Annotated in this window: 46 protein-coding genes and 2 pseudogenes (1 of these 48 cut by a window edge); 39 read left to right on the top strand and 9 right to left on the bottom strand. The window is 73.3% G+C overall.

What is annotated here, in order from left to right; translation table 11 throughout:
* Positions 1-87: 87 nt before the first annotated feature.
* Genes Cs7R123_RS11390 through Cs7R123_RS11380 form a run of 3 tightly spaced genes read right to left on the bottom strand, consistent with a single transcriptional unit; the run spans position 88 to position 2,145 of the window.
* Complete coding sequence (locus tag Cs7R123_RS11390) at positions 88-651, bottom strand: GNAT family N-acetyltransferase (protein WP_212825868.1); 564 nt, start codon at positions 649-651, stop codon at positions 88-90.
* Positions 648-1,148 (bottom strand): YbaK/EbsC family protein, encoded by a 501-nt coding sequence (locus tag Cs7R123_RS11385; protein ID WP_212825866.1) that lies wholly within the window; start codon positions 1,146-1,148, stop codon positions 648-650. The genes Cs7R123_RS11390 and Cs7R123_RS11385 overlap by 4 nt, the downstream gene beginning before the upstream one ends.
* On the bottom strand, positions 1,099-2,145 hold the full coding sequence (locus Cs7R123_RS11380) for a DMT family transporter (protein ID WP_212825865.1): 1,047 nt from the start codon (positions 2,143-2,145) through the stop codon (positions 1,099-1,101). Before Cs7R123_RS11380 ends, Cs7R123_RS11385 begins: the two co-directional genes overlap by 50 nt.
* 498 nt (positions 2,146-2,643) lie before the next feature.
* Between Cs7R123_RS11380 and Cs7R123_RS11375 the strand changes: the two genes are divergently transcribed.
* The 10 genes from Cs7R123_RS11375 (at position 2,644) to Cs7R123_RS11330 (ending at position 15,218) form a co-directional block, all read left to right on the top strand.
* Positions 2,644-3,051, top strand: a complete 408-nt coding sequence (locus Cs7R123_RS11375) for an SAV_6107 family HEPN domain-containing protein (protein WP_212825863.1) — start codon at positions 2,644-2,646, stop codon at positions 3,049-3,051.
* A gap of 147 nt (positions 3,052-3,198) precedes the next feature.
* On the top strand, positions 3,199-3,975 hold the full coding sequence (locus tag Cs7R123_RS11370; protein WP_212825861.1) for a hypothetical protein: 777 nt from the start codon (positions 3,199-3,201) through the stop codon (positions 3,973-3,975).
* Between the two features lie 5 nt (positions 3,976-3,980).
* Positions 3,981-5,507 carry a DNA polymerase Y family protein gene (locus tag Cs7R123_RS11365; protein WP_212825859.1) on the top strand — a complete coding sequence of 509 codons (1,527 nt, stop codon included), beginning with the start codon at positions 3,981-3,983 and terminating at the stop codon, positions 5,505-5,507.
* A 333-nt stretch (positions 5,508-5,840) separates the two neighbouring features.
* On the top strand, positions 5,841-9,200 hold the full coding sequence (locus Cs7R123_RS11360; protein WP_212825857.1) for an error-prone DNA polymerase: 3,360 nt from the start codon (positions 5,841-5,843) through the stop codon (positions 9,198-9,200).
* A gap of 225 nt (positions 9,201-9,425) precedes the next feature.
* Positions 9,426-10,589: a hypothetical protein gene (locus tag Cs7R123_RS11355; protein WP_212825855.1), complete on the top strand. Its 1,164-nt coding sequence runs from the start codon at positions 9,426-9,428 to the stop codon at positions 10,587-10,589.
* Between the two features lie 63 nt (positions 10,590-10,652).
* Positions 10,653-11,345, top strand: a complete 693-nt coding sequence (locus tag Cs7R123_RS11350) for a PASTA domain-containing protein (protein ID WP_212825854.1) — start codon at positions 10,653-10,655, stop codon at positions 11,343-11,345.
* A gap of 69 nt (positions 11,346-11,414) precedes the next feature.
* Positions 11,415-12,167, top strand: a complete 753-nt coding sequence (locus Cs7R123_RS11345; RefSeq protein WP_212825852.1) for a methyltransferase domain-containing protein — start codon at positions 11,415-11,417, stop codon at positions 12,165-12,167.
* Positions 12,168-12,203: 36 nt separating this feature from the next.
* A complete protein-coding gene (locus Cs7R123_RS11340) occupies positions 12,204-13,349 on the top strand; it encodes an alkaline phosphatase family protein (RefSeq protein WP_212825850.1) in 1,146 nt (381 codons plus the stop codon).
* A gap of 45 nt (positions 13,350-13,394) precedes the next feature.
* Positions 13,395-14,705, top strand: coding sequence for a DNA polymerase IV (gene dinB / locus Cs7R123_RS11335; RefSeq protein ID WP_374706932.1), 1,311 nt, complete (start codon positions 13,395-13,397; stop codon positions 14,703-14,705).
* Positions 14,706-14,834: 129 nt separating this feature from the next.
* On the top strand, positions 14,835-15,218 hold the full coding sequence (locus Cs7R123_RS11330; protein ID WP_212825848.1) for a DUF3040 domain-containing protein: 384 nt from the start codon (positions 14,835-14,837) through the stop codon (positions 15,216-15,218).
* A gap of 194 nt (positions 15,219-15,412) precedes the next feature.
* On the opposite strand, the gene Cs7R123_RS11325 is transcribed toward Cs7R123_RS11330, so the two are convergent.
* From Cs7R123_RS11325 to Cs7R123_RS11315, 3 genes are read right to left on the bottom strand one after another with little or no spacing between them, the layout of a single operon-like run.
* Positions 15,413-17,866 (bottom strand): DUF3488 and transglutaminase-like domain-containing protein, encoded by a 2,454-nt coding sequence (locus tag Cs7R123_RS11325; RefSeq protein WP_212825846.1) that lies wholly within the window; start codon positions 17,864-17,866, stop codon positions 15,413-15,415.
* The gene (locus tag Cs7R123_RS11320; RefSeq protein WP_212825844.1) at positions 17,863-19,164 is read right to left on the bottom strand and encodes a DUF58 domain-containing protein; all 1,302 of its coding nucleotides are present in this window, start codon (positions 19,162-19,164) and stop codon (positions 17,863-17,865) included. Before Cs7R123_RS11320 ends, Cs7R123_RS11325 begins: the two co-directional genes overlap by 4 nt.
* A 3-nt stretch (positions 19,165-19,167) precedes the next feature.
* Positions 19,168-20,175 carry a MoxR family ATPase gene (locus Cs7R123_RS11315; protein WP_212829090.1) on the bottom strand — a complete coding sequence of 336 codons (1,008 nt, stop codon included), beginning with the start codon at positions 20,173-20,175 and terminating at the stop codon, positions 19,168-19,170.
* 528 nt (positions 20,176-20,703) lie between these two features.
* On the opposite strand from Cs7R123_RS11315, the gene leuS reads away from it, so the two are divergent.
* Both leuS and Cs7R123_RS11305 read left to right on the top strand, forming a co-directional pair.
* A complete protein-coding gene (gene leuS, locus Cs7R123_RS11310; protein ID WP_212825842.1) occupies positions 20,704-23,517 on the top strand; it encodes a leucine--tRNA ligase in 2,814 nt (937 codons plus the stop codon).
* A 187-nt stretch (positions 23,518-23,704) separates the two neighbouring features.
* Positions 23,705-24,637 carry a type IV toxin-antitoxin system AbiEi family antitoxin domain-containing protein gene (locus Cs7R123_RS11305; protein ID WP_244871756.1) on the top strand — a complete coding sequence of 311 codons (933 nt, stop codon included), beginning with the start codon at positions 23,705-23,707 and terminating at the stop codon, positions 24,635-24,637.
* A 78-nt stretch (positions 24,638-24,715) separates the two neighbouring features.
* Here Cs7R123_RS11305 and Cs7R123_RS11300 read toward each other — a convergent pair whose 3' ends face one another.
* Genes Cs7R123_RS11300 through Cs7R123_RS11290 form a run of 3 tightly spaced genes read right to left on the bottom strand, consistent with a single transcriptional unit; the run spans position 24,716 to position 27,445 of the window.
* A complete protein-coding gene (locus Cs7R123_RS11300; protein WP_212825840.1) occupies positions 24,716-25,507 on the bottom strand; it encodes a TVP38/TMEM64 family protein in 792 nt (263 codons plus the stop codon).
* Entirely contained in the window at positions 25,504-26,211 is a 708-nt protein-coding gene (locus Cs7R123_RS11295; RefSeq protein ID WP_374706931.1) for a type 1 glutamine amidotransferase, read from the bottom strand. Before Cs7R123_RS11295 ends, Cs7R123_RS11300 begins: the two co-directional genes overlap by 4 nt.
* Positions 26,204-27,445, bottom strand: a complete 1,242-nt coding sequence (locus tag Cs7R123_RS11290; RefSeq protein WP_212829087.1) for a Mur ligase family protein — start codon at positions 27,443-27,445, stop codon at positions 26,204-26,206. The genes Cs7R123_RS11295 and Cs7R123_RS11290 overlap by 8 nt, the downstream gene beginning before the upstream one ends.
* A gap of 301 nt (positions 27,446-27,746) precedes the next feature.
* Between Cs7R123_RS11290 and Cs7R123_RS11285 the strand changes: the two genes are divergently transcribed.
* The 27 genes and pseudogenes from Cs7R123_RS11285 to dnaE form a co-directional block, all read left to right on the top strand.
* The gene (locus tag Cs7R123_RS11285) at positions 27,747-27,956 is read left to right on the top strand and encodes a hypothetical protein (protein ID WP_212825838.1); all 210 of its coding nucleotides are present in this window, start codon (positions 27,747-27,749) and stop codon (positions 27,954-27,956) included.
* Between the two features lie 391 nt (positions 27,957-28,347).
* Positions 28,348-28,779: a division/cell wall cluster transcriptional repressor MraZ gene (gene mraZ, locus Cs7R123_RS11280; protein ID WP_212825836.1), complete on the top strand. Its 432-nt coding sequence runs from the start codon at positions 28,348-28,350 to the stop codon at positions 28,777-28,779.
* A 192-nt stretch (positions 28,780-28,971) separates the two neighbouring features.
* The gene (gene rsmH, locus Cs7R123_RS11275) at positions 28,972-29,958 is read left to right on the top strand and encodes a 16S rRNA (cytosine(1402)-N(4))-methyltransferase RsmH (protein WP_212825834.1); all 987 of its coding nucleotides are present in this window, start codon (positions 28,972-28,974) and stop codon (positions 29,956-29,958) included.
* Positions 29,959-29,987: 29 nt separating this feature from the next.
* Positions 29,988-30,539 carry a hypothetical protein gene (locus Cs7R123_RS11270; RefSeq protein WP_212825832.1) on the top strand — a complete coding sequence of 184 codons (552 nt, stop codon included), beginning with the start codon at positions 29,988-29,990 and terminating at the stop codon, positions 30,537-30,539.
* A 206-nt stretch (positions 30,540-30,745) separates the two neighbouring features.
* Positions 30,746-33,025: a penicillin-binding protein 2 gene (locus Cs7R123_RS11265; protein WP_212825830.1), complete on the top strand. Its 2,280-nt coding sequence runs from the start codon at positions 30,746-30,748 to the stop codon at positions 33,023-33,025.
* A gap of 163 nt (positions 33,026-33,188) precedes the next feature.
* Positions 33,189-34,685, top strand: coding sequence for a UDP-N-acetylmuramoyl-L-alanyl-D-glutamate--2,6-diaminopimelate ligase (locus tag Cs7R123_RS11260; protein ID WP_212829086.1), 1,497 nt, complete (start codon positions 33,189-33,191; stop codon positions 34,683-34,685).
* Positions 34,682-36,103, top strand: coding sequence for a UDP-N-acetylmuramoyl-tripeptide--D-alanyl-D-alanine ligase (murF, locus tag Cs7R123_RS11255; RefSeq protein ID WP_212825828.1), 1,422 nt, complete (start codon positions 34,682-34,684; stop codon positions 36,101-36,103). Before Cs7R123_RS11260 ends, murF begins: the two co-directional genes overlap by 4 nt.
* Positions 36,100-37,206 (top strand): phospho-N-acetylmuramoyl-pentapeptide-transferase, encoded by a 1,107-nt coding sequence (mraY, locus tag Cs7R123_RS11250; RefSeq protein WP_212825826.1) that lies wholly within the window; start codon positions 36,100-36,102, stop codon positions 37,204-37,206. The genes murF and mraY overlap by 4 nt, the downstream gene beginning before the upstream one ends.
* 5 nt (positions 37,207-37,211) lie before the next feature.
* Entirely contained in the window at positions 37,212-38,606 is a 1,395-nt protein-coding gene (murD, locus tag Cs7R123_RS11245; RefSeq protein ID WP_212825824.1) for a UDP-N-acetylmuramoyl-L-alanine--D-glutamate ligase, read from the top strand.
* Positions 38,607-38,823: 217 nt separating this feature from the next.
* Positions 38,824-40,287, top strand: a complete 1,464-nt coding sequence (locus Cs7R123_RS11240) for an FtsW/RodA/SpoVE family cell cycle protein (RefSeq protein WP_374706930.1) — start codon at positions 38,824-38,826, stop codon at positions 40,285-40,287.
* A complete protein-coding gene (murG, locus tag Cs7R123_RS11235) occupies positions 40,287-41,417 on the top strand; it encodes an undecaprenyldiphospho-muramoylpentapeptide beta-N-acetylglucosaminyltransferase (protein ID WP_212825822.1) in 1,131 nt (376 codons plus the stop codon). Before Cs7R123_RS11240 ends, murG begins: the two co-directional genes overlap by 1 nt.
* A gap of 26 nt (positions 41,418-41,443) precedes the next feature.
* A complete protein-coding gene (gene murC, locus Cs7R123_RS11230; RefSeq protein WP_212829084.1) occupies positions 41,444-42,895 on the top strand; it encodes a UDP-N-acetylmuramate--L-alanine ligase in 1,452 nt (483 codons plus the stop codon).
* The gene (locus Cs7R123_RS11225; RefSeq protein WP_212825820.1) at positions 42,895-43,719 is read left to right on the top strand and encodes a cell division protein FtsQ/DivIB; all 825 of its coding nucleotides are present in this window, start codon (positions 42,895-42,897) and stop codon (positions 43,717-43,719) included. Before murC ends, Cs7R123_RS11225 begins: the two co-directional genes overlap by 1 nt.
* Positions 43,720-43,972: 253 nt before the next feature.
* Positions 43,973-45,082 carry a cell division protein FtsZ gene (gene ftsZ, locus Cs7R123_RS11220; RefSeq protein ID WP_212825818.1) on the top strand — a complete coding sequence of 370 codons (1,110 nt, stop codon included), beginning with the start codon at positions 43,973-43,975 and terminating at the stop codon, positions 45,080-45,082.
* 210 nt (positions 45,083-45,292) lie between these two features.
* Positions 45,293-46,021 carry a YggS family pyridoxal phosphate-dependent enzyme gene (locus tag Cs7R123_RS11215; RefSeq protein ID WP_212825816.1) on the top strand — a complete coding sequence of 243 codons (729 nt, stop codon included), beginning with the start codon at positions 45,293-45,295 and terminating at the stop codon, positions 46,019-46,021.
* A 244-nt stretch (positions 46,022-46,265) separates the two neighbouring features.
* Complete coding sequence (locus Cs7R123_RS11210) at positions 46,266-47,030, top strand: cell division protein SepF (RefSeq protein WP_212825814.1); 765 nt, start codon at positions 46,266-46,268, stop codon at positions 47,028-47,030.
* A gap of 24 nt (positions 47,031-47,054) precedes the next feature.
* A complete protein-coding gene (locus Cs7R123_RS11205; RefSeq protein WP_212825812.1) occupies positions 47,055-47,351 on the top strand; it encodes a YggT family protein in 297 nt (98 codons plus the stop codon).
* Between the two features lie 55 nt (positions 47,352-47,406).
* Entirely contained in the window at positions 47,407-48,183 is a 777-nt protein-coding gene (locus Cs7R123_RS11200; protein WP_212825810.1) for a DivIVA domain-containing protein, read from the top strand.
* A gap of 425 nt (positions 48,184-48,608) precedes the next feature.
* Positions 48,609-49,274: a hypothetical protein gene (locus Cs7R123_RS11195; RefSeq protein ID WP_212825808.1), complete on the top strand. Its 666-nt coding sequence runs from the start codon at positions 48,609-48,611 to the stop codon at positions 49,272-49,274.
* 150 nt (positions 49,275-49,424) lie between these two features.
* Positions 49,425-49,739, top strand: coding sequence for a DUF167 family protein (locus Cs7R123_RS11190; RefSeq protein WP_212825806.1), 315 nt, complete (start codon positions 49,425-49,427; stop codon positions 49,737-49,739).
* A 10-nt stretch (positions 49,740-49,749) separates the two neighbouring features.
* Positions 49,750-51,246 (top strand): potassium/proton antiporter, encoded by a 1,497-nt coding sequence (locus Cs7R123_RS11185; protein ID WP_212825804.1) that lies wholly within the window; start codon positions 49,750-49,752, stop codon positions 51,244-51,246.
* 613 nt (positions 51,247-51,859) lie between these two features.
* Positions 51,860-52,297: a TraR/DksA C4-type zinc finger protein gene (locus Cs7R123_RS11180; protein ID WP_212829083.1), complete on the top strand. Its 438-nt coding sequence runs from the start codon at positions 51,860-51,862 to the stop codon at positions 52,295-52,297.
* A gap of 35 nt (positions 52,298-52,332) precedes the next feature.
* Positions 52,333-53,032 (top strand): annotated as a pseudogene (locus tag Cs7R123_RS11175) (signal peptidase II).
* A complete protein-coding gene (locus Cs7R123_RS11170; protein WP_212825802.1) occupies positions 53,023-53,961 on the top strand; it encodes an RluA family pseudouridine synthase in 939 nt (312 codons plus the stop codon). The pseudogene Cs7R123_RS11175 and the gene Cs7R123_RS11170 overlap by 10 nt, the downstream one beginning before the upstream one ends.
* Before the next feature lie 56 nt (positions 53,962-54,017).
* Entirely contained in the window at positions 54,018-54,980 is a 963-nt protein-coding gene (locus tag Cs7R123_RS11165) for a hypothetical protein (protein WP_212825800.1), read from the top strand.
* Between the two features lie 192 nt (positions 54,981-55,172).
* Positions 55,173-56,135 (top strand): annotated as a pseudogene (locus Cs7R123_RS11160) (MinD/ParA family protein); the annotation flags it as partial.
* 56 nt (positions 56,136-56,191) lie between these two features.
* Positions 56,192-57,671 carry the 5' portion of a DNA polymerase III subunit alpha gene (dnaE, locus tag Cs7R123_RS11155; RefSeq protein WP_212825798.1) on the top strand. Its footprint extends 2,048 nt past the window's final position, so only the first 1,480 of its 3,528 coding nucleotides appear in the window; its start codon is at positions 56,192-56,194; its stop codon lies beyond the right edge, outside the window.

Below are 57,671 nucleotides of genomic sequence, written 5' to 3'. Positions count from 1 at the left end.
GCCCCGTCTTTCATAAACGTTGGCCTATCTCGTCGACTTCGATCTTGTCCGAGTCGATGAGATAGGCCAACGTTTATGTAAAACGGGTCACGGGGTGGGGGTGCTGGGCGGGGTCGGCAGGGGGAGGGTGTTGCCGAGGATGGCGAAGGGGCGGGGGTCGCCGGGGAACAGCAGGTGGCGGCAGACGTCGCTGAAGCCGGTGCGCCGGTAGAGCCGCCACGCGCGTGACGCCCGCTCGTCGGCCTCGGGGGTGGACAGCAGCGTGGTCCGGGCACGGGTCATCGACAGCAGTGCCCGCAGCTGGGCCTCGCCCAGGCCGTGACCCTGCGCGCTGGGCCGTACGTGCAGCTCCACGACCTCGAAGCAGTCGGTCATCCAGTGGGTGCGCTGGGCGTCGGTGAGCACGGAGCTGACCACGTCGTGCCACCACTGGCCGGGTGCGGAGTGGTAGCCGTAGGCGAAGCCGAGCAGGTGGCCCTGGAGGCTGAGCGCGGCGATGGCCCGGAACTGCGGCCGCCGCAGGTGGGCGGAGATGTAGCCGCGCCGCACCGCCAGGGCGTCGGCCTGGTACGACATCGCCTCGCCGAACACCGACAGCACGTCGTCCATGCGCCGGGCGAGGTCGTCCGGCGTCCAGGGCACCAGCCTCATGCGGCCGCGACCTGGGCCGGGGTCGCCGAGGTGACCCGCAGCAGCTCGGCATACGTGACGGGGAAGACCGCGCGGGGCACCCCGCCCGCGGCCCAGATCTGGTCGTAGTCGGCCAGCGCGGTGTCGATCAGCGTGCGCACCGGCTTGGGGTGGCCCAGCGGGGCGACGCCGCCGATGGGCTGGCCGGTGTGCTCGCGGACGAACTCCGGCGTGGCCCGGTGCAGCTTGGACACGCCCAGGTCGGCGGCGACCTTCGCGGTGTCGACGCGGTGGCGGCCGGAGGTGAGCACCAGCAGCGGCTCGCCGTCCACCTCGAAGATCAGCGAGTTGGCGATCTGGCCGACCTCGACCCCGAGCGCCTGCGCGGCCGCGACCGCGGTGTGCACGCCGTCGTCGAGTTCGATCACCCGGCAGCCCGCGCCGGCGGAGTCGCGCGCGTCGGCGGCGTCAAGGGCGTGCTGGACTGCGGTCACGTTCGGGTGCGACATGGGTCTCATTCTGCCCCAGCGCTGATGGGGAGACGTCGATGGTCCGCCGTTCAGGCAGGCTGTCAAGGCGAGCCGCCGGTGCGGGCGGCGCCGCGGGCATCCGGGCGGTCTCGGCGAGCACCACCCCGGCCAGCACCAGCGCCCCGCCCGCGAGCTGGGCCGGGTTCAGCCACTCGCCGAGCACCAGCCACGCGGCGGCGGTGGCGAAGACCGGCTCGACCATGCCGAGGATGCCGACGCTGGTGGCGGGCAGGTGCCGCAGCGCCCCGGCGACCAGCAGGTACGGCACGATCGTGCCGAGCACGAGCAGGTAGGCCGCCAGCAGCCACAGCGGTGTGCCGCCCGCGGTGTGCCCGCCCAGCGCGCTCCAGTCCGGGGCGGCGCCGGTGACCAGGCGGAAGGCCAGCCCGGCCACGGCCGACACGCCGAAGGCCCAGCCGGTGAGCGAGACGGTGTCACGGCTGCTCACGCCCTTCGCGCCGAAGATGTAGTAGCACGCGAGCAGGGCGGCGGCGCCGAGCCCGGCGGCCAGGCCGAGGCCGTCCAGGTGCAGGTCGCCCCATACCTCGGCGACGCAGGCCAGGCCGAGCAGGCACAGCGCCAGCCCGGCCCACAGCCGGGGCCGGACCGGCTGGTGCTGGCCGAAGCGGGCCCACAGCGCCACCAGCAGCGGCGCGGTGTACTCGAACAGCAGCGCGATGCCGACGGGCATGCGGGAGATGGCGACGAAGTAGAGCATCGGCACGCCGAGGAAGCCGGTCAGGCCGTACGCGATGAGCAGCGGCAGCTGCCCGGCGGTGACCCGGAAGCGGCGCCAGCCGGGGCGCAGCGCGGCGCCCAGCGCGACCAGGCCGAGGCAGGCGCCCAGGGCCCGCAGCGTGGTCAGGTCGGGCGCGCTGACGCCGCCGCGCAGGATCAGTTTGGAGACGGTGCCGTTGAGTGCGAACAGGAGTCCCGACACCAGGACCATGAGCATGCCCAGCGCGGGGCGGGGACGGAACGGCACTGGTCGAGGCTACCTGGTGTCACGTGCGAATCTCAATTTGGTCCTTACCGGGCGGGTCAGGGTTTACAACCCGGGGTTATCGAACTAATGTTCTACTCGTTGTTCGGACAGGTGTTCGAGACAATGATGTTGAACTGACAAAGATGTTGAACTGAGATGAGTTCTCCAGGGCGAGCGGTTCGCGACGCGGACCCTGGGACGGTGTTCGCGACACCGTCACCGATCGGCGGAGATTCGCGGCTTCGCTGATCAGCAGGCGGGACGCCGCACGCTGCCCACCGACCCCCGGGCAGCGCGCGGTGCGCCCGACCGGCGTGCCGGTCCGGGCGTGGCGTGGGGAAGCTCCACGCCCGACCGGCACCGCAACTCCACGCTCTTCCTCCGTGGCTGGTGAGACAGCTGTGAACGTGGGCATGTCGTCAGTAGCCGTGCGACGCCGCACGGTGGCGGCACGCCCAGGCGCTGGCCGCTCGCGGCCGACGAGGAGGGAACGCCGAGATGAGAGCAACGACGACGGTGCCGGCGCACACGTTGCCGCACCGCACCCCGATCGAGCTGATGCACCTGGCCCACCGCGGCCTGGCCGAGGCGCGCGACGCGGACGAACACGCCCAGCAGTACGCCGCTGCCCACCTGGCCGCCCTGCGTGCCGCCGCCGCGGTCATCGCCGCCCGGGCCACTCCCGCGCCCGCCCGCCGCAAGCAGATCACCAGCGTCTGGGTCCTGCTGAGCATGGTCGCCCCCGAGCTGACCCCCTGGTCGACGTTCTTCTCCGCCGGTGCCGCCAAGCGGTCCGCGGCCGAGGCGGGCATCGCGCGGGTCACCGCCGAGGAGGCCGAGACGATCGTGCAGCAGGCCGGGCGCTTCATCGAGCTCATCGAGCAGATGCTCGACCTCGCGGCCTGACCGCCCCCGACCCGCATCGGGCCGCGGCCGCGGGAAGGTGCCGCCATCGGCGCCCCCCGAAGCACGGCTTCCCGCAGACCGCGGCCCGGCACCACCACACTTCACCGATCGCGACGACACCGAGCACGACGACAGGGGGCGGACACCATGGCGGGGCTGAGCCTGGCCCGGTCAGTGGAGTTGCGGCACGGATCGGTGCGGCGCGCCAGCGACCTCACCGACGCCGACGCCGGCCTCAGCACCGACCGTACGCTGCCGGTGCTGCCCGAACTGCGGGCGCTGCTGCCCGGCGGCCTGCGCCGGGGCAGCACGGTCGCGGTCGCCCCCAGCCCCGACCCCGGCTGCGGCGGGGCTACCTCGCTGCTGCTGTCGCTGCTGGCGGCGGCCTCGGCGGCCGGCTCCTGGTGCGCCGTGGTGGGCCTGCCCACCCTGGGGATGGCCGCCGCCGCCGAGCTGGGCATCGTGCTGGAACGGTTCGCGCTGGTGCCGCACCCGGGACCGCAGTGGGCCACCGTCGCCGGTGCGCTGCTCGACGGGTTCGACGTGGTCGTGGTCGCCCCGACCGGCTCGGTCGCCCCGACCGTGCGCGGCCAGCTCGCCGCGCGGGCCCGCCAGCGCGGCGCCGTGCTGGTGCCGTTCTGCGCCCCCGGCCGCGCCTGGGACGGCGCCGACCTCACCCTCAACCTGGTCGACGGTGCCTGGCAGGGCCTGGGGCCGGGCCGGGGCCGCCTGCGCGGCCGGGAACTGAGCGTCAGCGCGTCCGGCCGCGGCGCCGCCGCCCGCCCCCGCCGGGCCACGGTGTGGCTGCCCGCCACCGCGGGCCTGGCCGCGACGCTGTACGGCAAGGTCAGCGCCGAGGTGTCCCCGCCCCCGGCCGCCCCCCGGCACCCCGAGACGCCGACCCGCCGACTGCACCTGGTGTGAGCGGGATGCGCGACGCCCTGCGCACCATGCTCGTCTGGTGCCCCGACTGGCCCGTCATCGCCGCCGACCTCGTCGACGGGGTCCCCGCCGACCGCCCGGTGGCGGTGCTGCACGCCAACCGGGTGGTGGCCTCCTCCGCCACGGCCCGTGCCGAGGGCGTACGCCGGGGGCTGCGCAAACGGGAGGCGCAGGCCCGCTGCCCGCAGCTGATCGCCGTCGACCACGACCCGGTGCGCGACGTGCGCGCGTTCGAGCCGGTGCTGGCCGCGGTCGAGCAGGTGGCCGCCTCGGTGGCGGTGCTGCGGGCCGGGGTGTGCGCGTTCGCCGCCCGCGGCCCGGCCCGGTACCACGGGGGCGAGGAGGCCGCCGCCGAGCGGATCGTCGAGCAGGTGGCGCAGGAGTGCCGGGTCGAGGCCCAGATCGGCGTCGCCGACGGCACGTTCGCCGCGCTGCTGGCCGCGCGGACGGGCCGCATCGTCCCACCGGGGCAGACCCCGCAGTTCCTGGCCGCGCTGCCCGTGGCCACGCTGGAACGCCCGCAGCTGGTCGGGCTGCTGCGCCGGCTCGGCATCACCACCCTCGGCGCGTACGCCGCCCTGCCGCCGGGCGACGTGCTGGCCCGGTTCGGGCTGGACGCGGCCCTGGCCCAGCGGCTGGCCGCCGGGCGCGACGACCGGCCGCTGGCGGTCCGCCAGGCCCCGCCCGACCTGGAGGTCGACGAGCGCTTCGACGAACCCGTGGACCGGGTCGACACTGCCGCGTTCGCGGCCCGCGCCCTGGCCGAGCGGCTGCACGAGCGGCTGGCCGGATACGGGATGGCGTGCACACGGCTGGCGATCGGCGCGGTCACCGCCGACGGCCGCGAGCTGCACCGGGTATGGCGCCACGACGGCATCCTGACCGCGGGCGGCATCGCCGACCGTACCCGCTGGCAGCTCGAAGGCTGGATCACCCAGCGGCGCCTGAACCAGGGCATCGTCGCGCTGCGGCTGATCCCCGACGGGCTGGTGCACCAGGTCGGGTTGCAGGCCGGGTTGTGGGGCGACCCCGGCGCCGAGCGCGACCGGGCCCACCGCGCCCTGCACCGGGTGCAGGGCATCCTCGGCCCGGAGGCGGTGGTCACCGCGGTGCTCGGCGGCGGCCGCGACCCCCGTGAGCAGGCGACCCTGGTGCCGTGGGGCGACGAGCGGATCGCCGCCCGCGCTGCCGGGCCGTGGCCGGGGCGGCTGCCGCCGCCGTCGCCCGCGGTGGTGCTGGACCAGCCGCAGCCGGCCCGGCTGCTGGACGCGTCCGGGCAGGTGGTGGGGGTCAGCGCGCGGCTGGAGCTGACCGCCGACCCGGCCCGGCTGATGCTGGACCGGGGCCCGGCCGAGGTGGTCGGCTGGGCCGGGCCGTGGCCGGTGGACGAGCAGTGGTGGGACTCGCGCCGGTCGGTGCGCGCGGTACGCCTCCAGGTCCTGCTCGCCGACGGCCGCGCCCTGCTGCTCACCCTCGCCGCCGCCGAATGGACCATCACCCTCCACTTCGACTGACCACCCCACCCACCCCACCCGCGCCGCCCGCCCCGCCCGCCTCGGGCGAGCGGCCTCCGGCGATGCTGCAGTTTCGGGGAAACTGCACGAATCACGGCCGGGATTCCCGCACTTTCCCCGAAACTGCACGCACCCACCACGGCGCCCGGCGCTACGCGCCTCGCTTTTCATCGACGCTGGCCTATTACGTCGACTGGGGCGAGATCGAACTCGACGTGATAGGCCAACGTCGATGAAAAGCGGGAGGGGCCCGGGGTGCGCACCCGACGCGGGTGCCGGACTCCCCGAACCCCGCGCATTCATGATCGACTCAGTAGTACACTTGTTCGAATCATGGGATGGAGCAGTAACGACAAGTTGTCGTGGGCCGAGCTGGAGCGGCGGATGCGGGGCGGCAAGGTCGTCGACCCGCTCGCCGACGGCGGCGACGCGCCCGCGTTCTCGCGCAAGCGGGAACCGTACCGGCCGGTGCCGGTGGCGCGCCCGCGCGCGGGGGTGCCGTACGCGGAGCTGCACTGCCACACGAACTTCAGCTTCCTCGACGGCGCCAGCCATCCCGAGGAGCTGGTCGCCGAGGCGGTGCGCCTGGGGCTGGGCGCCCTGGCGATCACCGACCACGACGGCCTGTACGGCGTGGTCCGCTTCGCCGAGGCGGCCCGCGAGCACGACCTGCCGACGGTGTTCGGCGCCGAGCTGAACCTGGCCGGGCTGCCCCGGGGCGGCGTGCCCGACCCGGTCGGGGAACACCTGCTGGTGCTGGCCCGGGGCCCGCAGGGCTACGCCAACCTGGCCAGGGCCATCGCCAAGGCGCACCTGAAGGGCGGCGAGAAGGGCCGCCCGAGCTACGACCTGAACGAGATCGCCCACCACCTGGACGGGCAGGGCGTGGTGCTGACCGGGTGCCGGAAGGGGCTGGTGCCCCGGGCGTTGCAGGCCGGGCTGCTGGCCCCGCCGGGCAGCGGGGGCGACGGGGGTATGAGCGCCGCCGCGAAGAAGCTGGCTGAGCTGGTGGGCCTGTTCGGCCAGGAGAACGTGGTGGTGGAGCTGACCGATCACGGTGATCCGCTGGACGGCGACCGCAACGACGCGCTGGCGCAGCTCGCGGCCGCCGCCGGGCTGCCGGTGCTGGCGACCAACAACGTGCACTACCACGCGCCGGGGCGGCGGCGGCTGGCCACGGTGACCGCGGCGGTGCGAGCCCGCAGCAGCCTGGACCAGCTCGACGGCTGGCTGCCGGCGGGGGCCGCCGCGCACCTGCGTTCGGGCGCGGAGATGGCGGCACGGTTCGCGGCGTACCCGGGGGCGGTGGCGTACGCGGCGCGGCTGGGCGAGGAGCTGGCCTTCGACCTGCGGCTGGTGGCGCCGAAGCTGCCGCCGTTCACCTACCCGCCGGGCGTCGAGGTCGACGAGGCGGCGTTCCTGCGGGAGCGGGCGTACGAGGGGGCGGCGCGGCGGTACGGGCCGAGGCAGGCCTACCCGGAGGCGTACGAGCGGATCGACCGCGAGCTGGCGATGATCGAGCAGCTGGAGTTCCCGGGCTACTTCCTGGTGGTGTGGGACATCGTCGACTTCTGCCGCCGGGAGAAGATCTACTGCCAGGGGCGGGGGTCGGCGGCGAACTCGGCCGTCTGCTACGCGCTGCGGATCACCAACGTGGACCCGCTGGGCCCCGACGGGGGGCTGATGTTCGAGCGGTTCCTGGCCCCGGAGCGCGACGGGCCGCCCGACATCGACGTCGACATCGAGTCCGACCGGCGCGAAGAGGTCATCCAGTACGTGTACACCCGCTACGGGCGGGAGCACACCGCGCAGGTGGCCAACGTGATCTCGTACCGGCCGCGCTCGGCCGTGCGCGACGTGGCCCGCGCCTTCGGGTTCTCGCCGGGCCAGCAGGACGCCTGGAGCAAGCAGATCGACCGCTGGAACGGCATCTCCGCCGCGGATGTGGAAGGCATCCCGCAGCATGTGCTCGACTACGCCGGGCAGCTGCTCCAGGCGCCGCGCCACCTGGGCATCCACTCCGGCGGCATGGTGATCTGCGACCGCCCGGTGATCGAGGTGTGCCCGGTGGAGTGGGCCCGCATGCCCGGCCGCACCGTGCTCCAGTGGGACAAGGACGACTGCGCCGCGATCGACCTGGTCAAGTTCGACCTGCTGGGCCTGGGCATGCTGTCGGCGCTGCACTACGCCCACGACTTCCTCGGCGACGAGCTGGACCTCGGCGACCTCAAACCGGACGACCCCGAGGTGTACGAGATGCTCTGCCGCGCCGACACCGTCGGGGTGTTCCAGGTGGAGAGCCGCGCGCAGATGTCCACGCTGCCCCGGCTGCGCCCGGAGCGCTTCTACGACCTGGTGGTGGAGGTGGCGCTGATCCGGCCGGGCCCGATCCAGGGCGGCTCGGTGCACCCGTTCATCCGGCGCAAGAACGGCCTGGAAGAGGTGGACATCCCGCATCCGCGCATGCGCAACTCGCTGGCCCGGACGCTGGGGGTGCCGCTGTTCCAGGAGCAGATGATGCAGCTGGCCGTGGACGTCGCCGACTTCACCCCGACCGAGGCCGACCAGCTGCGCCGGGCGATGGGCTCCAAGCGCTCGATGGAGCGGATGGACCGGCTCAAGGACCGGCTGTTCGACGGTATGGCCCGCAACGGCATCACCGGCGAGCTGGCCGACGACATCTTCAACAAGCTCGCCGCGTTCGCCAACTACGGCTTCCCGGAGAGCCACGCGATGAGCTTCGCCTACCTGGTGTACGCCAGCGCCTGGCTCAAGCGCTACCACCCGGCGGCGTTCTGCGCGGCGCTGCTCGGGGCGCAGCCGATGGGCTTCTACTCGCCGCAGTCGCTGGTCGACGACGCGCGGCGGCACGGGGTGCGGGTGCTGCGGCCCGACGTCAACGCCAGCGGGGTCAGGGCGGCGCTGGAGGGCGATCCGGGCACGCGGTGGGGCAGCGCCCCGGGCGAGCCGCCCTCGAAGTGGGGGCTGGGCGGTCCGGCGGTGCGGCTGGGCCTGGACACGGTGCGCACGCTGGGGCAGGAGGCGGCCGAGCGGATCGTGGCGGGGCGCGGCGACCGGCCGTACACGGACATGACCGATCTGGCCCGGCGCACCGGTCTGGCCGCCGCCCAGCTGGAGGCCCTAGCCACCGCGGACGCCTTCGCCTGCTTCGGCCTGGACCGGCGCGCGGCGCTGTGGGCCGCCGGGGCCGCCGCCACCGACACCCCCGACCGGCTGCCCGGCACCGCCGTGGGCGTGCACGCGCCGATGCTGCCCGGCATGGACGAGGTGGAACGGCTGGTCGCCGACGTGTGGGCGACCGGGCTGTCCCCGGACGACCACCCCATCCGCCTGGTACGGCCGCAGCTGTCCGCCGACGGCGTGCTGCCCGTGGCGCAGCTGTCCGGCGTCGAACCCGGCGCCCGGGTGACCGTCGGCGGCCTGGTCACCCACCGGCAGCGCCCGGCCACGGCGGGCGGGGTCACCTTCCTCAACCTGGAGGACGAGACCGGGATGCTCAACGTGGTGTGCTCGCCGGGGCTGTGGCTGCGCTACCGCCGGGTGGCCCGGACCAGCGCCGCGCTGGTGGTACGGGGCCGGCTGGAGTCGGCCTCGGGGGTGCGCAACCTCGTCGCCGACCGGCTGGAGCCGCTGGCCATCGCCACCCCGGGATCGTCACGCGACTTCAGGTAGTCCGCTGATTACTGCTAGTCCATATCAGACGTGAGAAAGTCTTGTGTGGACCGCATGGTGCCGATACCGTCTGTCCGTCCCACACCCTCAAGACGATCGGACACCGGCATGAGGAGATCGCTGCTTGCCGCATCTACCTGCGGACTAATGCTGGCCGTCCTTTTGGGTGATACGGCCCAGGCAGCAGCGATCGCAGCCCCGGCATGCAGCGTCGACTCCCGGCCGGTGACCCTGGACGGCTCGCTGGTCGCCGACGAGCTCCCCCGATACGAGGCGTGGCTGACCGACGCGAACGCGATCGAGTTCAACCACCGGATCCAGGCCGACCGGGACGCGGCGCTGAACCTGACCCCGGCGACGAGCCTGACCGAGCAGCTGTCGTCCGGGCTCATCGGCACGGTCCTGGACCACACGACGCAGACCGTGGTCACGGTGCTGGCCCCGGAGTTCCGCGACGTGCCCGGCCTGCGCAAGCGGCTGTCCGCCACCGCCGGAGGCGTCCGGGCCGTCGGGGTCAAGACCCGGACCATGGTGGGCTGCCACAGCGCCGCCGACCTGCTCCGGGCCGAGAAGGTGCTGGACGGGCGGGCCTGGCACGCCGACGCGGCCAAGGCGACGTTCAGCTACGGCCTCGACGCGCGCGACTCGCGCTTCCACGTCGGTTTCGACCCCCGCTACCCCGAGGCCGCCGAGGCGCTGCGTCAGGCGCTGGGCGACCTGGTCGTCGTGGACGTCGACCAGGTCGGCCGCGAGGGCCGCCTCGACGACGGCGAGCCCCACTTCGGCGGCTCGGGGATCCGGGCGGGCGTCGGCACCACGGCGAACAACACCTGCACCGCGGGCTTCACCGTGCGGCGCAACAGCGACGGTGCCAAGGGTGTCGTCACCGCCGGGCACTGCTTCACCAACGGCCAGTCCGTCTACTCCGGCCCGCAGTACGTCGGAGTGGCCAGCGGCGAGTACGGCTACCCGGACTTCGACATGATCGCGGTGCTGTCGTCGACGGAGACGTTCGACAACGTCATCCACTCCGACCCGTGCTGCCCGGTCCAGCGCAACATCATCGGCAGGTACAACCCCAGGATCGGCGACCTGTTCTGCCAGAGCGGCATGAAGACCCGGGCCACGTGCAACATCGAGGTGCTGGACCTGCTGGACAAGCTGTGCGACGCCGACGGCTGCACGACGGGCCTGATGTCGGGCTGGCGCAACAACGAGGTGCTGTCGCAGGGCGGCGACTCCGGTGCCCCCGTCTACCTGCGTTCGGGCTCCACCAACGCGTACGCGATCGGCATGCACCTCGGCAGCCGCAACGCCAACACCGTCGTGCTGTCCCACCGGATCGCGACCACCGAGGGTCACCTCGGTGTGACCCTGCTGACCGCCTGACCCCCGGCGGCAACCGGCGGCGCGCCCACCACGTCTGACCCCGCAACCATCGAGGGAGTCAACATGCACAGATGGACACTGACGCTGGCCGCGTCGGCGCTGGCGCTGCTGGCCGGGTGCGCGCAGCGGCCGTCGGCCGCGGACCCCGTCGCGCCCACGCCGAGCGCCAGCACCCGGACGACCGTGGTGCCGCAGCTGACCTCGACCAACGTGACCGTGGTGGAGAAGGACGTCATCGACGGCGAGCTGATACCGATCCTGAGGTATGAGCCGGGCGTGACCACCGGCGGCGTCATCAGCACGGTGCCGGCACCGGGCACGCGGGTGCCCGAGGGCACGGTCGTCACCATCGTGGTGGCCGGCTCGCCCGAGCCGAAACTGCCCTCCGTCGTCGACGCCGACCGGGAGACCTACGTCGGCATCGCCAAGGACCGCGACGGTTCCTGGGTGGTGGCGGTCTCCTCCTCGGCCGATCTGAACAAGACCCTGCAGCAGCTCAAGTCCGTGGCCGGGAACACGCCGTACCGGGTGCAGACCTGCGAGCGCAGCTGGGTCGAGCTCATGCGGGTGCAGATGGAGCTGGGGCGGCGCGACTTCGTCCCCGGCGCGGACAAGATGGGCTTCAGCACCAGCATCGACCCGATCGCCTGCGCGGTCGTGCTGACCGCGCCGCTCAGCGACGGGGAGATCGCCGAGCTGACCGCCCGCTACCGTGGGGCGCTCGTGGTCCAGAAGGGCACCGCGCAACGCGACTGACCCGAACGGCATACGCGGTGCGGTCGTGGCCCGACCCGGACGGTGCCCGGTTCGGCTAGGCTCGCCAGCGTGGAGCGGACGAGTGTGGCCCAGCCCCGGATCGCGGGGCCCCGGACGGCCGTGATCTGGTCGGTGCTGCGAGCCGAGCTGGCAGCACAGGACGGGCGGCGGCTCACCGTGGTCGACGTCGGCGGCGGCACCGGCGGGTTCGCGGTGCCGCTGGCCGAGGCCGGGCACAGCGTCACCGTCGTCGACCCGAGCCCTGACGCGCTGGCCTCGCTGCTGCGCCGGGCCGCCGACGCCGGGGTCGCCGACCGCGTGCACGCGATGCAGGGCGACGCCGACTCCCTCGGCGACCTCGTCCCGCCCGGCGGCGCCGACCTGGTGCTGTGCCACGCGGTGCTGGAGGTCGTCGACGATCCGGCCGAGGTCGTGCAGGCGCTGCACGACACGCTGCGGCCGGGCGGCGCGGCCAGCGTGCTGGTCGCCAACCGGGCCGCGGCGGTGCTGTCGCGGGCCATGGCCGGGCAGTGGCGCGCCGCCGCCGACCTGCTGGCCGACCCGGACGCCCGGCTGACCGCGCGCGACACGCTGCGGCGCCGCTTCGACCTCGACGGCGCCCAGCGGCTGCTGGCCGGGGCGGGCCTGGGCGTGGAGTCCGTACACGGGGTGCGCGTCGTGGCCGACGCCGTGCCCGGGGTCGTGGCCGACGCCGACCCCGAGGCGCTGACGGCGTTCGAGCTGGCCGTGTCGGCCCTGCCGCCATACCGGGATGTGGCGACCCAGGTGCACCTGCTCGCGCGGCGCCGCGCCGCGCACTGACGCACCGGCCGCGCGCCGGGGAGGGGAGTGGCCGACATGTTCCTCGCACCGCGCTATGACGAGGGCACCATCGCCGACGTGCTGCCCGGGGCGCTGACCGCGCTCGGCGTGCCCGGCCTGCCCGACCGGCTGGGCCTGACCGCCCGGCTGCCGGAGGTGCGGCGGGTGGCGGTGCTGCTGGTCGACGGCATGGGCTGGGGGCAGCTGCCCGCGCTGGCGCGCTTCGGCCCGGCCATGGCCGACACGCTGGCCGGCCGGCTCGGCACGGCCGGGTTCACCACCTGCGGCTTCCCCTCCACCACCCCGACCAGCCTGGTCAGCCTCAACACCGGTGCGGTGCCGGGCGCGCACGGCGTGCTCGGCTTCTACAGCCTGGTGCCGGGCACCGAGATCGTGATCAGCCATACCCAGTGGCGCGACGACCCCGACCCGGCCCGGTGGCAGCCGGTGCCCCCGCTCTACGCCGCGGCGGGCGCCGCCGGGGTGAGCACGGTCGTCGTGAGCCGGCCCGAGTTCGTCGGCAGCGGCCTGACCACCGTCACCAGCGCGGGCGCCCGCTACTGCCCCGCGGTCGGGGTCGACGAGGTGGCGGCCGGGATGCTGGCCGCGCTCAAGGACGAGCCGGGTCCCAGCCTGGTCTACGGCTACCACCCCGACCTGGACAAGGCCGGGCATAACCACGGGCTCACCTCGCCGCAGTGGGCGCAGGCCGCCGCCGAGGTCGACCGGCTGCTGGCGATCCTGGTCGACGGGCTGCCCGCCGACGCGGCGCTGGTGGTCACCGCCGACCACGGCCAGCGCGACATCCCCATGCACCGCCGCATCGACCTGCACGGCGACCCCGCGCTGCACGACGGCGTGCGGCACGTCGCGGGCGAGCCGCGGGCACGCTACCTGCACACCGTCGCCGGTGCCGCCGACGACCTGGTCGCGGTGTGGCGGGCCCGGTTCGGGCACGCGGTGTGGGCGGGCACCCGGGACGAGGCCGTCGCCACCGGCTGGTACGGCCCGGTCGGCGCCGACCACGCCGCCCGCATCGGCGACGTGGTCCTGGTCTGCCGCGACGACTGGGCGCTGCTGGCCTCGCGCACCGACGGTCCCGGCATCGCGCCGATGGTCGCCATGCACGGCTCGCTGACCCCGGTCGAGATGCAGATCCCGCTGCTGGTCTACCGCGCCTGACGCGCCGTTCGAACGGCTGTCCGACCCGCGCGGTACGGTGCACCCGTGGGGCGCGCGTCGGGTGGCGGTGCGCCGGTGGCCGGGTTCGGTCCGACCGGCGACGATTCGCGCTGCCCGATCCTGCACATCGACATGGACGCCTTCTTCGCCTCGGTGGAGGTGCGCCGCCGGCCCGAACTGCGCGGCCTGCCCGTCGTGGTGGGCGGCACCGGCGGTCGCGGAGTGGTGTCGTCGGCCAGCTACGAGGCCCGCGCCTACGGGGTGCGCAGCGCCATGCCGACCGCGGTGGCCCGGTCCCGCTGCCCGCAGGCGATCTTCATCCAGCCCGACATGTCCGCGTACGCCGAGGCCTCCCGCGCCGTCATGGCGATCTTCCGCGACATCACGCCCCTGGTCGAGCAGCTCTCGGTGGACGAGGCGTTCCTCGACGTCACGGGTTCGCGCCGGCTGTTCGGCCCGCCCACGCAGATCGCCGACCTGATCCGCCGCCGCGTCGCCGCCGAGCAGCGGCTGACCTGCTCTATCGGGGTGGCGTCCAACAAGTTCCTGGCCAAGCTCGGCTCCACCCGGGCCAAACCGGACGGGCAGCTGGTCATCCCGGCCGACCGGGTGCTGGCGTTCCTGCACCCGCTGCCGGTGTCGGTGCTGTGGGGCGTCGGCGAGCGTACCGAGGAGACGCTGCGCAAGCTCGGCCTGCACACGGTCGGCGACGTGGCCCAGGCGTCCGACGGGCTGCTGCGCGGGGCGCTGGGCCCGGCCCTGTCGGCGCACCTGCGGGAGCTGGCCGCCGGGCGCGACTCCCGCCGGGTCACCACCGAGCATCAGGAGAAGTCGATCGGGGCCGAGGTGACCTTCGACACCGACGTCGACGACCCGCAGGCGCTGCGCCGCACCCTGCTGGCGCTGGCGCAGAAGGTGGCGGTGCGGGCCCGCGCCTCGGGGCAGGCCGGGCGCACCGTGTCGATCAAGGTGCGGTTCGCCGACTTCCGCACGGTGTCGCGCTCGCGGACGCTGGGCGGCCCCACCGACGTGGCCCACGACGTCTTCACCACCGCCTGGGAGCTGTTCGAGCCGGTCCGGTCCCAGCAGCGGATCCGGCTCGTCGGCGTACGGCTGGAGGGCCTGCTGGCGGCCGACGGGGCGGTGCGGCAGCTCGCCCTGGACGAGCCGGAGCAGGGGTGGCGCGACGCCGAGGTCGCCGCCGACGCGGTCATCGCCCGGTTCGGTCGCGGGGCCGTCCGTCCGGCCAGTCTTCTCGGGCCGACCCGGCGCGAGGCGCCGCCGCGCGAGCCGGGGTCGCAAAATCCCGCTCCGGGCATGGTCGTCCCGCTTTCCGACCCGCCACTGCCCTCGTAGACTGACGGGTAGCAGTCGTCCGGCTGCGACACGTATTCACGGTTTGGCGATCATCACCTTGGGGAATGGGGCGACTCGTCGCACCCTGGGGGAGGAATCGCCGAACCCGGCGGACCGGGGAGGAGTGCCGTGCCGCTATCCGAGCACGAGCAGAGGCTGTTCGAGCAGATCGAGCGGTCGCTGTCCGAAGACCCTAAGTTCGCTTCGGCCGTGCGCCACAGCGACCCGAAGTTCCAAGCCCGTCGACGGATCATCATCTCGATCGTGCTCATCCTCGCCGGCCTGGGCCTGGTGGTCTACGGCGTGGCCGACAGCTCCAAGCTGTGGCTGGGCGTGGTCGGGTTCGTGCTGATGCTGGGCGCGGCGGCCTACTGGATGATCGCGCACCGGCGCAGCCAGAGCACCGAGCTGCGTTCCGTGGGCGGCACCGCCACCCGCCGCACCCGCCGCGGCATGGGCCTCATCGACCGGCTGGAGAGCCGCTGGCGCGAGCGCCGCGAGTTCGACCGCTGACACCCTCCCCATCTACGACTACGGCGAAGGGCCGCCCCGGACGGGGCGGCCCTTCGCCGTAGTCGTGCGCCGCGCCGCGTCGCGAGGGGTGCAGTTTCGGGGAAAGTGCTGGAAAGCGGGCCGGAATTCGGCCAGTTTCCCCGAAACTGCAGTGATCTCTGCGAGCGGACGGCGCCCCGCCGGTGGCAGTGCTGTCAGCGCAGGAGCTTGGGGCGGCGGATGCGCAGGGGGCGGGTGAGGCGGACCAGGCGCTCGCCCAGGGCCGATGAGCGGGCCGACATCGCCGCGGTGGCGTTGTAGACCGCGTTGCGCCAGCGCAGCAGGACCGATGGCGGCATGAGCACCGCCGCGAGCCGTACGCCGCGGTCGGCGTCGGCTGCCAGCGCCGCCCGGACCGCGCGCACGGCGCCGCCGAGGCGGTCGGCCGACAGCGGCACCGGCGCGTAGCGGGCCCGCTCCTCGGCGACGCCCAGCAGCCGGGCGTGCTCGGCCGCCCCGGTCAGCCGCGTCCTGATCAGCCGGTCCACCGTGGCCCGCGGCGTCTCCGCCGGGTCCACCGTCACCCGGAAGTCGATCATCGTATCGATGAGCTCGTCCCAGGCCAGGTGGGCGCGGCGGCGGGCCGCGTCCAGGTCGCCGCTCACGGTCAGCTCCGGCGGCGCGGCGTCGGTGGCGCCCTCCGGCAGTGGCGCGGTCCGGCCGGCCGGCGTACGCAGGCCGCGGCGGCGCCGCAGCATCGTCCGGCGCAGCGCCGGTGCGGCCAGCACCAGCAGCAGCACCAGGCCGCCGCCCAGCGACCACCACACCCACGCCGGGATCGAGGTCGGCGTGATCGGGCCGCTGCCGAGGTCCTCACCCGGGTCGAGCGGCCGGCGGGTCGGCCCGCCGCTCGCGTTCGGGCCGCCGCTGCCGCCGGGCGCGATCGAGGGGCGGTTGCCCGGGGTCAGGTCCGGGGCGTCCACGTTCGGCGCCCAGGCCGGGTTGACCGAGCCCATGACGAACGCGGCCGGGGTGGCGTCGAACGGCACCCAGCCGAACCCGGCGAAGTACACCTCGGTCCAGGCGTGCAGGTTCTTGTTGGTCAGCGTGTAGACGCCCTCGCGGAAGTTGTTGCCCAGCGCGAACCCGAACGCCACCCGCGCGGGCATGCCCGCGGTGCGCGCCATCCACGCCAGCGCCGCCGCGTACTGCTCGCAGAAGCCCTGCTTGGCCTCCAGGAAGTCGACGATCGCGTCACCGCTGGTGCCGCTGGGGGCCAGCTGGTCGTAGCGGAACTCGTTCTTGGAGGAGAAGTAGTCGTACAGGCCACGGACCTTGTCGTACGGCGTGGTCTTGTCCTTGGTAAGCCGCTCGACCAGGTCCGCCACGAACTGCACCTGCGGCACCCGGCTGAACTGCCGCTGCACCGGGTCCGACGCCGCCAGCGGCTGGGCCGTGCGCAGCTGGTCGGGCGTGAACTCCGGCCGCAGGTAGTCGAACTCGTAGGACCGGCCCGCCGAGTTCTCCCGCTGGGAGTACACGATCTGCATGTTGGGGTCGTACGACCAGGCCGAGCCGAGCTTGCGCACCGACACCGGCGCCCCGAACACGGGGACCAGCGGCATCGCGAACTGCTGGGTGACCTCCACCCGGGCCGTGTTGCGCAGGGTCACCACGTTGCTGGTGTCCAGGCCCACCGGCGTCGGCATGTTGTCGTTGACCGGCTGCCCGGCCGGCTGGCGGCTGGAGAAGCCCTTGTCGCCGATCTCGTCGGCGACGCCGAAGCGCAGGTAGAACGGCCGGGTGTCAGTGGTGCTGACCTTGACCATGTCCTGTACGGCCGAGGACCGCAGCCGCCCGCTGAGCTCGGCGAACAGATCGACCCGGGTGGCACCCCGGCCGCCCTTGCCCGCCTGGCCCAGGCCCTCGCCGGTGCCGAACTGGCTGAAGAAGCCGACGCCCATCGCGGGCACCGCCAGCGGCAGCAGCACCGCGGCGATCACGCCGACCGTGGCCAGCCGCCGCCCGGTCGACGACAGCGGGGACGGCTCCCACACGTCCACGCCCCGGCCCTCACCGGTGAAGCGGCGGCCGAACCGGCGCACCCGGTCGACGTTGTCGCTGACCAGCAGCCACAGGAAGCCGACCGCGCCGATCGCGAACGGCACCGGCGACACCGAGTCGACGTAGACCGCCACCGGCACCGAGTAGATGGCCAGCATCGGCAGGCCCGCCAGCGCCGGGCGGCGGATGCTCACCGCGCACAGGTCGACCAGGATCGCCACCGCGCCGATGCCCATCGCGCTGATGAACAGCAGCCCGCGCAGGTCGGGCACGGGCACGTAGCTGCTGCGGATCTCCTCGCCGGACAGTGCCAGCAGCTCGCCGAAGTGCCGGAACGTGCCCGGGGTGGGGATCAGTCCCAGGGCCGCGGTGCCGTCGCCGAACAGCCAGGTCAGGCCGAGCAACAGCGCGGCGATCATGGCGATGAGCTGCGCCCAGGTGCGCCCGCGCAGCGAGCGCGCGGCCAGCGCCGCCCCGGCCACCAGCGCCACCATCAGCAGCGCGTGGAACAGCCAGGTGTACCCGTCGAAGATCAGCGAGATCGGGGCCGAGGCGAGCAGCGTCGTGCCCGCCGCGACCAGGCCCAGGTGCCGTCGTGAGTTCATCGGCCGCCTCCCATACCGACGGTCTCGGCCATCGCGGCGCGCACCGCGAAGCCCTGCTGGCCCTTGGCGGCCTGCGGCCACAGCGAGGGCAGCTGGTCGCCGTGCTTGACCCGCAGCACGCGCCAGCCGCTCTGCAGCAGCGCCAGCGCCGCCGTGGCGTGCTCGCGCTCGGCGGCCTCGCGGGTGGCCGCGGGCAGGTTCAGCCAGGTGTTGGTGTCCATGAACAGCGCCACGCAGGTGGTGCCGCTGGTGCGCAGCGCGGCCAGCAGCCGGGCCTCACCCGGCGTGAGCAGGCCGAGCACCGCGATGATCAGGCCGCCGTCGGCGCGGCGGCGCACCTGGTCGACCAGGCTCGACACGTCGCCGCGCTGGGAGGTCTTCACCTCGGCCAGGTGGTCCAGCAGCAGGCCGTCGCCGGTCGCCTCGGTGGCGTCGAGGTCGGCGCCGCTGTCGGTGACCATGCGCAGCCGGTACCCGGCCTGGCGCAGGTGGACCGCGATGCTCGCCGACGCCGACACCGCCCACTCGAAGCTGGCCGTGGGGCCCTCGCCCCGGTGGGCGGCGGACCGGGTGTCCAGCAGCACCGTGGCCCGGCTCTCCCAGGGCTGCTCCTCGCGGCGCACCATCAGCTCGCCGACGCGGGCGGTCGAGCGCCAGTGCACCCGGCGCAGGTCGTCGCCCCGGCGGTACTCGCGGGTGGCCGCGTCGTCCTCGCCGTGCACCGCCACCGAGCGGGCCCGGCTGTCGCCGGTGCCGGAGTACTCGCCGGCCAGCCGGACCAGCTGTAGCGCCGACACCTGCGGGATCACGGTGAGCTTGTCGGTGCTGGGGAACGAGCGGGTCAGCTCGCACAGGCCGAACGGGTCGGTCATCCGCAGCGTCAGCGGGCCGACGTCGTAGCGGCCGCGCAGTTCGGCGCGCACGGTGTACGCCACCGAGCTGGCCTGCTGCGCGCCCAGCCGCTCCAGCACCAGCCGGGGGCGGCTGCCCAGCGCGTAGGGCAGCCGGTCCTCCAGCAGCAGGGTGCCGGTGGGCAGCCGCGACACGTTCTGCAGCCGCAGCAGCACGCGGGCGCTGGCGCCCGCCTGCACGCGGTACGGGTCGAGGCTGCGCGTGCACGCGAGCCGGTATCTCGCCCGGCCCACGTGCAGCGCCGCGAGCAGCGGCAGCGCCACGAGGAGCACCGCCACCCGCATCAGGTCCTTCTCGCCGAGCACCACCGCGCACAGCAGCGCGGCCGTCCCGGCGGCCAGGAAGGACCGGCCCCGGGTGGTCAGCCCTCGCAGCGCCTCGCGCATGGGTCAGCCCCGCCGGTCGTAGAAGGAGTTCGGCGGGGTGGCCGGACGGGTGTCGTAGGGGGAGCGCCGGTCGTGCGGCACGGGCAGCCGGTGCACCAGCTCCGACAGGATCGCATCGGTGGTGCGCCGGGCCAGCTGCGCGTCGGCGGTGGGGATGACCCGGTGCGCCAGCACCGGCACGGCCAGCGTCTGGAGGTCGTCGGGGACGACGTAGTCGCGGCCGTCCAGCGCCGCGACCGCCTTCGCGGTGCGCAGCAGTTGCAGCGTCGAGCGCGGGGACGCGCCCAGGCGCAGTTCGGGGGCCTCGCGGGTGGCGGTGACCAGCTCGACCGCATACCGCTTGACCTGCTCGGCCACGTGCACGCTGCGTACGGTGGCGATCAGGCGGCGCACCGCGCTCGCGTCGGCGACCGCGGTGAGGTCGTCCAGGGGGTCGTGCGCCTGGTAGCCGTCGAGCATGGCGTACTCGGCGGCGGCGTCCGGGTAGCCCATCGCGATGCGGGCGGTGAACCGGTCGCGCTGGGCCTCGGGCAGCGGGTACGTGCCCTCCATCTCGATCGGGTTCTGCGTGGCGATCACCATGAACGGCATGTCCATGAAGTACGTCTCGCCGTCGACCGTGACCTGGTGCTCTTCCATGCACTCCAGCAGCGCCGACTGGGTCTTCGGCGAGGCCCGGTTGATCTCGTCGCCGACCACCAGGTTGGCGAAGACGGCGCCCGGCTTGAACTCGAACTCCCGCGTCTCCTGGTTGTAGACGCTGACGCCGGTCACGTCGCTGGGCAGCAGGTCGGGGGTGAACTGGATGCGCCGCACCGAGCAGTCGATGGACCGGGCCAGCGCCTTGGCCAGCTTGGTCTTGCCGACGCCGGGTACGTCCTCGATGAGCAGGTGCCCCTCGGCCAGCAGCACCGCCAGCGCCAGCCGCACGGTGGCTGTCTTGCCCTCGATGACCTGCTCGATGTTGGCCACGATCGCGTTGGTCGTGGCCCGGAACTCCTCGACCGTCATGGGGTCGGTGAGTTCGCTCCCGCCTCGTTGCGTGGTCACATGTCCTCCTGAAGTTCGCGACCGTGGGGCGCGTGGTGCTCGCTGATCATGGTCACCGGCCTCCCACCATTCTGATCACCTAGCCGAGACCAGAACGCTCATGGTCGCGGCGTTGGTTGCCTTGGGGAACATCGTCCGCTCGCGGCGCCGCATCTGCGACGCGCGAGCGGACGAGTACGTTCCGTCGTGACCGCAGTGTTACGCGCGGTGGGTGTGCGCGCAATGGGCGGTATGCGAGATGCCGTCCCGCGCGCGTACGGGGTATCATGCGGTCATGGCCCGGAAGCTGGCGCTCCTTAGCAGGCCGTGCTGACGCGACAGAGCGCGTGTGAGCACGGCGACCCCTCCTGCGCGAGGGGCTTTTTTATGTCCGCGAAGCGGACATAAAACGGAGGCACAGCATGTCCGCTCTCCCCAGCCGGACGGCCGCGCGGTGGCGGCACACCCCGATGACCTGAGATCGCGTAATGAATTCGTTGAGGATTTGACATGAGTGAGCAAGCCGAGACCTCGGCCGACATTCCCGCGTTCCGCTACACCGCCGCCCTGGCGGGCAACATCGAGCGGCACTGGCAGGACTACTGGGACGAGCACGGCACCTTCCACGCGCCCAACCCGACCGGCCCGCTGGCCGACCCGGCGCACCCCCGCTTCGGCGCCGCCAAGCAGTTCGTGCTGGACATGTTCCCGTACCCGTCGGGCGCGGGCCTGCACGTGGGGCACCCGCTGGGCTTCATCGGCACCGACGTGTTCGCCCGCTTCCAGCGCATGGCGGGCTTCAACGTGCTGCACACCATGGGCTTCGACTCCTTCGGCCTGCCGGCCGAGCAGTACGCGGTGCAGACCGGCACCCACCCGCGGGTGACCACCGAGCGCAACATCGCGCGCTACCGCGAGCAGCTGCGCATGCTGGGCCTGGGCCACGACCCGCGCCGCTCGGTCGCCACCACCGACGTGGACTTCTACCGCTGGACCCAGTGGATCTTCCTGCAGGTCTTCAACTCCTGGTACGACGCCGAGGCCGGCCGCGCCCGCCCGATCGCCGAGCTGGAGGCGAAGTTCGCCGCCGAGGACCCGACGTGGGCCGCGAAGTCCGCCGCCGAGCGCCGCGCGGTCATCAACGACCACCGCCTGGCGTACGTCAGCGAGGCGCCGGTCAACTGGTGCCCCGGCCTGGGCACCGTGCTGGCCAATGAAGAGGTCACCGCCGACGGCCGCAGCGAGCGCGGCAACTTCCCGGTCTTCAAGCGCAGCCTGAAGCAGTGGATGATGCGCATCACCGCGTACGGCGACCGCCTGATCGACGACCTGGACACGCTGGACTGGCCCGAGGCCATCAAGGCGATGCAGCGCAACTGGATCGGCCGCTCCACCGGCGCCCACATCTCGTTCCAGGTCGACGGCTCCGACCAGCAGGTCCGGGTCTTCACCACCCGGCCCGACACGGTCTACGGCGCCACGTACATGGTGGTCGCGCCCGAGCACGAGCTGGTCGACGCGATCGCCCCGGCGGCGTGGCCGGACGGCACGCACGCGGTGTGGACCGGCGGGCACGACACCCCGGCCCAGGCCGTCGCCGCCTACCGGGCGTTCGCGGCGAGCAAGACCGACGTGGAGCGCCAGGCCGACGCCAAGACCAAGACCGGCGTCTTCACCGGCGCGTTCGCGGTCAACCCGGTCAACGGGGCGAAGGTCCCGGTGTTCATCGCCGACTACGTGCTGGCCGGCTACGGCACCGGCGCGATCATGGCGGTGCCCGGCCAGGACGAGCGCGACTGGGAGTTCGCCGAGGTCTTCGAGCTGCCGATCATCCGGACCGTGCAGCCGACCGAGGGCTTCGACGGCAAGGCGTTCACCGGCGACGGCCCGGCGATCAACTCCGGCATGCTGGACGGCCTGGGCGTCGCCGAGGCCAAGGCGAAGATCATCGAGTGGCTGGAGTCCGAGGGCCGCGGCCAGGGCGCCATCACGTACCGGCTGCGCGACTGGCTGTTCAGCCGCCAGCGCTACTGGGGCGAGCCCTTCCCGATCGTGTACGCGCAGGACGGCCAGCCGATCGCGCTGCCCGAGTCGATGCTGCCCGTCGAGCTGCCCGAGGTCGACGACTTCTCGCCGAAGACCTTCGCGGCCGACGACGCGAACTCCTCGCCGGAGACGCCGCTGTCGCGCAAGGGCGACTGGGTCGAGGTGACGCTGGACCTGGGCGACGGGCCGAAGCAGTACACCCGGGAGACCAACACCATGCCGCAGTGGGCCGGCTCGTGCTGGTACCAGCTGCGCTACCTGGACCCGACCAACGAGAAGGCGTTCGTCGACCCGCAGAACGAGGCCTACTGGGTCGGGCCGCGCAACCCGGGCGACTCCGGCGGCGTGGACCTGTACGTCGGCGGCGTCGAGCACGCCGTGCTGCACCTGCTGTACGCCCGGTTCTGGCACAAGGTGCTGTTCGACCTGGGCCACGTCAGCAGCTTCGAGCCGTACCACCGCCTGTTCAACCAGGGCTACATCCAGGCGTACGCCTACACCGACGAGCGCAAGACGTACGTGCCCGCCGAGGAGGTCACCGAGGAGCAGCCCGGCGTCTGGACCTGGAACGGCGAGAAGGTCGACCGCGAGTACGGCAAGATGGGCAAGTCGCTGAAGAACGTCGTCACGCCCGACGAGATGTGCGAGCGGTACGGCGCCGATACCTTCCGCGTCTACGAGATGTCGATGGGCCCGCTGGAGGTGTCCCGCCCCTGGGACACCCGCGCGGTCATCGGTGCCCAGCGGTTCCTGCAGCGCGTCTGGCGTTCGATCGTCGACGAGCAGACCGGCGACGTCGTGGTGGTCGACACCCCGGCGGGCGACGAGCTGCGCCGCCTGCTGCACCGCACCATCGCCGGGGTCCGCGAGGACATGGCGGCGCTGCGCTTCAACACCGCGATCGCGAAGCTGATCGAGCTGACCAACGCGGTGACCAAGGCCGGCGCCACCCCGCGCGAGATCGCCGAGCCGCTGGTGCTGATGGTCGCCCCGGTCGCCCCGCACATCGCCGAGGAGCTGTGGCGCAAGCTGGGCCACGACGGCTCGCTGACCTTCGCCGACTTCCCGGTCGCCGACCCGGCACTGCTGGCCGCCGCGCAGGTGACCTACCCGGTGCAGGTCAACGGCAAGGTGCGCGGGCGCGTCGAGGTCGCCGCGGACGCGAGCGAGGACGAGGTCCGCGCCGCGGCCCTGTCGGCCGTCAGCGACGCGCTGGGCGGCAAGGACCCGAAGAAGGTCATCGTCGTAGCCGGCCGCCTGGTCAGCATCGTCGCCTGACCGGTCACGGCTTGATCCGAAATCGTGGACGCTGAGTGTCGCTATAGCAGCACCTGGCGTCCACGATTTCGGATCTTCCCCCGCCACCACCCCACGGCCTCGACTTCGGCGGCCGCCCGCGTCGGCCGGAGGCCGCGGGTCGGCGATCATCGATCGCTGTCGTACCGCGTCCCTAGGCTCGACGACCGTGCGACCACCACCGCGCGACGACGCCGCCGACCTCGACTTCCTCCTCTTCCGCCAGCGCGATGTGCTCACCCGCGACCAGGCGCTGGCGCACTTCACCAGCGCCGCCATCCGCCACCGTGTCGCCTCCGGCCGCTGGGTACGCGCGGCGCGCGGCGTCTACCTGCTCCAGCCGACGCCCGCCGACGACGAGCAGCGCCGCTGGATCGCGGTCCTGGCCGGGCCGCCCGGCACCGTGACCGCGGGCCGGACCGCGCTCGCCCAGCACGGCCTGCGCGGCTTCCACGTGCCCGGCATCCACCTGCTGCTGCCCGCGGGCGCTCGCGACCGCGACACCCCGATGGACGTGATCGTGCACCGCACCCGCCGCCTCGATCCGGCCGACGTGCACGAGCTGGGCAGCCCGCCGTGCACCATGCCCGCGCGCTCGCTGGTCGACGCCGCCCGCTGGGCCCGCTCCGACGCCGAGGCGCAGACGCTGATCGCGGCCACGCTCCAGCAGCGCCTGACGCACCCGGCCGAGGTCCGCGCCGTGCTGGCCCGGATGCCGAACATCGTGCGCCGGGACGTGATCGTCCAGGCCGTCAACGACAGCGCGGGCGGCGCGGGGTCGCTGCCGGAGGCGGAGTTCGTCGCGCTGTGCCGCCGGGGCGGCCTGCCGACGCCGAAGCTCCAGGTCAGCCGCCGCGACAGCGGCGGCAGGCAGCGCTACCTGGACGCCCTGTTCGACGGCTACGGCGTCCAGGTCGAGGTCGACGGCGCTCAGCACATGGACGTGCGCGCGTGGTGGGCGGACATGCGGCGGCAGAACGCGCTGTGGGTGCAGGGCGAGCGGGTGCTGCGCTTCCCGGCCTGGGCCGTGCGGAACAAGCCGGACGAAGTGCTCGAAACGCTGCGTGCTGCGTTGCGCGCCGCGGGGTGGTCGCGGGGGTGATCCGGAATCGTGGACGCCAGGTGCTGCTATGGCAACACCCAGCGTCCACGATTTCGGATCAAGAACTGGAAAGCGCGATCAGGCCGGGGCGAGGCGGCGGTTGCGCAGGGACTGGCGGCGCCAGTGCGCAGCGGCGGCGGCGCTGATGAGCAGGCCGCTGGCGGCGGGCACGAAGGTCAGCCAGCTCAGCGTGTGCGGGGCGACCGCGGCCGCGCCGATGGTGGCGTAGCTGAACGAGGACGGGATCCCGCCGATGAGCGTGCCCAGCAGGTAGTGCCGGAACCGCGTGGTCGACGTGCCGTACGCGTAGCCGACCAGGCCGAACGGCGCGATCGGCTGCAACCGCACCACGACCACCGCCAGCAGCCCGTGCGCGGTGAGCCAGCGGTCCAGCCGCTGCAACCGGTCCCCGGCGCGAGCGGCGACCAGGTCGCGCCCGGCCCAGCGCCCGGCGGCGTAGGTGAACACGGCGGCGATCAGCGCCGCCGCCATCGACCAGGTCGCGCCCATGACCGCACCGAACAGCGCCCCGCAGCCCAGCGAGATCGCGGTACGGGGGACCAGGGCGCTGAGCAGCCCCGCGCACACCAGCACGGCCACGACCGGTGCGGACGGACCGAGCTGGTCCACCCACGCGGGCAGCCGTTCCAGCGGCAGCAGCCACGCACCGACCGCCGCGGCGACGACCAGCAGCGCCAGTCCGACCGCCCGCCGCCAGTGCGTGACCAGCGGCCTGCCGGCCTGCGGCGGCTCCGGCAGGGCGGCGGCGGGGACGGTCGCCGAGTCGGCAGCCGAAGGCGCTCCCGCCGGGTCCGGCCTGCCGCTGGTCGCGGCGTCGCCGGGCCCGGGGTCGCGGATCGTGCCCGTCACGCGTTTCCCGTGGCGGCCATGCGCTCGGCGCGCAGCCGGCTCGGCCAGGTGTCGTCCATCGCGGGCAGGGCCTCCATGCCGGTGGCCCAGCGCAGCAGCAGGTCGGCCAGGCCGGGGTTGCGCGACAGGGCCGGGCCGTGGGCGTACGTCCCCAGGACCGTGCCCGACCAGGCGCCCTCGCTGACACCGTCGTTGCCGACGCCCGTCTTCACCCGGACCAGCGGCCGGACGCCGCGACCGAGGTGGGTGCGGCCGCCGTGGTTCTCGAACCCGGTCAGCATGGGCACGCCCAGCGTCGGGTCGACCTCGCCGGCCAGCTCGCCGACGGCCCGGGTGGGGCCGCGGTCGGAGTACAGGTCGAGCAGGCTCAGCCCGGCGCACTCGGCGCCCTTGGCGTAGAAGCTGCGCCCGAGCAGCTGGTATCCGGCGCACACGGCGAACACCACGGCGCGCCGCTCGACGGCGTCGTGCAGCCCCCCGTCGGCGTTGAGGCGCTGCGCGGCCAGGGCCTGCGGGCCGTCCTCGCCGCCGCCGAGCAGGTAGATGTCGCCGGTGGGCAGTTTCTGGTCGGAGCGGACCTCGACGGTCTGCACGGGGATGCCGCGCGCCCTGGCCCGGTGCTCCAGGATGAGCATGTTGCCCCGGTCGCCGTACGTGGAGAGCAGGTCGGGGTAGACCCAGACGATCTGCAGTGCGCTAGACAACTCGATCCAACTCCGCTCGGATGTCCTGGAACGCGGTGTAGTTCGCGATCACTTCCAGCCGGCCGGGCGGCACCGCCGCGACCGCCTCGGCGAAGGTCTTGACGTGCGTGAACGGCACCTGGTTGACCTCCAGCCGCACGGCGAGGTCGTAGGCCCGGTCGCCGGTGATCAGCACCTGGCGGCCGCGCAGCGGCGCGAAGTCGACGTCGAACAGCCAGCTGGTGTCGAAGCCGTCGGGGTCGCGGGCGTTGATGGACAGCAGCGTCGGCTGCTGCTCGGCCATGTCGAACGCCTCCAGCCAGCTGGCCGGGTTCTTGGCCAGCAGCAGGCGGATGTTGCGGCCGTCGCGGTCGACCTGGGCGTAGCGGCCCGCGACGCTGGCGACCTCGGCGAGCCGGGGCGCGGCGGCGGCCGGGTCGACCCCGAACCGGTGCGCCACGGCCAGCGCGGTGGCCGCGTTGCCGACGTTGACCTTGCCGGGGAGCTGGAGCTTGAGCTCGTGCGACACGCCCGCGGGGTCGATCACGGCGTTCTCGCCGACGGTCCACTGCGGGGTCGGCCGGACCAGGTCGCCGGTGGCGCAGCGCCAGCCGTCCGCGGTCTCGTCGCGGTCGATGTGGGCGCCGCAGGCGGGGCAGACGTGGGCGTCCTCACGCCAGCGCTGGCCGGCGGAGAACCAGGTGACCCCGCCGGTGCCGGAGGCGGCGTGCGCGGCGGCGGCGTACACGACCATGGGGTCGTCGGCGTTGGCCACGACGTGCACGTCGGGGTGCTCGGTCAGCGCGTCGCGCCACAGCTGGGCCATCATCGCGACTTCCTTGGCCCGGTCGAGCTGGTCGCGCGACAGGTTCAGCAGCGCCACGACCAGGGGAGTCGTGGCCCGCAGCACCTGGGCCAGGTAGTGCTCGTCGACCTCCAGCACCGCGTACGGCGTGGCGCCGGCGCGGGCCAGGGCGGAGGTGTGGCCGGTCGGCATGTTGGCGCCGAACGAGTTGGTGGCGACCTCGCCCAGCACGCCGACGGCCGCGGCCGTGAACCGGGTGGTGGTGGTCTTGCCGTTGGTGCCGGAGACCAGGGCTATCCGGCGGCCTGCGGCCAGGTGGGCCAGCAGGTCGGGGTCGATCATCATGCCCAGGCGCCCGCCGATGACCGATCCGTCGCCACGCCCGGTGGCGCGGGACAGGGCCGCGGCGGTGCGCGAGACCGACGCCGCAAGGGTCGCGCGCAGCGGCAGTTTCTTCTCCGTCACGCCGGAGAGGCTACCTGACTCGGGCCGCGGGCCGGACCTGTGGCGCAGAACACCGCCCGACCACGGGTTTTCCCTGCGTATTGCCTATTTACCCGTTGATGGGATAAAACGAGTAGGCAGCCGCGTGTGGCGGGAGCCGCGACCCGGTTCCCGAGCTGCTGCGCCAGGCGGATCCACCGAGCCCTGCCCGGTCCGCTTGCGCCACCCCCTCACAGTGGATCCCGGGCAGGGGCGAGTCGCCGCGCGTACCCGGCGCGGCCGCCGCTGGACCCGGGAAGGACCCGCCATGCAGGAACCCTCCGACCGCCGTTCCCGTTTCGACCCCGCCCGCCTCGTGCTCTCCCTGGGCGCGGGACTGGCCGCCGTGAGCCTGCTCGGCGCCCCCGCGGCGGCCGCCGCGCCGCGCCCGCCCGCCGCCGCGCAGGCGTCGGTCGACGACGAGCACCCGCAGCCGCCGGACGCCGACGAGGCGCTGCCGGACGACGACCGGGCCTGAGTCCGAAAACCTTTCGAAGACGCCCGCCCGCCGGGCGCCGAAGCACCGTCGAAGCACCGCCGAAGGGCACTGTCTCGCACACGCACCGCGACGCTCGCGGTGCGCCACGTGACGAGCAGTGCCCTTCGGCGTACCCGCATCCGGGTGTCAAAAGAATGACCTTGGTTACCTGCCGCGCCGCCGCTCCACTCCGCGCCACCGTCGATGAGCTGCGGCGATATGGAGGGCTAAGGCACCCGGAAGGCTGATTTCGCATTGACGGTGGAGGGAAGTGGAGTAAAGTGGGGCGCAATGGCGGGCCGTGGGTCCGCCGGCCCCGCAGGCACCGCGTGCCGGCTCGTCCGCGAAACGAGCCGAAGCGCGGCGTCGGTCTACGAGGGGGTGGGGGCCGATGTTCCTGGGCACCCATACTCCCCGGCTGGACGAGAAGGGCCGGCTGATCCTGCCCGCCCGGTTCCGGGACGAGCTGGCGGGAGGTGTCGTGATAACCAAAGGGCAGGAGCGCTGCCTCTACGTCTTCACGGTGCCCGAGTTCCAGCGCATCGCGGGACAGCTCGCCGAGGCGCCCATGACGAACAAGGCGGCCCGCGCCTACAGCCGGGTCTTCTTCGCGGGCGCCCACGACGAGGTCCCCGACCGGCAGGGCCGGGTCAACATCCCGTCCCACCTGCGCGAATACGCGGGGCTCGACCGTGACCTGGTGGTCATCGGGGCGAGCACCCGGGTCGAGATCTGGGACAAGCCGTCGTGGGAGTCCTACCTCGCGGCGAACGAGGACGAGTTCGCCGACATCGAGGAGGGGGTGCTGCCCGGCGGTCTATGAGGATGGGCGGGTCTGGCGCGCGAAAGCCGGACCCGGGCCGCCGTACCGCGAGATCTCCACCCGCTCCGGCACCTGGCATCACTTCCCCGATGCCAGGCGCATTCGCTCCCACCTCGACCCCGAGGCGGGAGGGGGGAAGCGGATGGGGATCTGGCGGTACGACGGCAGGCACAGCGGACAGGGGGCTTCGACATGGCAGAACCGCGTGGCGTACACGTGCCGGTTCTGCTGGATCGATGCCTGCAACTGCTAGCCCCCGCTCTCGACCGGCCCGGTCGCGGCCCCGAGGGGCGCACGGTCTACGTCGACGGCACGCTCGGCCTGGCCGGGCACGCCGAGGCGGTGCTGACCGCGCACCCGAACACGCTGCTGGTCGGCCTCGACCGCGACACCGAGGCGCTGGCGCACGCACGGCACCGGCTGGCCCCCTTCGCCGACCGGACCCATCTGGTGCACGCCGTCTACGACGAGCTGCCCGACGTGCTGGGCAAGCTCGGGCTCGACGGCGCCGACGGGATCCTGTTCGACCTCGGCGTGTCCTCGCTGCAACTGGACGAGGCCGACCGCGGGTTCGCGTACGCCCAGGACGCGCCGCTGGACATGCGGATGGACCAGACCACCGGCACGACCGCCCAGGAGATCGTCAACAGTTACTCCCACGGCGAGCTCACCCGCGTGCTGCGGGTGTACGGCGAGGAGAAGTTCGCGTCCAAGATCGCCGCGGCGATCGTGCGCGAGCGTGCCAAGGCGCCGATCACGTCATCGGCGCTGCTGGCCGAGCTGGTGCGGGACTCGATCCCGGCCCCGGCCCGGCGTACCGGGGGACATCCCGCGAAGCGGACGTTCCAGGCGCTGCGTATCGAGGTCAACGGCGAGCTGTCCACCTGGGAGCGGGCGGTGCCGCGGGCGATCGACGCGCTGACGCCGGGCGGTCGGGTGGTCGTGCTGTCGTACCACTCGCTCGAAGACAAGATCACCAAGCAGGCCTTCGTGGCCCGCGCCCGCAGCACCGCCCCGATCGGCCTGCCGATCGAACTGCCGGGCACGGGACCGACGCTGAAGCTGCTCACCCGGGGTGGGGCGGAGCTGGCCGGCGACGAGGAGGTGGCGCGCAATCCGCGAGCCGGATCGGTGCGGTTGCGCGCGGCGGAGACGATCGACACGGACCACAGTCCATGAACCGACAGCTGCGAGCAAAGGGGGCAAAGATGAACGTGACACCGCTGCGGGCATCGCGCCGCAGCACCGAGCCGCCGCAGGCGGCGCCGCGCCCGGGGGGTCGGAGCGCGGCGCACGATACAGCGGCTCTGCCGACGCGCGGCGAGAACGCGCGGGGGCGTTACCGCACCAGCGGCAACGCCGCGCTGGCGGCGCAGCCGCTGGCCGAGGAACCGGTGCGCCGGCCCCGGCTGCGACTGGCGCCCCCGGTGCCCGTCGCGGCGCCGCGTACGCCGTTCGTGCTGCTCATCGTGGTGGTCGTAGTGGCCGGGGTGCTCGGCATCCTGGTGCTCAACACCAAGATCGCCGAGAGCGGCCTCCAGCTGACCGAGCTCAAGCACAAGCAGGCCCAGTTGGACCTGCGCGAGCAGCAGGTGAGCCAGGAGATCGCGGAGGCGGAGTCGCCGGGCCGCCTGGAGGCGGCCGCCAAGCGGCTGGGCCTGGTGCCCGCGGGTGCGCCCGCGTTCATCCGGCTGCCCGACGGCAAGATCATCGGGGTGCCCCAGCCGGCCACCGGCAAGCCGAGCATCACCAGCCAGTAAGACGTGAACGCGCCCGCGGCGCGGCCCCGCCGGGGTCGCGCCGCGGCGCGCCATAGCGGCCCGCCCGGTGCCGTCGCGGCACCGCCGCCGACGGCACCGGGCGCCGCCGTGTTCGGAGTTGCCGGGCACTCGGGCGTATCCGGGGCCGTCCGGTGGCCGATTGCCCGGCAACTTGACGGATCTTGGCCCGGCGGAGGGGGCAGCGCATGGCGCGACGCGAGGACGAGGAACCACCCCGGCGCGACCCCGGCCGCCGGTCGGGCATCTCCGATGCGCGCGCCTTCACCCCCCGCGGGCGTACGGTCCGCGACGGCGCCCCGCGGGCGGGTCAGACCGAGGACCCCACCGCCGACCCGCGCGTGCAGCATGTGCCGCCGACGGGCCGCGCCCGCGCCGACAGCGCCCCGCGGAGCGGCCGCGTGGGCAGGCCGCGCGAGGCGGCGCCGGAGCCCGACGAGGACGAGGACGAACTCGACGCGCTGGCCGAGCGGGAGCTGCGGCGGCGCCGGGCCGCGCTGCGCATGGTGCGCGGCGGCCGGGCCGACGAGCCGCCGACCCGGGCCACGGCCGGGCTGAAGCGTTCGGCCGGGCGCGGCGAGCCCGCGGGACGGGAGCCGCGGCGCACGCCCGCCGGGACGCGCGAGGCGGCGCGGCGCGAAGCCGCGGTCGTACCCCCGTGGCAGCGGCGCGGCCCGCGGCGGCGCGGCGGCCCGGACCGCCCCTCCGCCGCCACGCCCACCCCGCCCCGGCTCGGGTCGCCGCAGCGGCGCCTGCGGCTGGCCACGGTGCTGTCCCTGCTGCTGTTCGCGGCGATCGGGATCCGGCTGGTGCAGTTCCAGCTCGCCGACGCGCCCGCGTTCGCCGCGGTCGGCCTCAAGGAGCGCCTGGACGAGGTCGGCCTGGCCGCGCCGCGCGGCGCGATCTACGACCGCAACGGGGCCGTGCTGGCCCGCAGCGTCGAGGCCCGGTTCGTGGCCGTCGACCCCGAACTCGTCGCCGACCCGGTCACCACGGCGCAGCGGCTCGCGCCGCTGCTGGGCAAGGCCCCCTCGGAGCTGGAACCGCTGCTGCGCAAGGGCACCCAGGAGGTCACCGGCGGCCCGGTGCGGTTCCGCTGGCTGATCCGGGGTCTGAGCGTGGATGCGGCCGACATGGTGCGCGCGATGAACCTGCCCGGCATCCGGGTCGAGCGCGACGAGCGGCGCGACCTGCCCGGCGCGGACCTGGCCGCCAACCTCATCGGCTTCACCGGCACCGACATGACCGGCCTGGCCGGGCTGGAGGCCCGCTACGACGACGTGCTGCGCGGGCACAACGGCGAGCTGGTGTACGAGGTCGGCAACGCCGAGCTGCGCAAGCCCATCCCCGGCGGCTACCGCCACGAGACGCCCGCCCAGCCGGGCAGCTCACTGGTGCTCACCATCGACCGCGACGTGCAGTTCCAGGCCCAGCGCATCCTGTTCCAGAACATGGAGAAGGAGCACGCCACCTGGGGTGCCGCCATGGTGCTGGACGTCCGGACCGGCGAGGTGATCGCGCAGGCGTCGTACCCGACGTTCAACGCGGCCGACTGGGGCAACGCCAAGCCCAGCGAGCTGGTCGACGCGGCCACCTCGATCGTGGTCGACCCCGGTTCGGTGCACAAGGCGGTCACCCTGTCGGCGGCGCTGGAGGAGGGCGTGGTCAAGCCCGACTCGACGATCAAGGTCGGTCCGGTGATCTACAAGGGCGGGGCCGCGTACCGGGACACGCACCCGTTCGCCGAGGGCACCCGGATCACGCTGCCGGGCCTGATGGCGTTCTCGTCGAACGTGGCGACCATCAAGATCGCCGACAAGCTGGGCCCCGAGAAGCTGTACGAGTACCAGCGCGCGTTCGGCCTCGGCCAGCCCACCGGGATCGGGGTGCCGGGCGAGTCGTCCGGCCTGGTGCAGCCGCCGGAGAACTGGAGCGGCTCGTCGTACGGCTCGATCCCGATCGGCCACGGCGTGGCCGTGACCCCGCTGCAGATGGCCGAGGTGTACGCCACGATCGCCAACGACGGCGTCTGGATGCAGCCGCACCTGATCAAGCAGACCGTCGACCCCAAGGGCGGGGTCACCCCCGGCCCGGCGCCGCAGTCGCACCGCGTCATCAGCCCGAAGACGGCCGCCGAGCTGCGCCAGATCATGGAGGCGGTCACCACCGTCGACCAGGCCACGGGCCGCTCGGCTGCGCTGCCCGGCTACCGGATCGCGGGCAAGACGGGCACCGGTTCGCAGGTGGTCAACGGCAAGTACGTCAAGGGCGAGGTCGGCTCGTTCATAGGCATGGCCCCGGCCGAGGCGCCCCGGTACGTGATCGCGGTGTTCGTCAAGGCGCCCGGTCTCGGCGCGGGCGGCAAGGTGGCCGGCCCCTCGTTCCGCGACCTGATGGCGTTCACGCTGCGTCACTTCAAGGTGCTGCCGAGTACTCAGGAATCGCCCACATTCGTGACGCATTACTGATCAATGTCACTAGAAGTCAGACACAGCGGGCACAGGTGTGCGGCCGCCCGCCGCGCAACGGGTAAGGTCTGACGCCGTGCCAGGCAAACTCAGCTCCACCACCGCCGAGCAGTCCGGTGGGACCGCCCCGGCGGCCCCGCTGCGCCCCGTCCACGTCGTCCCGGTGGACCTGTCCGCCGTCGCGGCCCTGGCCGGCACCGCGCCCGTGCCCGACGGGATCGTGGTCACCGGGGTGACCCACGCCAGCGACCAGGTGCTGCCCGGCGACCTGTACGCCGCGCTGCCCGGCGCCCGCCGCCACGGCGCCGAGTTCGTCGTCGCCGCGCTGGCCGCCGGTGCGGTCGCCGTGCTGACCGACGACGCCGGAGCCGCCCACGAGGGCGTCGCGGTGGCCGCCGCCGCGGGCGTGCCGGTGCTGGTGGTGGCCGACCCGAGGCAGAGCCTGGGCCCCGTCGCCGACCTGGTGTACGGCTCGCCCACCACCAAGCTGGCCGTCGTCGGCCTGACCGGCACCGCGGGCAAGACCTCCACGGCATACCTGGTCGAGTCGGGGCTGCGCGCGGCAGGGCACGTCACCGGGTTGATCGGCACCGTCGAGACCCGGCTGGGCGACCTGACCGTGACCAGCAAGCGCACCACCCCGGAGGCGCCCGACCTGCACGCGCTGTTCGCGCTGGCCGTCGAGCGCGGCGTGACCGCGGTGGTGATGGAGGTGTCCAGCCACGCGCTGGCCATGGGCCGCGTCGGCGGCGTGCGCTTCGCGGTCGGCGGCTGGACCAACTTCGGCTCCGACCACCTCGACTTCCACACCGACAGCGAGGACTACTTCCAGGCCAAGGCGCGGCTGTTCGACGGCCGCTGCCACCAGGAGGTGCTCAACCTCGACGACCCGGCGCTGACCGGCCTGATCCGGCCCCACACGGTCACCTTCTCCGCCGCCGGCGACCCGGCCGCCACCTGGTACGCCCAGGACGTGGCCGAGGAGGCGTTCGGCCAGCGGTTCACCGCCGTCGGCCCGCCCGGCCGGCTGCCCGCGGCCGTCGCCCTGCCCGGCCGCCACAACGTGGCCAACGCGCTGCTGGCCCTGTGCTGCCTCACCGCCGTCGGGGTCGACCCGGCCGTGGCGTCCGCCGGGATCGCCGCCTGCCGGGGCGTGCCCGGCCGCCTGGACCGGGTGGACGCCCCCGGCCCGGTGATCGGGGTCGTGGACTACGCGCACAAGACCGACGCGATCGTCGCCGCGCTGCGGGCGCTGCGGTCGCTGGCCGACGCGCGCGGCGGGCGGCTGATCTGCGTGCTGGGCGCGGGCGGCGACCGCGACACCGGCAAGCGGCCGCACATGGGCGCGGCCGCCGCGCAGGGCAGCGACCTGCTGATCGTCACCGACGACAACCCGCGCAGCGAGGACCCGGCGGCGATCCGCCACGACGTGCTCGCCGGCACGGTGTCCGGCACGGCCGAGGTGATCGAGGTGCCCGGGCGGCGCCTGGCGATCGACGAGGCGGTGGCCCGCGCGGGCGCCCGCGACGTGATCGCGCTGCTGGGCAAGGGCCACGAGACCGGCCAGGAGATCGGCGGCCGGGTGCTGCCGTTCGACGACAAGGTGGAGCTGGCGGCCGCGCTGACGGCCCGGTTCGCCGGCGGGGAGGAGTCGCGATGATCCCGATGACACTGGCCGAGGTGGCCGCCGCCGTCGGCGGCACGCTGCACGAGGCCGACCCGGCCGCGCGCGTGCTCGGCCCGGTCGAGTACGACTCGCGCAAGGTCGCCGCGGGCGGCCTGTTCGCCGCGTTCACGGGCGAGCAGGTGGACGGGCATGACTACGCCCCGACGGCGCTCGCCGCGGGCGCGGTGGCGGTGCTGGGCACCCGGGCGCTGCCCGGCGTGCCGATGATCCTGGTCGACGACCCCCGCGAGGCGCTGACCCGGCTGGCGCGGGCGGTGCTGGACCGCCTCGACACCACCGTCGTCGGCATCACCGGCTCGTCGGGCAAGACCACCACCAAGGACCTGATCGGCCAGCTGCTGGCGGAGCTGGGCCCGACGGTGGCGCCCGCGGGCAGCCTCAACAACGAGCTCGGCCTGCCGTACACGGTGCTGCAAGCCGACGAGAAGACCCGGTTCCTGGTACTGGAGATGGGCGCGCGGGGGGCCGGGCACATCCGGCACCTGTGCGAGATCGCGCCGCCGCGCGTCGGCGTCGTGGTCAACGTCGGATCGGCGCACATCGGCGAGTTCGGGTCGGTCGAGGGCATCGCCGCGGCCAAGTCCGAGCTGCCGCAGGCGCTGCCCGCCGACGGCCTGGCGGTGCTCAACGCCGACGACCCGCGGGTCGCCGCGATGGCGGCGGCCACCGCCGCGCCGGTGACCCTGGTCGGTCAGGCCGACGGCGCCGGACTGCGGGCCGTCGACGTGGTGCTGGATGAGCGCGGTCGGGCGTCCTTCACGGTGGTGCGCGGCGACGAGGCCGCGCCGGTCCGGCTGGAGCTGACCGGAGCCCACCAGGTGGGCAACTCGCTGGCCGCCGCGGCCGTGGCGCTGCACTGCGGCATGGCGTGGGCCGAACTGCCCGCGGCCCTGGCCCGGTTGCGCACAGTATCGACCCGAAGGATGGATGTTTTCGACCGTGCCGACGGTGTCACGGTCATCGACGACTCGTACAACGCGAACCCGGCCTCCACCGCGGCGGCGCTGCGCGCCCTGTCGGCGCTGGGCGGCAACGGTGCCGCGACGCGGCGCACCGTGGCGGTGCTCGGCTACATGGCGGAGCTGGGTCCGGCGGAGCGCGACGGCCACGCGGAGGTGGGCGCGCTGGCGGCTACGCTCGGCGTCGGCCTGCTCATCGTGGTGGGCGAGTCCGCCGCGCCGATCCTCGACGGCGCGGCCTCGGTGCGGCATTGGGAAGGTGAGTCGGTGCTGGTCAGCGATCAGGCGGCGGCGATCGGCGCGCTGCGGGAACGGCTTCGGGCCGCGGACGTGGTGCTGGTGAAGGGGTCGCGCTACCGGACCTGGGACGTGGTGGACGCGCTGCGGGAGACGCACGCCGTCGGCGTGAGCGATGGAGACGGCCACCGATGAGATCCATCATCGTCGCGATCCTGGTGGCGTTCGCGATATCCCTCTTCTGCACCCCGATCGCCATCCGCGCCTTCAGCCGCCTCAAGGCGGGTCAGCCGATCCGCAGCGACGGGCCGCAGTCCCACCTCGGCAAGAAGGGCACGCCCACCATGGGCGGTGTCGTGTTCATCGCGGCCACCGTCATCGCGTACGTGGTGGCCCACCTGAGCCTGACCACCCTCCCCGAGAAGCAGATCGCCCAGGTCAAGCCGACCACCACCGCGCTGGTGCTGCTGGGCCTGTTCGTGTTCTGCGGCGCGGTCGGCTTCATCGACGACTTCCTGAAGGTGCGCCGGCGCAACAGCGGCGGCCTCAACAAGCGCGGCAAGCTGCTCGGCCAGCTCATCGTCGGCGCCGTGTTCGGCGTCATCGCGCTGTCGGACCCGGGCTCCAACGGGCAGAGCGTCGGCTCGACGAAGATCTCGTTCATCCGCGACATCAGCTGGCTGGACCTCGGCAAGGTCGGCGCGATCATCATCTTCGTGTTCATCGTGCTGGGCGCCACCAACGGCGTGAACCTCACCGACGGCCTGGACGGCCTGGCCACCGGCGCGTCGGTGATGGTGCTGGGGGCGTACAGCTTCATCGCCGCCTGGCAGTACCAGCACTGGTGCGCCGACGAGGGCTACATGCACACCGCGAGCAACTACTGCTACCTGGTCCGCGATCCGCTGGAGATCTCCATGATCGCCGCGGCGGCGGCTGGGGCGTGCGTCGGCTTCCTCTGGTGGAACACCTCCCCGGCCCGCATCTTCATGGGCGACACCGGCGCGCTGGGCCTGGGCGGCCTGATCGCGGGCCTGGCCATGGCGACGCGTACCGAGCTGCTGCTGCTCATCGTCGGCGGCCTGTTCGTCATCATCACGATGTCGGTGGTGATCCAGGTGATCTCGTTCCGGACGACCGGCAAACGTGTGTTCCGCATGTCGCCGCTGCAACACCACTTCGAGTTGGCAGGCTGGAGCGAGGTCAACATCGTCGTCCGCTTCTGGATCATCGGAGGCATCGGGGTGGCGATCGGCCTGGGCATCTTCTACAGCGACTTCCTGCGCGTGATGGGGTGACTTCGATGTACGAGGGCCGCTCGGTCCTGGTGGCCGGGGCGCGGATGGCGGGAGCCGCCTGCGCCACCGCCCTGGCCGGCCTCGGTGCCAAGGTAACCGTGGTCGACCGGGCGGCCTCCGCCGACACCGAGCGGCTCGCCGACAGCGGCATCGCCGTGATCGTCGGCGAGCCCGACCCGGCCGGGCTGCTGCCGGGCGTCGACGACCTGGTCGTCTCGCCCGGCTTCCCGCCGCACCACCCGCTGGCGGTGGCGGCGGCGGCCGCGGGCATCGAGGTGTACAGCGAACCCGAGCTGGCCTGGCGCCTGCGCGGCCCCGACAGCCCCCGGTGGCTGGCCGTGACCGGCACCAACGGCAAGACCACGACGGTGACCATGCTCGCGGCGATGCTCGCCGCGGCCGGGCTGCGCACCGCCGCCGTCGGCAACATCGGCCGCCCGCTGGTCGACTGCCAGCACGGCGGCCCCGACGGCTACGACGTGCTCGCCGTCGAGCTGTCCAGCTTCCAGCTGCACTGGTCGTCCACGCTCGCCCCGCACGGCGGAGCCCTGCTCAACCTGGCCGACGACCACCTCGACTGGCACGGCGACTTCGACCGCTACGCGGGAGCCAAGACGGCCGTGTGGCGCTCGGCGGCCGCCGGGGGCACCGCGGTCGGGAACCTGGACGACCCGCGCGTCAGGAGCCTGCTGGAGGGCCTGCACGCGGCGGGCTCGCCCGGCCGCCTGGTCGGGTTCACCCTCGACGTGCCGCCGCGCGGCTGCGTGGGCGTGGTCGAGGACGTCCTCGTCGACCGCACCGGCGACGGCGACGCGCACGAACTGGCGACGCTGGCCGACATCCGGCCCGTCGGCGCCCACAACGTCGCCAACGCGCTGGCCGCGGCCGCCCTGGCCCTGTCCGCGGGCGTCTCGCACGAGGCGATCCAGCGGGGCCTGGCCGGGTACGTGCCCGAGCCGCACCGCAACGCCACCGTCGCCACCGTCGGCGGGGTGCGCTGGGTCGACGACAGCAAGGCCACCAACCCGCACGCCGCGCAGGCGTCGCTGGTGTCGTACGAGCGGATCGTGTGGGTGGCCGGGGGGCAGCTCAAGGGCGTCGACATCGACGAGCTGACGGCACAGGTCGCGCCCCGGCTGGCCGGCGCGGTGCTGCTGGGCGTCGACCGGGCCCAGGTCGCGGCCGCGCTCGCGCGACACGCGCCGCACCTGCCGGTGGTGGACGTGGCGCGCACCGATGATGGGGCGATGGAAGACGTCGTGGCCGCCGCGGCCCGCCTCGCCTCGCCCGGCGACACGGTGCTGCTGGCGCCCGCCGCCGCCTCCCTGGACATGTTCACCAGCTACGCCGCCCGCGGCGACGCCTTCGCCCGGGCCGTCCACGCCCTCCCGACCACCTGACCCACCCACCAGCCCGCTCGATCGGCCCGCCGACCCGATCCCTCCCCGCCCCACCCCCGGTTTTTCATAGACGTTGGCCTATTACATCGAATGGTAAGAGATCGAAGTCGATGAGATAGGCCAACGTCTATTGAAAACGGGGGGTGGGGCGGGGAGGGGCGGGCGCGGGCAGGGGCTGCCGCCGCCATCCGTCCCGCCGAGATCGGAGCAGCCGACGATGACCGGTGACGCGCGTACGGCCACCGCGCCCCCGCCCGCCGAGACCGGGCCGGGCGCCCCGGACCCCCGTACCCCCCGGTGGGACCCCTTCGCCTGGATGATGGCGCTGCGCGGCCTGCTGGCCCGCCCGCTCGCGTCCTACTACCTGCTGCTGGCCAGCGCCGGCCTGCTGCTGGTGATCGGCCTGGCGATGGTCTTCTCCGCCACCAGCGTCAAGGCGTACAACTCCAGCGGCAACGCGTACGCCGTGATCGCGCAGCAGATCGGCGCGGCGGTGGTGGGCCTGGCCGCGTTCTGGGTGTGCCAGCGGCTGCCCCGGCGCACCTTCCGGGCCATCGCCAAGATCTCGCTGACGGTGTCGCTGGTGCTGCTGGTCGTCATGGACGGCATCGCGCTGCTGCACGCCGCCAAGGCCCTGCCCGCCCCGCGCATCGGCTTCATCCACTCCGAGACCCTGTGGCTGTACGTGGGCCCGCTCCAGCTCCAGCCGTCCGAGCTGGCCAAGTTCGCGCTGGTGCTGTGGGGCGCCGACGTGCTGACCCGCAAGGGCCGGGCCATCGTCAACCCGCGTGAGCTGCTGACGCCGCTGTTCCCGGTGGTGGGCCTGCTGTTCATCCTGGTCGGGTACACCGACCTGGGCACCATGCTGTGCCTGCTGATCCTGTTCACCGGCCTGCTGTGGGCGGCGGGCGTGCCGATGCGCTTCTTCGGCATGCTGCTGGGCGCCGGTCTGGCCGGCATCGCCCTGCTGATCATGGCGCCGGTCGGCGGCGGCTACCGGTCCGGCCGGTTCGGCGCGTTCTTCCAGTCCGACGCCGACATCATCAGCTGCTTCGCCCGGGACGAGACCTGCTACCAGGCCAAGCAGGGCCTGCTCGCGATCGCCGACGGCGGCTGGTTCGGGGTGGGCCTGGGCAAGAGCAGCCTGAAGTGGAACTGGCTGCCCAGCGCGCACAACGACTTCATCTTCGCCGTCATCGCCGAGGAGCTGGGCGTGGTGGGCTGCCTGGTGGTGCTGTCGCTGTTCGCCGTGCTGACCTACACCGGGCTGCGGATCGCGCGCCGGGTGCAGGACCCGTTCCGCCGGATGGCGGCCTGCGCGGTGACGCTGTGGCTGGTCTCCCAGGCCGTGATCAACATCGGCGGGGTGGTGAAACTGCTGCCCATCACCGGTCTGCCGCTGCCGTTCATCTCCGACGGCGGCACCGCGCTCGTGGTCACCCTGGCGGCCGTCGGCATGCTGGCGTCGTTCGCCCGCGCCGAGCCCGACGCGGCCCGGGCCCTGCACGCCCGTCCGGCGCCCAAGTGGGTGCAGCTAGTGTGGGCGCCGTTGCCCGCGCTTCCCGCGCCGGCCCGCCCCGCGGACGCCGCGGCGGCGGAACCGGCGGCGAACGCGGGCCCCGAGCCGAGGGCGAAAGAGCCCGCGGCCCGGCGAGGTGGTCCGACCGAGAGGAGACGGTGATGGTGTTCGGTGGTGGCCGACTGCGTTCGGTGGTGCTGGCCGGCGGCGGGACCGGGGGGCACATCTACCCGCTGCTCGCCTTCGCGGACTGCCTGCGGCGGCACGACCCCGACATCCGCATCACGTGCCTGGGCACCCCGCGCGGCCTGGAGACCGAGCTGATCCCGGCGGCGGGCTACGACCTGCGCCACATCCCGGCGTACCAGCTGCCGCGCTCGCTCAACATGAACCTGCTGCGCACCCCGGACCGGATGTGGCGGTCCACCAAGGCGGCGCGTGCGGTCATGGACGAGGTGCAGGCCGACGCGGTCGTCGGCTTCGGCGGGTACGTCTCCGTCCCGGCCTACCTGGCCGCGTGGCGCCGGCACACCCCGATCGTGATCCACGAGGTGAACGTGCCCGCGGGCGTGGCGAACAAGCTGGGCATGCGCTTCACCGAGAACCTGGCGCTGGGCTTCCCGCACCAGCCGTACCAGGACGAGTCGCTGCGCTCGGGCACCGTGGTCGGCGTGCCGCTGCGGCGCTCGATCTCCGGCCTGGACCGGACGGCGCTGCGCGAGCGCGCCCGCGCCCACTTCGGGCTGGACCCGCACCGGCCGACCCTGTTCGTCTTCGGCGCCTCGCAGGGCGCCCGCTCGATCAACCTGGCCGTGGCCGGGGCGGCCAAGGCGATCACCAACGCCGGGGTGCAGGTGCTGCACGTGATCGGCGCCCGCAACGAGGACTTCGACGTGCCCGCCGACCTGGCCGCGCCGTACGTGCGGGTGAAGTTCATCAACGAGATGGAGCTCGGCTACGCCGCGGCCGACCTGGCGCTGTGCCGGGGCGGTGCGATGACCTGCGCGGAGACCGCGGCGCTGGGACTGCCCGCGATCTACGTGCCGCTGCCGTTCGGCAACGGCGAGCAGCGGCGCAACGCGCTCCCGGTCGTTGAGGCTGGTGGTGGTCTCATCGTCGACGACGGCGACCTGACGCCGGGCTGGATCGAGCAGAACGTGGTGCCGCTCGTGACGGACCCGGCCCGCCTGCACGCGATGGGCACCGCCGCGGCCGCGTACGGTCGACGTGATGGGGACGAGCAGCTGCGCTCGTTCCTGCTGGCCGCCCTGGCGGCCCCGGGCAAGCACTGAGGAGGCTGTACGTGGAGACGGCGGAGATGATCCCGGCGGGGGTGCTCACCGCGGAGGACCTCGGTCGGGTGCACATGATCGGCGTCGGCGGGGTGGGCATGAGCGGCCTGGCCCGCCTGCTGCTGACCCGCGGGGTGCCGGTGTCGGGTTCGGAGCTGCGCGAGTGGCCCGCCCTGGCCGGGCTGCGCGCCCTGGGCGGCACCATCTACATGAGCCACGACCTGTCCAACCTCGACGGGGTGGACACGGTCATCTACTCGACCGCGATCCCGGCCGACCACCTGGAGCTGGCCGAGGCGCGCCGCCGTGGCCTGCGGGTGCTGCACCGGTCGGAGGCGCTGGCCGCCTCGATGACCGGGCGGCGCACCATCGCGGTCGCGGGGACGCACGGCAAGACCACGACGACGTCGATGCTGACGCTGATCTTCCAGCACGCGGGGCTGTCGCCCTCGTTCGTGATCGGCGGCGAGCTGTCGGAGGTCGGGTCCAACGCCCACCACGGCACCGGTGAGTACTTCATCGCCGAGGCCGACGAGAGCGACCGTTCGTTCCTGCTGTACCGGCCGCACGTGTCGATCATCACGAACGTGGAGGAGGACCACCTCAACACGTACGGCACGCTGGCCAACCTGGAGGACGCGTTCGTCGAGTTCGGCGGCCTGGTGGAGCCCGAGGGCTTCGTGGTCACCTGCGCCGACGACGCGGGCAGCCGCCGGGTCGCGCAGCGGCTGCGCGAGCAGGGGCGGGTCGTGTACACGTACGGCGAGTCGTCCGACGCGGACCTGCGGCTGACCGACATCGTCACCACCGCGGCCGGGGTGCGCTACCTGGCGAGCCTGGACGGGGAGTCGCTGGGCGAGTTCTCCATGCCGGTGCCCGGCCGCCACCTCGGCCTCAACAGCGCCGCCGCCGTGCTGACCGCACTGCGGCTGGGGCTGGACCCGCAGGTGGTCGCGGCCGCGCTGGCCGCGCACCCGGGCGTGCGCCGCCGCTTCGAGCTCAAGGGCATCAGCGCGGGGGTACGGGTGTACGACGAGTACGCCTACCACCCGACCTCGATGACCGCCGCGCTGAGCACGCTGCGCGAGGTGGCCGGGGACGGCCGCCTGCTGGTGGTGTTCCAGCCGTACCGGCTCTACCGCACCCGGGACCTGCAGACCGAGATGGCGACCGCGCTGGCGCTGGCCGACGAGGCCGTGGTGATGGAGGTCTTCGGGCCGGGGGAGAACCGGGAGCCGGGGGAGGGCGGCGTGGCGCTGACCGCGGCGATCCCGCTGCCCGCCGACCACAAGGTGTTCGTGCCGTCCTGGGAGGACGTGCGGGGCGAGGTGCTGCGCCGGGCCAGGGAGGGCGACGTGGTGGTCACCATGGGCGCCCCGCCGATCTCGCTGATGGGCGACGAGCTGCTGTCGGCGCTCGGCGGCAAGGACGGCGCCGGGTACGTCGCCCGCCACGCCCAGCCGGGTGAGCCTGCCTGATGCCGGGTTCGCCGGGGGACTCGCGGCGCCGCTGGCGGCTGGTGCGGGCGGGCACGGACGCCATCCCGCCCGCGCTGCGCCAGTTCATGCGCCGCCAGTTCGCCTGGCGCCAGGCGCTGCTGCGCAACCGCGGCCGGCTGCGGCCGCGGCGCCGCCGGGTGCTGCTGGCCCGGCTGGCCGCCGCGACCGTCCTGGCCCTGGTGGCCGGGGTGCTGGGCTGGCTCGTGTTCGCCTCCCCGGTCCTGGGCGTGCACGAGATCTACGTCGAGGGCGCGCTGATCCTCGACGCCGACCAGGTGCGCGAGGCGGCCGCCGTGCCGCTGGACACGCCGCTGGCCCGGGTGGACACCGACGCGGTGGCCGCCCGGGTCGCCGCCCTGCCGCCCGCGCTGTCGGTCGAGGTGTCGCGCAGCTGGCCGTCCACTCTGGTCATCACGGTCACGGAGCGCACGGCGGTGGCCGGGGTTCCGGTCGGAAAGAAGTATGATCTTTTCGACGATCATGGTGTGATCTACCGTACGGTCTCCAGCCTGCCCGCCGGTCTCGTGCGGGTGCGGCTGGCCACGCCCGGACCGCAGGACGTCTCCACCCAGTCGGCGCTCGTGGTGATCCGGGCGCTGACCAAGGAGCTGCGGGCCGAGCTGGACACCCTGGTCGTGGACGGTCCGGCGCGCATCCGGCTGGAGCTGCGCGGCGACCGGATCGTGACCTGGGGGGACGCGGAGGAGAGCGCCGACAAGGCGAGGGTGGCCACGTCCCTGCTGCGCAAGCCGGACAAGCTGATCGACGTCAGCGGCGTGCCGGACGTGGTCACGCTGGGCTGAGTGGCGCGACTACTCCACAGTGGAGTACGAGACACGCCGTCGCGGTCCTTGGATCACGGCGTGCCGACGCTTACGTTTTCGTACAAGACAATGATTGACATAACCGTAAGGCTCTAGTAGAGGTTTAGGGTTTTTGCCCCAGACCACTGCCGGAGCGCGGCACCGGAGGCCGTCCTCCCCGCCGCGACACGCTAGGCCGGGTGAGGGCGCTGCTCTCGCCCTTGTGGCACGAGAGCCTCGAAGGAAGGGCCCGATGACACCTCCGCACAATTACCTCGCGGTCATCAAGGTCGTCGGCATCGGCGGCGGCGGCGTGAACGCGGTGAACCGCATGATCGAGGTCGGTCTCAAGGGCGTGGAGTTCATCGCCATCAACACCGACGCGCAGGCGCTGCTGATGAGTGACGCCGACGTCAAGCTCGACGTCGGCCGCGAGCTCACCCGTGGCCTGGGTGCCGGCGCCAACCCCGATGTCGGCAAGAACGCCGCCGAGGACCACCGCGACGAGATCGAGGAGGTGCTCAAGGGCGCCGACATGGTCTTCGTCACCTGCGGCGAGGGCGGCGGCACCGGCACCGGCGGCGCGCCCGTGGTCGCCAACATCGCCCGCAAGCTCGGCGCGCTCACCATCGGCGTGGTCACGCGGCCGTTCTCGTTCGAGGGCAAGCGCCGTCAGGTGCAGGCCGAGTCGGGCATCGAGGAGCTGCGCAACCAGTGCGACACGCTCATCGTGATCCCGAACGACCGGCTGCTCGCGCTCGGCGACCGCGGCATCACGATGATGGACGCGTTCCGCCAGGCCGACCAGGTGCTGCTCTCCGGTGTCCAGGGCATCACCGATCTGATCACGACCCCCGGTCTGATCAACCTGGACTTCGCCGACGTCAAGAGCGTCATGTCCGGCGCGGGCAGCGCACTGATGGGCATCGGCAGCGCCCGGGGCGACAACCGCGCCGTCGAGGCGGCCGAGCGCGCCATCTCCAGCCCGCTGCTGGAGCAGAGCATGGACGGCGCGCGCGGCGTGCTGCTGTCCATCGCGGGCGGCTCCGACCTCGGCCTGTTCGAGATCAACGACGCGGCGCAGCTGGTCACCGACGCGGCCCACCCGGACGCGAACATCATCTTCGGCGCGGTGATCGACGACGCGCTCGGCGACGAGGTGCGGGTGACGGTGATCGCGGCCGGGTTCGACGGCGGGTCGCCGTCGTACAAGCCGGTGGAGATCCCGCGCAAGGTGGCCCCGCCGGTGGAGGCGCCGACGCTGCGCCACCCGACGCCCACCAGCACGCCCCCGGCGCAGTCGCAGCGCAAGGTCCTGTTCGACGACGTGGACGTGCCGGACTTCCTGAAGAACGGCTCGTAACCCGACCCGCGCCGGGGGCTCCCGCCGCGACCGGCGCTGTGTGCGCCGTCGCGGGCCGGGCGGCCCCCGCCGGGTCCGCCCGGCCCGCTTTGCATAGACGTTGGCCTATTACGATGACAATCCGACCCGGTTTGTCGCCGTGATAGGCCAACGTCTATGAAGGGCCTCGCCCGTCGCTCGGCCACGATCCCACCCACGAACGGCTCGACCATGACTGATCTGGATCGGCGCGAGCAGATCGCGCGCAACCTCGCGGCGGTGCGTGAGCGCATCGCCGCCGCCGCCCGCCGCGCCGGACGCGACCCCGCCGAGGTGACCCTGGTCGCGGTGACCAAGACCTACCCGGCCGCCGACGTGCTCCATCTGGTGGCGCTCGGCGTCACCGAGGTGGGCGAGAACCGCGACCAGGAGGCCGCGCCCAAGGCCGCCGAGGTGGCCGCCGCCGGGGCGGCCCCGCACTGGCACTTCATCGGCCAGCTCCAGCGCAACAAGGCGCGCTCGGTGGCGGCGTACGCGAGCATGGTGCAGTCGGTCGACTCGGTCCGCCTGGCCGCCGCCCTGGGCGAGGCCGCCGCGCGGCTGCGCCAGACCCCGCTGGACGTGCTGGTGCAGCTCAGTGTGGACGGTGACCCCCACCGCGGCGGGGCGCTGCCGTCCGGTGACGACCCGGACCGCGCGCTGCTGCGGGTGGCCGGGGCGGTCGCGGCCAGCCCGTCGCTGCGGCTGCGCGGAGTGATGGCGGTCGCGCCGCTGGAATGGGCGCCGGATCTCGCTTTCGCGGAGGTGGCGAAGTGCGCCACACTGGTCCGCGCGGTGCATCCTGATGCGACGGTGATGTCCGCAGGGATGAGCGACGATCTGGACGAGGCGGTGGCCGCGGGCGCGACACATGTGCGTATCGGCAGCGCATTGCTCGGAATGCGACCAGCCCTGCGGTAGCCTGGCGGCGGGCACCGAATTACACGAGTGTGGTTAACCCGCACGAGTGAAGTAAGAGGTGCAGCAGGTACCGGCTTCAGGTGGGGCGCCGTGCGGCGGCGTCGGGACGACGAGGGTTGGGGCACCACGGCGGCGCGCCGCGAACGCGCCTACGGGGGTGGACCCTACTTCGGAAGCGGGTGCCTGCGCGAGAGCGGCATTGGCACGGGGGTCTGTGCCGCACGGCGGACGGAGGGGCGCGGCAATGGGCGCACTGCGGAAGGCGGGTGTCTGGCTCGGGCTGGTCGAGGACGATGACGAGCACGAGTACGACGAGCCTGCCTACGACAAGGGCTACACCTCCACATACCGTGACCGCGGCAGCCGCCGCGGCGAGCGCAGCGACGACCGGTACGGCCGGGGCGCGGGCCGGTACGAGGACCTCGGCGACGACGAGGATGAGGACCTGGACGAGGCGCCGCCGGTGCCGCGTACCCGGGTGGCGGCCGACCGCAGCGGCTCGGCCCGCCTGGAGGCCGCGCGCGAGTCGGCGCGCGCCGAGGCGACCCGCCTGAACGTCGAGGCGCGGCTGGAGGCCGCGCGGGCGGAGCGGGCCACGGTCCGCCCGATCACCGCGACCACGCGGCCGCTGTCGGCGACCACGTCCACCGCTCCGGCGACGCGCGACAACCTCGCGCTGGCGTCCGTGGCGCAGCCGCAGCAGCGGATCGCCCCGGTGACCGAGGACAACCGCCCGCAGATCACGACCCTGCATCCCACCACGTACAACGAGGCGCGCCAGATCGGGGAGCGGTTCCGCGACGGCACGCCGGTGATCATGAACCTGACGGAGATGGACGAGGCTGACGCCAAGCGTCTGGTGGACTTCGCGGCGGGACTCGCATTCGGGTTGCGGGGTACGATCGAGCGCGTCACCAACCGGGTGTTCCTGCTCTCACCGGCCAACGTCCAGGTAACCGCCGAGGACAAGGCCAAGATCGCCGAGGGCGGGTACCTCAACCAGAGCTAGTCCTACCGAGGGACTCCGACAGACGTGTTCTCACCTGTGCTGCAAGTCGTCTACCTGGCGCTGTACCTGTTCTATCTGGTGCTGCTGGGCAGGTTCGTGCTGGGTGCGGTGCTGGCCTACGGCCGGCGCTGGCACCCGGTCAGGGGATCCGCCGCCGCGCTGGAAGTGGTGTGGAGCGTCACTGATCCGCCCCTCAAAGCGTTGAGGCGTGTGATCCCGCCTTTGCGCATTGGTACCGTGAGCATCGACCTGAGCTCCCTTGTTCTGCTGGTTATCCTATCCGTTCTGATGTACTTCGTAAGGCTGGCGATCCGCGGGTGACCCCCACCCGTTCGATCGCCGACCTGCGCGGCCGCGACTGACCCGAGGAGTTTCGATGCCGCTCACCCCGGCCGACGTGCACAACGTCGCCTTTAAGAAGCCCCCGATCGGCAAGCGGGGGTATGACGAGGAGGAGGTCGACGCCTTCCTTGACGAGGTCGAGCGCGAACTCGCCCGTCTGATCGAAGAGAACAGCGAACTGCGCATGCAGGTCGAGCGGGGCGGCGGTGGCCGTCCGGCGGGCCCCGGTGGCCCCGACCCGCGCCTGGCCGCTGAGCTCAACGAGATGAAGGCCCAGCTGGACCGCATGCAGCGCGACAAGTCCGCGGCCGAGCAGGCCGCCCGCGCGATGCAGGGCGAGCTGGACCAGCTGCGCGGCGGCGCCAGCAGCATGGCCGCCGCGGCCGCGATGTCGGGTCCCGAGGGCGAGCAGCAGGCGCTGCGGGTGCTCATGATGGCCCAGCGCACGGCCGACGACCACGTCTCCGACGCCCGCCGCGAGGCGGACAAGGTGCTCTCCGAGGCGCGCGCGAAGGCCGAGGAGGTCACCCGCGACGCCCGGGCCAAGGCCGACGCGCTCGAGCGCGACGCCCGCCAGCGCCACCAGGAGGCGATCAGCGGCCTGGACGCCAAGCGCACCGCCCTCCAGCAGCACATCGACACGCTCAAGCAGTTCGAGCGCGAGTACCGCACCCGCCTGAAGGCGTACCTGGAGAGCCAGCTGCGCGACCTCGAAGGCCGCGGGCAGAGCCTGGAGGCCGAGATCGGCCGCGAGGACCGCGCCGCGGGCGGCCTGGCCGCCGCCGGTTCCGGCTCCTTCAACGGCCGCTGACGGCCGCACTCCGCGAACCTCCCGGCCGGCCCGCACGATCAGCGGGTCGCCGGGGCGGGACGGACGCATCCGCCCGTCCCGCCGGACACTCCAGTCGCCCCAGGGCCCGCCACCGGCGCGCCGCGACCGGCCGTGTCCGGTGCACCACCCTGATCGAACCGCACCGCAGCATCGCCCCTCACGCACATCGAAGCACTGCGGCAGCCTCACCCCTCGTCGCTGCCGTCGCACGCAGATAGCAGAGAGAAGAACGACCCGGCGCCCGCCGGGCCGGCCATCCGGGCCGGTGCCGGGCCCGTGGTCGGCCGGTGCGGGACCCTCCCGTGCCGGAGCGAGATGGGTTCGGCGGGCCGCGGCACGGTCACGTTCACCGCTGCTCGGCGAGCCCTCGACACCTGATCTAGCCGACGCGGCGGGGGTGAGCTGTGATAGTTGCAAGTCTGCTGCTCATTCTCGGTGCCGTCGTGCTGCTCGTACTGGGGCTGTTGAACGGGTCGAGCGGTCTGCTCGTCGGTTCCATCGGCACCAGCCTGCTGGCCGCGGTCGCGCTCGTCGTGGGCGCCCGCCAGGCCGCCGCGGCCCGCGCCGCGGCAGGGGCCCTCGACGACGAGGACGAGCAGTTCGACGGTGACGAGGATGAGCAACCGGTGGGCCGCAGGGCCGGCACGAGGGCGGCGGCGCCGCCGCGTGCCCCGGAGCGCGATTCCTGGGCCGACGAGCCGGTGCGCCAGAACGGGCGCGCCGACACCGACACGATGACGATGTCGTCGGGCTACCCGTCCGAGCAGCCGGAGGTGGTCCTGCCGCAGCAGGGCTCCGGCGGCCGGGCGGACGACTACGACGACGAGGATCCGCCGGACGAGCCGGTCGCGCAGCGGGTGTCCGCCGCCGACGCGGCCCGGGTCGCCCGGATGTCGACGGATGTGCTGGTCATCGACGGCCGGCCCCGCTACCACGTGGCCGGGTGCGTACACCTGCTCGGCCGTCCGTGCGAGCCGCTGCCGGTAGGCGAGGCGGTCGACCTCGGGTTCAGCCCGTGCGGGCTGTGCGAGCCGGACAGCGCCCTGCTCGCGGACGCGCGCCGGGTCTGAACCGGCGGTGCCGAATCCGGTGCCCCCACCGACCGCCTCGGGTGCGGACGGTGGGGGCACCGATCTTTTACCGCACATCTTTACCGCCCAGCATCCGACACGATCACCGGGTGACGGCCGCGGCTCGGCGCCGCCCCGCCACAATGGGCTATGGCACGCGATCCGTTCCCGACCGCACCCGCCGTCATCGCGGTGCGGGTGAAGCCCGGCGCGGGCCGGACCAGGGTGGGCGGGCGCTACGACGGCCCGCACGGGGTCGCGCTGGTCGTGGCGGTGGCGGCACCGGCCGTCGACGGCAAGGCCACCGAGGCCGCCCGCCGGGCCCTGGCCGAGGCGCTGGGCGTGCCCGCCGCCGGGGTCGCGCTGCGCACCGGGCAGACCAGTCGCGACAAGCTGTTCACCCTGGCCGTGCCCCCGGCCGACCTGGCCGGGCGCCTGGCCGCCCTGTACGGCGGCGTCCCGTGAGGCCGCCCCGATGACCGCCTTCCTGGACGTCGCGCTGCTGGTCGGGGCGGCCGTGCTGCTGATCGCGGTGGCGGCGGTGCGCTGGTCGACCCGCCTGGGCGTGCCCAGTCTGCTGGTGTACCTCGCGCTGGGTGTCCTGCTGGGCTCGGTGTTCGGGCTGCGGTTCGACAATCCGGGACTGACCCGGTTGCTGGGCACCTGCGCGCTGGTGCTGATCATCGCCGAGGGCGGGCTGACCGCCCGGTGGAGCATGCTGCGCCCGGTGCTGCCGCTGGCGTCGCTGCTGGCCACGCTGGGGGTGGCGATCAGCGTCGCGGCGGTGGCGGTGGCGGTGCACCTGATGCTCGGCTGGGACTGGCGCACGGCGGCGCTGATCGGTGCGGTGCTGGCCTCCACCGACGCGGCGGCCGTCTTCTCCACGCTGCGGCGGTTGCGGCTGCGCCCCCGCCCGGTGGCGACGCTGGAGGCCGAGTCGGGCATCAACGACGCGCCGGTGGTGCTGCTGGTGGTGCTGCTCTCGACGCCCGGCGAGCTCGGCCCGTGGTGGCACGAGCTGCTGATCATCGCGTACGAACTGGCCGCCGGCGCCGTCATCGGGGTGCTGGTCGGGATGATCGGCCGGGCGCTGCTGCGCCGCGCGGCCCTGCCCGCCGCGGGCCTGTATCCGCTGGCCGCGGTCGGGCTGACGGTGCTCGCCTACGCCGGGGGCGCGGTCGCCCACGCCTCGGGCTTCCTGGCCGTGTACGCCGCCGGAGTGGTGCTCGGCAACGGGCGGCTGCCCCACCGGCAGGCCATCCTCGGCTTTGCGGACGGTCTGGCCTGGTTGTCGCAGATCGGGCTGTTCGTTCTGCTGGGGATCCAGGTGTCGCCTTCCGGACTCTGGCCGGTGCTGCTGCCCGGCGTCCTGATCGGCGGGGCACTGCTGCTGGTCGCCCGGCCGCTGTCGGTCCTCGTCTGCGCGACACCGTTCGGCGTAAGCTGGCGCGACCAGGCCTTCCTGTCCTGGGCGGGCCTGCGCGGGGCGGTGCCGATCGTGCTGGCGACGATCCCGGCGGCGCAGCGGCTGCCCGGGGCGGAGGCGCTGTTCAACATCGTTTTCGTGCTGGTCGTGGTCTTCACGATGGTGCAGGCGGGCACGCTGCCGCAGGTCGCGCGGCTGCTGCGGGTGACCGCGCCGGGGGAGGCGACGGAGCTGCGGGTGGAGACCGCGCCGCTGGAGCGCATGCACGCCGACCTGCTCCAACTGGAGGTGCCGGAGGGCTCCGGGCTGGCCGGGGTGCACCTGGACGAGCTGCGCCTGCCGGTGGGCGCCTCGGTGACGCTGGTGCTGCGGGCGGGCATCGGCTTCGTCCCCGATCGGGACACCCGCTTGCGTACGGGTGACAGCCTGCTCATCGTGACGACCGAGGCGGTACGGGACGAGGCGGAGCGCCGGCTGCGCGCGGTCAGCAGGCGCGGCCGCCTGGCGAGCTGGTTTGGTGAGGACGGCCGGGAGAGCCGGGACTAGATGATAAAGTCCGTTTTGCCAGCTTTCGCCGGTCCGGTGCTCCCCGGGGTCTGCCGTCCCGAGGTCCGTCCGGACAAGTCGCCCCAGGGCGGCCGTCCCGGTGCGAGCTGGCACGTTTTCTCGAATCCGGCCGGGTTCGCGTGGCATGTTTGTGGACCGTCCATACGTTCCGTATTCTTGCCAGCCTATTGGAGTGCGCGGCGTGAGCCGCGCGCCCGTTTTGCATCTGGGGGACGCCATGGCCGAACAGCGGGCAGGCGGGAGCAAGACCAGCGCGGCGGCGAAGAAGGCCGCGGCGAAGACCACCGCGGCGCCGGAGCGCTCCGTGAAGACAGTGGCTGCGGGGGCGGCCACGGCTAAGGGGGAGACGGTGACGGCGACCTCGGACACGACGAAGCGCGCCTCGGCCAAGCCGGGCGCCGACGCGAAGAAGGCCACGGCGAGCAAGACCGCCCCGGCGACGGCGGCGGCCGCGAAGAAGAAGGTCAGCACGGCGGCGCACGACGACGCCGAGACCACCCAGACCACCCGGCGGCACGCCGCCGGGCCGGAGGAAAATCCCCCCGCCCAGGCAACGCCGAGCGCCGCCACGACCGCGGCCGAGGGAGCGACCATGGTCAAACCTGCTGAGTCCAAGACCGCAAGCCGCGCCGCCGCAAAGCCCGTGGCAGCCGCGAAGAAGGGCGACCGCAGCGCCGCGGAGACGGAGAAGATCCGGGTCGCGCTGACCGCCCGTCGCGACGAGCTGCAGGAGGAGTACGACCACACGCTCGTCGAGATCGCCGAGATGCAGCGCGAGCGCCTGACCGACTCGGCCGGTGACGACCAGGCCGACACCGGCACCAAGACGTTCGAGCGCGAGCAGGAGATCACGCTGGCCAACAACATCCTGGAGCGGATCAACCAGGTCGAGCGCGCATTGGAGCGTCTCGATGAGGGAAGCTACGGGTGGTGTGAGCGATGCGGCAATCCGATCCCCGTGGAGCGGCTGGCCGCGTTCCCGTCGGCGACACTGTGCGTGACCTGTAAGCAGTTGGAGGAACGGCGCTGACAGCGGCGTTCCGCAGAGAATAGTGCGGCGCCGACCTGCGGTCGGCCGGACGTGACCAGGGTGCGAGAGCGCCAGGGCAGGGGAGTGTTGTCGGTGGAAGAGAACCATCAGGTGGAGCCGGAGCACTCCCCACATGCCATCGGCCACGGCCGGGCGATCGCGATCTTCGCCGGGATGGCCTCGTTCGCCGTGCTGCTGGACGTGGTCACGAAGGAGATCGCCACCAAGCAGCTCGACCCGGACGAGCCCGTCCGGCTGCTCGGCGGCGCGCTGTACCTGTCGCTGACCCGCAACAGCGGCGCGGCGTTCAGCCTGTTCCGCGACCACACCTACATCTTCCCGATCATCGCCGTGGGCGTGATCTCGTGGATCGTCTGGGCCGCGCGCAGCCTGCGCTCGCTGCCGTGGGCGCTGGCCCTCGGCTCGATCCTGGGCGGCGTGACGGGCAACCTGCTCGACCGGATCTTCCGCGCGCCGGGCACGTTCCACGGGCACGTGGTCGACTTCCTCAGCCTGTTCGACCCGTACGGCCGCACCTGGCCGATCTTCAACGTGGCCGACATGGCCCTGGTCGGCGGCGTCTGCCTGGCGATCCTGCTCGAACTGACCGGCCGCCAGCGCGACGGCTCGCGCCTTTCGGGCAAGGACGAGCAGAAGAAGGCCGCCGCGGGCGACCAGCGCGAGGCCGACTCGGCCGGCGTCAGCTCCGAGCAGGGTTCGCAGGCATGGTCCTGAAGGGCGAGAGCCGCAGCCTGCCGGTCCCGGACGGGCTGGACGGCATGCGGCTGGACCAGGCTGTCTCCCGCCTGTTCGGGCTGTCCCGCACCGCTGCGGCGACCCTGGTCGAGGCCGGGGACGCGCTGGTCGACGGCACCGCGCGCGGCAAGTCCGACAAGGTCTCCGGCGGCAGCTGGCTGGAAGTGACCCTGCCCGCCCCGCCGTCGGCGCCGACCGTCGTGGTCGAGACCATCGAGGGCCTGCGCATCGTGTACAGCGACGACGACATCGTCGTGGTCGACAAGCCGGTCGGCGTAGCGGCCCACCCCAGCCCCGGCTGGACCGGCCCGACCGTGCTCGGCGGCCTGGCCGGGCTCGGCCAGCGGGTGGCCACCTCCGGCGCGGCCGAGCGGCAGGGCATCGTGCACCGCCTCGACGTCGGCACGACCGGGCTGATGGTCGTCGCCAAGAGCGAGTCGGCCTACAGCGCCCTCAAGTGGGCGTTCAAGCACCGCGAGGTCGACAAGCGATACCACGCCGTGGTCCAGGGCCATCTGGATCCGCTGCGCGGCACGGTCGACGCCCCCATCGACCGCCACCCCACGCACGACTACAAGTTCGCGGTGATGTCGGGCGGCAAGCCCAGCATCACCCACTACGACACGCTGGAGGCCTTCCCCGCCGCCAGCCTCGTCGACATCAAGCTGGAGACCGGTCGCACCCACCAGATCCGGGTGCACTTCTCCGCGCTGCGCCACCCCTGTGTAGGTGACCTGACCTACGGCGCCGACCCGACCCTGTCCGCCCGGCTGGGCCTGTCCCGGCAGTGGCTGCACGCCCGGGAGCTCAGTTTCGTCCACCCGGGCAGCGGGGAAGAGGTCCGCTTCGTCAGCGAGTACCCGCCAGATCTCGCGCACGCGCTGTCGCTGCTGCGCGACGCCGGTTAGGGCACGGAAGGGCACCGGCGGTGCCCTTCCGTGCTTCAGCTTTGGAGAGGACCTCAGTGCAGAGGTTGTTGCGGCATCTCGACCAGGTGGTCGTGCCGAGGCTGGCGCGCGGGTTCGCGCGGGCGGCCGGGGGCGGGCTACGGCTGCGGCTGCTGACCGGCATCGCGGTGGTCGGCGTCATCGGTGCGCTGCTGGGCGCGGTGTGGGCGACCCGCCGCCCGGTCGCGCCGTCCGCCGACAGCGCCGCCATGGAGACGGTGCGGGTCGGCGTCGTGCAGGGCCAGAGCGTGCCGCTGTACGCCCGCCAGGCCCGCTCCGAGCTCACCGGCCTGCTCAAGCGCCCGACCGCGTCGCCGGTCGAGACGTACGCCCTGGTCAGCCTGCGCGCCTACCTGGCGCCGGAGCGGCTGACCCCGGTGCTCGGCGGCGTCTCCGTGGTGGAGGTCTACGCCCGGGTGCCGCTGAGCGGCGCGGTGACCCAGTCGGTGCGCATCCCGGCGTTCACGATCCCCGCCGACGTGGTGGCGGGCATGGCGCAGGTGGCGCGCAAGCGCGCGGGCGACGCCGACGACCTGCGCCGGGTCGCCGCGAAGTTGCAGACCACCGACGCGACCGAGGTCGACCTGCGCCAGGGCTACCTGGGCGACTCCACGGTCGCCGCCGCCGAGGCGGAGGCGTACCGGGCCGGGTGCGCCTGCGTGTACGCCGCCGTGGTCCGGGCGACCCCGGCCGCGCTGGACCAGATCGCCGCCCGCCCGGAGGTGCGCGCCGTCGACCCCGCTCCCGAGGTGCGCCGCCTCGACCGGGCGGTGTTCCTGCCGCCGCTGCCCGAGCAGCTGGGCCAGGCCCCGGCCGGCGCCACCGCCACCGCCACCGCCACACCGCCGGCGAGCCCGTCGGCCGAGCCGACCGGCTCCGCCGGGCCGCCGCCGTCACCCGAACCGACGACCACGCCGTCGGACGGGCCCGAGACTCCGGCCGAGTCGCCGAGCGCCATATCCGCCAGCCAGGCACCCTAGTTACACCTGGGTAGGCGCAAAACAGGGCTGGAGGAGTGGGGGCCCGAGCACATAGGGTGGTCAAGCCGGTGCCGGGTGCGTAGCCTGGGCCGCGTTTGATCAGTCCGGGCAGGGTCGGGAGGGCGCACCGTGGAGCGCAGCGGGCAGCGTGGGCCGGACGACCCCACCGCCTGGGGCCAGCCGGGCAACCTGCCGGCGCCGGACACCTCGCGCTGGCGGGTGCTGCTGGACCGCGCCAAGCCGCGCCCCGGTGACCTGAGGCCGTCGCCCGGTCCGGGCGCCGGCGCGCCGTCGGCGGGCGGGGGCGGCCCCACCGGCCGGGTCGAGTGGCGGGCCGCCGCGCCCTCCGAGATCGACCAGGCCGTCAACCTGCTGCGGGGCCAGCTCGACCGGCCCAAGGTGCTCGCCTTCGCCAACCCCAAGGGCGGCGTGCACAAGACCACCGCCACCGTGCTGGCCGCCGCCACCATCGGCAGCGTGCGCGGCCGGGGCGTGCTGGCCTGGGACGACAACGAGCTGCGCGGCACCCTGGGGCTGCGCGCGGGCAGCGCCCGGCACGCCCGCACCATCCGGCACCTGCTCGGCGACCTGATGGAGATCGAGAACTGCCCGCCGTACGAGCTGAAGGACCGGCTCGACGACTACCTGCGCCACGCCTCCGACGGGTCGTACGACGTGCTCGCCGGGGAGGAGAACCCGCGCTTCGCCCAGCGGCTGGACACGCACACCGTGCGCCGGGTGCTGGAGCTGCTCTGCCGCACCCACGAGGTGGTCTGCGTCGACACGGGCAACAACGTCGAGAGCGCCAACTGGCAGACCGTGCTCAACGCCTGCGACCAGCTCGTGATCACCACCGTGCCGCGCGAGGACGCCGCGTTCACCGCCGACTGGATGATCGACCTGCTGCACGAGGTGGGCCTGGGCAAGCTGGCCGAGAACGCGGTCACGCTGCTGTCGTGCGCGACGCCGGGCCAGTCGCCGATGCTGGAGGACCTGCGCAGGCACTTCGCCACCCGTACCCGCGCGGTCGTGGTGGTGCCCTTCGATCCCGCCCTGGAGACCGGCTCCTCGATCGAGTACGGCGCCCTCCAGCCCGCGACCAAGCGCGCCTGGCTGCACGCCGCCGCGGTGATGATGGAGCCGTTCGTCCGCTGACCCCGACCGGGTCGGCGGGCGCGTCGCCGACAGCCCGGCGAGGTAGGCTGGCGCGCGTGTCAGACTCCTTCGTTCACCTGCACGTGCACACCGAATACTCGATGCTCGACGGTGCGGCGAGACTAAAGGAGCTGTTCAAGGAGGCGACCCGGCTCGGGATGCCCGCCCTGGCGATGACCGACCACGGCAACATGTTCGGGGCGTACGACTTCTACAAGCAGGCGACCGCCGCCGGGATCAAGCCGATCATCGGCGTCGAGAGCTACGTGACCCCGAACACGGCCCGCCAGGAGCGCACCCGCGTCCGCTGGGCCGACGGCGGCGAGAACGACGTCTCCGGCGGTGGCGCGTACACCCACATGACGATGCTGGCGGCCGACGCCGACGGCCTGCGCAACCTGTTCCGGATGCAGTCGCGGGCGAGCCTGGAGGGCTACTTCTACAAGCCCCGCGCCGACCGCGAGCTGCTCAATCTGTACGGCAAGGGCGTGATCGGGACGACGGGCTGCCCGTCGGGGGAGATCCAGACGTGGCTGCGCATCGGCGACTTCGACAAGGCGGTCGCCTCGGCCGGTGAGTTCCAGGACATCTTCGGCAAGGAGAACTTCTACCTGGAGCTGATGGACCACGGCATCTCGATCGAGAAGGCCGCGCGCGAGGGCCTGGAGCGGCTGCGCAAGCACCTGAACCTCAAGCCGATCGTCACCAACGACCTGCACTACACGTACGCCGCCGACGCCGACGCGCACGAGGTGCTGCTGTGCGTGCAGTCGGGCTCGACGATGGCCGACCCCAAGCGGTTCAAGTTCGACGCCCGCGACTTCTACCTGAAGTCCGCCGAGGAGATGCGCGCCCAGTGGGACGCCATCATGCCCGGGGCCTGCGACAACACGCTGGAGATCGCCGAGCGGATCGGCGACTACAAGACCGTGTTCGCCCACCGCGACCTGATGCCGTCGTTCCCGGTGCCCGAGGGCCACACCGAGGAGTCGTGGCTGCGTGCCGAGGTGCACCGCGGCCTGCGCGACCGCTTCCCGAACGGGGTGCCGGAGGACCGGCTGCGCCAGGCCGACTACGAGCTCGACGTCATCTGCAAGATGGGCTTCCCGGGCTACTTCCTGGTCACCGCGGACCTGTGCGAGTACGCGCGCAAGGAGAAGATCCGGGTGGGTCCCGGCCGCGGTTCGGCGGCGGGCGCCCTGATCGCGTACGCGCTGCGCATCACCGAACTCGACCCGATGGCGCACGGCCTGCTGTTCGAGCGGTTCCTGAACCCCGACCGCGTCTCCATGCCCGACATCGACATGGACTTCGACGAGCGCCGGCGCGGTGACATGATCCGGTACGCGACCGAGCGCTGGGGCGAGGAGCGCGTCGCGCAGATCATCACGTACGGCACGATCAAGGCGAAGGCCGCGATCAAGGACGCGGCCCGGGTGCTCGGCTACCCGTTCGCGGTCGGCGACAAGATCACCAAGGCGATGCCCCCGGCCGTCATGGGCAAGGACATCCCGCTCACCGGCATCTTCGACAGCA

Source organism: Catellatospora sp. TT07R-123, assembly GCF_018327705.1.
In the GTDB taxonomy this organism is placed as follows: domain Bacteria; phylum Actinomycetota; class Actinomycetes; order Mycobacteriales; family Micromonosporaceae; genus Catellatospora.
The sequence above is the reverse complement of the archived record's forward strand: the minus strand, read 5'-3'. Positions and strand labels throughout refer to the sequence as shown.

Excerpts from the sequence above, each read along its gene's own strand:
- murF (WP_212825828.1), top strand. The coding sequence starts at position 34,682 with ATGATCCCGATGACACTGGCCGAGGTGGCCGCCGCCGTCGGCGGCACG.
- Cs7R123_RS11315 (WP_212829090.1), bottom strand. The coding sequence starts at position 20,175 with ATGACGGTCGAGGAGTTCCGGGCCACGACCAACGCGATCGTGGCCAAC.
- Cs7R123_RS11215 (WP_212825816.1), top strand. The coding sequence starts at position 45,293 with ATGACTGATCTGGATCGGCGCGAGCAGATCGCGCGCAACCTCGCGGCG.
- Cs7R123_RS11210 (WP_212825814.1), top strand. The coding sequence starts at position 46,266 with ATGGGCGCACTGCGGAAGGCGGGTGTCTGGCTCGGGCTGGTCGAGGAC.
- Cs7R123_RS11325 (WP_212825846.1), bottom strand. The coding sequence starts at position 17,866 with ATGAACTCACGACGGCACCTGGGCCTGGTCGCGGCGGGCACGACGCTG.
- leuS (WP_212825842.1), top strand. The coding sequence starts at position 20,704 with ATGAGTGAGCAAGCCGAGACCTCGGCCGACATTCCCGCGTTCCGCTAC.
- mraY (WP_212825826.1), top strand. The coding sequence starts at position 36,100 with ATGAGATCCATCATCGTCGCGATCCTGGTGGCGTTCGCGATATCCCTC.
- murG (WP_212825822.1), top strand. The coding sequence starts at position 40,287 with ATGGTGTTCGGTGGTGGCCGACTGCGTTCGGTGGTGCTGGCCGGCGGC.
- Cs7R123_RS11200 (WP_212825810.1), top strand. The coding sequence starts at position 47,407 with ATGCCGCTCACCCCGGCCGACGTGCACAACGTCGCCTTTAAGAAGCCC.
- Cs7R123_RS11190 (WP_212825806.1), top strand. The coding sequence starts at position 49,425 with ATGGCACGCGATCCGTTCCCGACCGCACCCGCCGTCATCGCGGTGCGG.
- Cs7R123_RS11240 (WP_374706930.1), top strand. The coding sequence starts at position 38,824 with ATGACCGGTGACGCGCGTACGGCCACCGCGCCCCCGCCCGCCGAGACC.
- rsmH (WP_212825834.1), top strand. The coding sequence starts at position 28,972 with ATGGCAGAACCGCGTGGCGTACACGTGCCGGTTCTGCTGGATCGATGC.
- mraZ (WP_212825836.1), top strand. The coding sequence starts at position 28,348 with ATGTTCCTGGGCACCCATACTCCCCGGCTGGACGAGAAGGGCCGGCTG.
- Cs7R123_RS11390 (WP_212825868.1), bottom strand. The coding sequence starts at position 651 with ATGAGGCTGGTGCCCTGGACGCCGGACGACCTCGCCCGGCGCATGGAC.
- Cs7R123_RS11375 (WP_212825863.1), top strand. The coding sequence starts at position 2,644 with ATGAGAGCAACGACGACGGTGCCGGCGCACACGTTGCCGCACCGCACC.
- Cs7R123_RS11340 (WP_212825850.1), top strand. The coding sequence starts at position 12,204 with ATGTTCCTCGCACCGCGCTATGACGAGGGCACCATCGCCGACGTGCTG.
- murD (WP_212825824.1), top strand. The coding sequence starts at position 37,212 with ATGTACGAGGGCCGCTCGGTCCTGGTGGCCGGGGCGCGGATGGCGGGA.
- ftsZ (WP_212825818.1), top strand. The coding sequence starts at position 43,973 with ATGACACCTCCGCACAATTACCTCGCGGTCATCAAGGTCGTCGGCATC.
- Cs7R123_RS11350 (WP_212825854.1), top strand. The coding sequence starts at position 10,653 with ATGCACAGATGGACACTGACGCTGGCCGCGTCGGCGCTGGCGCTGCTG.
- Cs7R123_RS11225 (WP_212825820.1), top strand. The coding sequence starts at position 42,895 with ATGCCGGGTTCGCCGGGGGACTCGCGGCGCCGCTGGCGGCTGGTGCGG.
- Cs7R123_RS11285 (WP_212825838.1), top strand. The coding sequence starts at position 27,747 with ATGCAGGAACCCTCCGACCGCCGTTCCCGTTTCGACCCCGCCCGCCTC.
- murC (WP_212829084.1), top strand. The coding sequence starts at position 41,444 with ATGATCCCGGCGGGGGTGCTCACCGCGGAGGACCTCGGTCGGGTGCAC.
- Cs7R123_RS11185 (WP_212825804.1), top strand. The coding sequence starts at position 49,750 with ATGACCGCCTTCCTGGACGTCGCGCTGCTGGTCGGGGCGGCCGTGCTG.
- Cs7R123_RS11270 (WP_212825832.1), top strand. The coding sequence starts at position 29,988 with ATGAACGTGACACCGCTGCGGGCATCGCGCCGCAGCACCGAGCCGCCG.
- Cs7R123_RS11180 (WP_212829083.1), top strand. The coding sequence starts at position 51,860 with ATGGTCAAACCTGCTGAGTCCAAGACCGCAAGCCGCGCCGCCGCAAAG.
- Cs7R123_RS11365 (WP_212825859.1), top strand. The coding sequence starts at position 3,981 with ATGCGCGACGCCCTGCGCACCATGCTCGTCTGGTGCCCCGACTGGCCC.
- Cs7R123_RS11320 (WP_212825844.1), bottom strand. The coding sequence starts at position 19,164 with ATGCGCGAGGCGCTGCGAGGGCTGACCACCCGGGGCCGGTCCTTCCTG.
- Cs7R123_RS11385 (WP_212825866.1), bottom strand. The coding sequence starts at position 1,148 with ATGAGACCCATGTCGCACCCGAACGTGACCGCAGTCCAGCACGCCCTT.
- Cs7R123_RS11360 (WP_212825857.1), top strand. The coding sequence starts at position 5,841 with ATGGGATGGAGCAGTAACGACAAGTTGTCGTGGGCCGAGCTGGAGCGG.
- Cs7R123_RS11265 (WP_212825830.1), top strand. The coding sequence starts at position 30,746 with ATGGCGCGACGCGAGGACGAGGAACCACCCCGGCGCGACCCCGGCCGC.
- Cs7R123_RS11170 (WP_212825802.1), top strand. The coding sequence starts at position 53,023 with ATGGTCCTGAAGGGCGAGAGCCGCAGCCTGCCGGTCCCGGACGGGCTG.
- Cs7R123_RS11370 (WP_212825861.1), top strand. The coding sequence starts at position 3,199 with ATGGCGGGGCTGAGCCTGGCCCGGTCAGTGGAGTTGCGGCACGGATCG.